Source organism: Streptomyces sp. NBC_00212 (assembly GCF_045206365.1).
Classification (GTDB): domain Bacteria; phylum Actinomycetota; class Actinomycetes; order Streptomycetales; family Streptomycetaceae; genus Streptomyces.
On record NZ_CP108115.1, the window covers coordinates 4,649,256 to 4,706,387 of the forward strand.

Sequence of the window (57,132 nt, forward strand, 5' to 3'; positions counted from 1 at the left end):
TTACATTGCCTACGCATTACCCAAACATCGCACTCGTAGCTTTGTTGATGTCGCCGCCACAAAGGGCCACAGACACGACATAACAAACAAGCTTCACGCTTCTACGCCACGAGGAAGAGCACCCATGCGCGCCACTCGCCGTACCCTCCGCACCGCCGCCATCGCCACCGGAGCCATCGCCGCTCTCGCCCTCCCGGCCGGTGCCGCCTTCGCCGACTCGCCCACCGCCCCGTCCGACCCGCAGACCCAGCCGCAGGTGCTGCCGGGCACCGAGGACCCGAAGCAGGACCAGAAGCAGGACCAGAAGGACCCCAAGGACCAGAAGGACCAGGTTCTGCCGGACAAGGACGACAGCAAGAAGGACGACAGCAAGAAGGACGAGTCCAAGAAGAACGAGTCCGGCAAGGGCGAGAAGAAGGACGAGTCGAAGAAGGACGACACCGAGAAGAAGGACGGCGCTCGCTCCTTCGTGAAGTCCGTCAAGCTCGCGGACGGCTCGGTCGCCAAGGTCTACAAGCTCGGCCAGAACCACTACGAGGCCGAGATCTGGGCCAACGGCAGCAAGCTCGACACCCTCGTCGCCAAGGGCGCCTCCGCCACCGGCCAGAACAATGGCCTGTACGTCGTGCTGAACCCGGACGGCACCGTCACCTCCTGGGTCGACGGCGGCAAGAGGGACGACAAGAGGGACGACAAGAGGGACGGCAAGAAGGACGAGCGGAAGGACCGGGCCAAGAAGGACGAGCGGAAGAAGGACGACAAGAAGTCCGACGTGATCTCTTCCGCGAAGATCACGATGCCCGACGGCCGCATCGCCAAGCTGATCAAGACCACCAACGGCCCGCGCGTCGAGATCTCCATGCCGAACGGGAACTTCCTCGGCGCGATCGACCTCAAGGACCCGTCGGCCCTCAACGACGGCTGGACCTACAAGATCGTCAACGCCGGCAAGGGTGTCTACAAGTTCGTCGTCATCGACGGCAAGAACGGTGGCGACAGCTGGGTCTACGACTTCAACGGCAAGCTGATCGAGAAGTACACCGTCCAGAAGGACGGCAAGAAGAAGCAGGACAAGACCGTCAAGACCGCCACCGGCGTCATCCCCAAGGGCGGCGTCAAGGCCGGTGCCGAGGGCGTCACGGGCGCCTCCTCCGACCAAGCCCCGATGATCGCCGCCGGTGGTGGCCTGGCCGCCGCGGGTGCCGCGGGCCTCGGCTTCGCGATGCTGCGCCGCCGCGGCGGCCAGCGCTGACCCCTGGCGCGACCCTGATACGACGGAAGCGGCCGGCTCTGCCTTCGGGCAGAACCGGCCGCTTCCGTGTGCGCAGGACAGGCGCGTATGACAGGCGCGTACGACGTGTGCGTACGGCAGGTGCGTCCGAACCGGTGTTACTTCACCGGCTCGGGCTCCGGCTCGCTCTCCGCCTCCGCGGTGCCGGCCGGGTCCACGGGGGTCTTCACCGAGTCGAGGAGCAGCTGCGCCACGTCCACGACCTGGAGGTTCTCCTTGGCCTTCCCGTCGTTCTTCTTGCCGTTGACGGAGTCCGTCAGCATGACGAGGCAGAACGGGCAGGCCGTCGAGACGATGTCCGGGTTGAGGGACAGGGCCTCGTCCACGCGCTCGTTGTTGATGCGCTTGCCGATCCGCTCCTCCATCCACATGCGCGCGCCGCCGGCGCCGCAGCAGAAGCCGCGCTCCTTGTGGCGGTGCATCTCCTGCTGACGCAGGCCCGGGACGGCCGACATGATCTCGCGCGGGGGCGTGTAGACCTTGTTGTGACGGCCCAGGTAGCACGGGTCGTGGTACGTGATCAGACCGTCGACCGGGGTGACCGGGACCAGCTTGCCCTCGTCGATGAGGTGCTGGAGCAGCTGCGTGTGGTGGATGACCTCGAACTCGCCGCCCAGCTGCGGGTACTCGTTCGCGATCGTGTTGAAGCAGTGCGGGCAGGTCGCGACGATCTTCTTCGACGACTTGGGCTTGCGCGTCGACGGGTCCTCGTCGTCTTCCCCGTACGCCATGTTCAGCATGGCCACGTTCTCCTGGCCGAGCTGCTGGAACAGCGGCTCGTTGCCGAGGCGGCGGGCCGAGTCACCGGTGCACTTCTCGTCGCCGCCCATGATCGCGAACTTGACGCCCGCCATGTGCAGCAGCTCGGCGAAGGCCTTGGTGGTCTTCTTCGCCCGGTCTTCGAGGGCGCCCGCGCAGCCGACCCAGTACAGGTAGTCGACCTCGGTGAGGTCCTCGATGTCCTTGCCGACGATCGGGACCTCGAAGTCGACCTCCTTGGTCCACTCGACGCGCTGCTTCTTGGCGAGCCCCCAGGGGTTGCCCTTCTTCTCCAGGTTCTTGAGCATCGTGCCCGCCTCGGACGGGAACGCGGACTCGATCATCACCTGGTAGCGGCGCATGTCGACGATGTGGTCGATGTGCTCGATGTCGACCGGACACTGCTCGACACAGGCGCCGCAGGTGGTGCAGGACCACAGGACGTCCGGGTCGATGACGCCGTTCTCTTCGACGGTGCCGATCAGCGGGCGCTCGGCCTCCGCGAGGGCGGCCGCCGGGACGTCCTTGAGCTGCTCCTCCGTTGCCTTCTCGTTCCCCTCCATGTCCTTGCCGCCGCCCGCGAGCAGGTACGGGGCCTTGGCGTGCGCGTGGTCGCGCAGGGACATGATCAGGAGCTTGGGGGAGAGCGGCTTGCCCGTGTTCCAGGCGGGGCACTGCGACTGGCAACGCCCGCACTCGGTGCAGGTGGAGAAGTCGAGGATGCCCTTCCAGGAGAAGTGCTCGATCTGCGAGACGCCGTAGACGTCGTCCTCGCCCGGGTCCTCGAAGTCGACGAGCTTGCCGCCGGAGGCCATCGGCTGGAGCGCGCCGAGCGCGACGCCGCCGTCCGACTCGCGCTTGAAGAAGATGTTCGGGAAGGCCAGGAAGCGGTGCCAGGCGACGCCCATGTCGGTCTTGAGCGCGACCGTGATCATCCAGATGAACGACGTCGCGATCTTCAGGCCCGCGAAGAAGTACGTGAGGTTCTGCAGCGTGGACAGGTCCATGCCGCGGAACCAGGCGACCACCGGGTACGAGACGAAGAACGAGGCCTCGTAGCCGTCGACGTGGTGCTGGGCGCCCTCAAGCGCGTGCAGCGTGAAGATGCAGACGCCGACGATGAGGATGACGGCCTCGACGAAGTACGCCTGGCCGGTGTTCGAGCCCGCGAACCGGGACTTGCGGCCCGGCCGGCCCGGCCGGTTCAGCTGCCGGATGACGATCAGGGTGAGGATGCCGAGCGTCGTCATCGTCCCGAGGAACTCGACGAACACGTTGTACGGCGCCCAGTCGCCGATGATCGGCAGGATCCAGTCGGCCTTGAAGAGCTGGCCGATCGCGTTGACGATCGTCAGGAGCAGCGAGAAGAAGCCCACGGCCACGAACCAGTGCGCGACGCCGACGATGCCCCACTTGTTCATGCGGGTGTGGCCGAGGAACTCCTTCACCACGGTGACCGCACGCCGGTAGGGATCGGCCGTGCGGGTACCGGCCGGCACGTTCTGGCCGAGCCGCACGAAGCGGTAGATCTGCACGAGGGCACGGCCGAACAGCGCTACGCCGACCGCGATTAGGACCAGCGACACGATGATCGCGGCGAGTTGCATGAGGGGGCTCCTCGGGCCTGCGAGGTGGGTTACGGGGACGGGCCCGGACGCATTACTAAGCAGTAACTTATCCAGTCCACCTGAGCGTACCCACTTCTACCGCCGCACTGTAGCCGCGCAAGCGGTGATCTGTGTCGCTCAGCGTGCCCTTGGTCGGTGCCGGATATCCATCGTGTTATTCACCACATATGGGGACATAACAAACTAACTTGTTGTCCGCAACATCGGTCGAACCGAATGGGCGTCCCCATGCCAGCTCCCGCCACGTACCTCGTCACCGGTGGTGCCGGATTCATCGGCTCGCACCTCGCCGATGCGCTGCTCGGCCAGGGCCACACCGTGCTCGTGCTCGACGACCTGTCCACCGGCGCCCGCGCCAACCTCGGCGCCGTCTGGTCCGATCCGCGGCTGCGCTTCGTGCGCGGCTCGGTCCTGGACGAGCGCCTGACCGACGAACTCACCGCCCGCTGCGACACCGTGGTCCACCTCGCGCCCGCGGCCGGCGCCATCGGAGCGGCCGCCCTGCGGCACGGCCGACGGCTCCTGATCGCGGCGGCGGACGGCCGCGGCGAGGCGGCCTGCGGCGCCACCGTCGTACGCCATGGCGACACCGTCGGGCCGCGCCAGTCGCCCGGGCACGCGACCCTGCTGACCCGGCTCGTGCGCCGGGCGGTCGCGGGCGATCCCCTGGTGGTGCACGGCGACGGCAACCGCGCGTGCCGCTTCCTCGACGTCGCCGACGCCGTCGACGCGCTGCTCGCCCTGCTCGATCGCCCCGGCGCGGCGGGCGCCGACTTCGACATCGCAGGCAGCGAGGAGATCACCGTGATGGCCCTGGCCGAACGCACCCTGGCCCGCAGCGGCGGGGCGTCCGTCGTCCGCCACTACCCCCACGTCGGCGACCGCGTCCCGCACGAGGCGTACCGGAAGGCCGTCCGGCCCCTCGATACGGCGCCGCTGTGCGAGCTGACCGGGTGGCGGCCCGCCCGCTCCCTCGACGACATCCTGGACGCGGCGATCGCCCGCGCCCGCGCCGAAGCCCCCGTCGTCCTGCCGGGCCTGCGAGCGCGCGCCGCGTCGCCGGCCGGGCACCACCTCGGCTGAGGGGGCGGCCGACATGCTGCACGGGCTCGCGGCCGCGACGGCGGCCGTCGTACTGACCGCCCTGCTCGCCGCCCTGATCCGCGCCCTGATGCTGAGGTTCGGCCGCAGGGGCCGCGACACCACCCCGCACCTGGGCGGCATCGCCGTCGCGCTGGTCACGCTCGGGGTGGCCTGCGCGGGGCCGCTGCTCGACGTCGCCGAACTCGGCGAAGGGGTCGCGCCGCTGCTCGCCGCGGCCGGGGCGGTCGCGCTGCTCGGCCTGGTCGGAGACCTGCGGCCGCTGGGTGTACGGGTGCGGCTCGCGGTGGAGGTGGCGGCCGCGACCGGCGTCGTCACGCTGGCCGGGCTCTCGCCGGGCGCGGGCGCGCTCGCGGTGCTGTGGATCGTCTTCGTCACCCACGCCTTCCAGCTCCTGGACAGCTCCGACGGCGCGATGGGCGCGGTCGCCGCCGTCACCGCGCTCGGCCTCGCGGTGTGCGCGATCGCCGATGGACACCCCGGCCACGGGCTGCTCCTGAGCGTGCTCGCCGCGGCGCTGACCGGGTTCCTGCTGCACAACTGGTATCCGGCCCGCATCCATCTAGGTGACTGCGGCTCCCTGTTCACCGGGTTCCTGCTCGCCTCCTCGGCGGTCGCCGTGCACACCGGGGCGCCCGGCGCGCAGACCGCCGCCGAGCTCTTCGCGCTCACCCTCGTCGTCCTCACCGACACCCTGCTCGTGCTGGTCTCGCGCCGCCGCGCGGGCCGCCCGATGCTGCGCGGCGGCGGCGACCACATCGCCCACCGGCTGCGGAAGCTGGGGCTCACCACGCCGGGCTCGGCCGTCGTCCTCGGCGTCGCGTCGCTGACCGCCACGGTCGTCGGGCTCCAGATCCACGACGGGCGCGTCGACCCCGTCGCGGTGCTGCCGCTCGGTCTCGTCGTGCCCGTCGCGGTCGTGCTGCTGCTCCGGGTCCCGGTGTACGGAGATGCCGCGCACCGCCGCGCCCCGCACGCCCGCACCCCCAAGGAGAGCGCCGCCGCCGCCGACCTGGCCGGTGGCCGGGGATGAACCCGTTTCCAGCGATTTCGGCAGGAGCAGTACGCACATGACGACGACCTTCCTGCGCCTGACGCACCGCGCGATGCGCTGGTTCGGCATCGACTCGGTCCGCCACCGCCCCGGCGGCCCCGAACTGGTCCGCCTGCTCGCCCGGTACGAGATCGACCTGGTCCTCGACGTGGGCGCGCACCGCGGCGACTTCGGCGCCATGCTGCGCGCGGCCGGTTACCGCGGCCGCATCGTCTCCTTCGAGCCGCTGCGCGAACCCCGCGCCGACCTGCGCCGCCGCGCCGCCCTCGACGACACCTGGACCGTGCTGCCGTACGCGCTCGGCGACCGCACCGGCCAGGCCATCCTCAACGTCTCCGGCGACGCGGGCCCCGCCAGTTCCCTCCTCCCGATGCTGCCCCGCCACCCCCGCACCGTGCACACGGGCAAGGCCATCGTGGAGACCCGGCGCCTGGACGGGCTCTGGGAGCAGCTCGTCGCCCCCGGCGAGCGGGTCTTCCTCCAGCTGGACGTGCAGGGGTACGAGGCCCAAGTCCTGGGCGGCGTCGGGGAGTTCGCGGACGAGATCTGCGGGGTGCGGATCGGGGCGCCGCTGGTGCCGCTCTTCGAGGGCGGCAAGCTCTTCGACGAGCTGCTCGCGCTGACCCGGGAGCAGCTGGGGCTGACCCTGATGTCCCTTGCGCCGGGCCCCGTCGACCCGCGCGACGGCCGCATGCTCCGGTGCGACTTGGTTCTGCTGAGGGAGGGCGCCCTCGACCCGTCGGAACGGGTGCCTGTGCAGGCGGCGCACGCCGTTTAGCCTGCGGCCAGCCACGGACGGCCTGCGGTCGAAGGCCCGCACGCGCATAAGCCGCACATAAAAGTTGAGCCTGCTCGACTCAGCTCTGTTGACCGGCCGGGACGGATGATGCATCCTTGAGCCAGTTCCACTCAAGTAGTCAGCAGGAGGAATCGAAATGGCACGTGCGGTCGGCATCGACCTGGGCACGACTAACTCCGTCGTCAGCGTTCTTGAAGGCGGCGAGCCCACCGTCATCACCAACGCAGAGGGCGCCAGGACCACGCCGTCCGTCGTCGCCTTCGCGAAGAACGGCGAGGTGCTGGTCGGCGAGGTCGCCAAGCGCCAGGCGGTCACCAACGTCGACAGGACCATCCGGTCGGTCAAGCGCCACATGGGCACCGACTGGAAGATCGAGCTCGACGGCAAGAGCTTCAACCCGCAGCAGATGAGCGCCTTCATCCTGCAGAAGCTGAAGCGCGACGCGGAGGCCTACCTCGGCGAGAAGGTCACCGACGCGGTCATCACCGTGCCGGCGTACTTCAACGACTCCGAGCGCCAGGCGACCAAGGAAGCCGGCGAGATCGCGGGCCTCAACGTCCTGCGCATCGTCAACGAGCCGACGGCCGCCGCCCTGGCCTACGGCCTCGACAAGGACGACCAGACCATCCTCGTCTTCGACCTCGGTGGCGGCACCTTCGACGTGTCCCTCCTGGAGATCGGCGACGGCGTCGTCGAGGTGAAGGCCACCAACGGCGACAACCACCTCGGTGGTGACGACTGGGACCAGCGCGTCGTCGACTACCTGGTGAAGCAGTTCCACTCCGGCCACGGCGTGGACCTGTCCAAGGACAAGATGGCCCTCCAGCGCCTGCGCGAGGCCGCCGAGAAGGCCAAGATCGAGCTGTCCTCGTCCACCGAGACCTCGATCAACCTGCCTTACATCACGGCGTCCGCCGAGGGCCCGCTGCACCTGGACGAGAAGCTCACGCGCGCCCAGTTCCAGCAGCTCACCAGCGACCTCCTGGAGCGCTGCAAGACGCCGTTCCACAACGTCATCAAGGACGCGGGCATCAACCTGTCCGAGATCGACCACGTCGTTCTCGTCGGCGGTTCCACCCGCATGCCGGCCGTCGCCGAGCTCGTCAAGGAGCTGACCGGCGGCAACGAGGCCAACAAGGGCGTCAACCCGGACGAGGTCGTCGCCATCGGCGCGGCCCTCCAGGCCGGTGTCCTCAAGGGCGAGGTCAAGGACGTCCTGCTCCTCGACGTCACCCCGCTGTCCCTCGGCATCGAGACCAAGGGAGGGATCATGACCAAGCTCATCGAGCGCAACACCACGATCCCGACCAAGCGGTCCGAGATCTTCACGACGGCCGAGGACAACCAGCCGTCCGTGCAGATCCAGGTCTACCAGGGCGAGCGCGAGATCGCGGCGTACAACAAGAAGCTCGGGATGTTCGAGCTGACCGGTCTGCCGCCGGCCCCGCGCGGTGTCCCGCAGATCGAGGTCGCCTTCGACATCGACGCCAACGGCATCATGCACGTCACGGCCAAGGACCTCGGCACGGGCAAGGAGCAGAAGATGACCGTCACCGGCGGCTCCTCGCTGCCGAAGGACGAGGTCAACCGCATGCGTGAGGAGGCCGAGCAGTACGCGGAGGAGGATCACCGCCGCCGCGAGGCCGCCGAGAGCCGCAACCAGGGCGAGCAGCTCGTCTACCAGACCGAGAAGTTCCTCAAGGACAACGAGGACAAGGTCCCGGGCGAGGTCAAGACCGAGGTCGAGGCCGCCGTCGCCGAGCTGAAGGAGAAGCTCAAGGGCGAGGACTCCGCCGAGATCCGCACCGCCACGGAGAAGGTCGCCGCCGTCTCGCAGAAGCTGGGCCAGGCCATGTACGCCGACGCCCAGGCCGCGCAGGGCGCTGCCGGCGCCGCCGGTGCCGAGGGCGCTCAGCAGCCCAAGGCCGAGGACGACGTGGTCGACGCCGAGATCGTCGACGACGAGAAGCCGCACGACGCGAAGGGCGGCGCCGCCTGATGTCTGAGGAGACCCCGGGCTTCGAGGAGAAGCCCGACGTCCCCTCCGGCGCTCAGGAAGACGCCGAGCCGAAGGCCGCCGACTCCTCCAAGGAGGGGAAGGCGGCCCCGGCCGGGGACGCGGCCAAGGAGATTGCTCTGCAGGCTCAGCTGGACCAGGCCCAGACGGCGCTCGCCGAGCGCACCACGGACCTCCAGCGCCTTCAGGCCGAGTACCAGAACTACCGCCGTCGCGTGGAGCGGGACCGCGTCACGGTCAAGGAGATCGCCGTCGCCGGCCTCCTGACCGAGCTGCTGCCCACGCTCGACGACATCGGCCGGGCCCGTGAACACGGCGAGCTGCAGGGCGGCTTCAAGTCGGTGGCCGAGTCTCTTGAGACGGTCGCCGCGAAGATGGGCCTGCAGCAGTTCGGCAAGGAGGGCGAGCCCTTCGACCCGACGGTCCACGAGGCCCTGATGCACAGCTACGCGCCGGACGTCACCGAGACGACCTGCGTGGCGATCCTGCAGCCGGGCTACCGGATCGGCGAGCGTACGATCCGCCCCGCGCGGGTCGCGGTGGCCGAGCCCCAGCCGGGCGCGGCCGCCAAGGAAGAAAAGTCGAGCGACGAGGAGAGCGGTGGCCCCGACAAGGGCTGACGCAGCGGTCATTGAAGAAGTGATCGTCCGAGAGGAGGGACGTCGATGAACACGAAGGACTTCGTCGAGAAGGACTACTACAAGGTTCTCGGCGTCCCCAAGGACGCCACCGATGCCGAGATCAAGAAGGCGTACCGCAAGCTCGCGCGCGAGAACCACCCCGACGCCAACAAGGGCGACACCAAGGCGGAGGAGCGCTTCAAGGAGATCTCCGAGGCCAACGACATCCTCGGCGACCCCAAGAAGCGCAAGGAGTACGACGAGGCGCGCGCCCTGTTCGGCAACGGCGGCTTCCGGGCCGGTCCCGGAGCCGGCGGCGGCAGCTTCAACTTCGACCTGGGCGACCTGTTCGGCGGGCAGCAGCCCGGCGGCGGCGCCGGGGCGGGCGGCTTCGGCGGCGGCCTCGGCGACGTGTTCGGCGGCCTGTTCAACCGGGGCGGCGCCGGCACCGGCACGCGCACCCAGCCGCGCCGGGGGCAGGACCTGGAGTCCGAGGTGACGCTCAGCTTCACCGAGGCGGTCGACGGGGCCACCGTCCCGATCCGGCTGTCCAGCCAGTCCCCCTGCAAGGCCTGTTCGGGCACCGGCGACAAGAACGGCACGCCCCGGGTGTGCCCGACCTGTGTCGGCACCGGCCAGGTCTCGCGCGGCTCGGGCGGCGGCTTCTCGCTGACCGACCCGTGTGTGGACTGCAAGGGCCGCGGCCTGATCGCCGAGAACCCGTGCGACGTCTGCAAGGGCAGCGGCCGGGCGCGTTCCTCGCGCACCATGCAGGTCCGCATCCCGGCGGGCGTCAGCAACAACCAGCGCATCCGCCTTCGCGGCAAGGGCGCGCCGGGCGAGCGGGGCGGCCCCGCGGGCGACCTGTACGTCGTCGTCCACGTGGACGCGCACCCGGTGTTCGGCCGCAAGGACGACAACCTCACCGTCACGGTGCCGGTCACCTTCACGGAGGCCGCCCTCGGCGCCGAGGTCAAGGTGCCCACCCTCAGCGGCCCGCCGGTCACCCTGAAACTCCCCGCCGGCACCCCCAACGGCCGTACGATGCGGGCCCGCGGCAAGGGCGCGGTCCGCAAGGACGGCACCCGGGGCGACCTCCTGGTCACGGTCGAGGTGACCGTGCCGAAGGAACTGGACGACAAGGCCCGCGAGGCCTTGGAGACCTACCGCGAGGCGACTGCGGGCCAGGACCCGCGGGCAGAACTGTTCCAGGCCGCGAAGGGAGCATGAGATGGACCCCCGCCAGCGTCGACAGCCTCAATTTGGCTCTAGGGCTTACGAGTTGAACGAAGAGACGCCGGTGTACGTCATCTCGGTGGCGGCCCAGCTCTCGGGCCTCCACCCGCAGACCCTGCGGCAGTACGACCGCCTCGGCCTGGTCTCGCCCGACCGCACGGCCGGGCGCGGCCGGCGCTACTCGGCCCGTGACATCGAACTGCTGCGTACGGTGCAGCAGTTGTCGCAGGACGAGGGCATCAACCTGGCGGGCATCAAGCGCATCATCGAGCTGGAGCACCAGGTCGCCGCCCTCCAGGCCCGGGTCGCCGAGCTGTCCTCCGCGGTCGAGGGCGCGGCCGTCGCCATGCAGCAGCGCGAGGCCCAGGTGCACGCGTCCTACCGCCGGGACCTGGTCCCGTACCAGGACGTCCAGCAGGCCAGCGCGCTGGTCGTCTGGCGCCCGAAGAGGTCGTCGGAGTAGCCCGGTAGGCTCCGGCCCCCGTACGCGTCTGAAAAGGCCCGCTGTCCCCTTCGGGGGCGGCGGGTCTTTCGCGCCCGGAGCTCACTCCGCGATCACCTGGCGCTCACTCGGCGATCACCGTGAACGCGGGGTCCGATGGGGATAAGGTCATCGGGCTCGGTCGCAGGGAGGCGGGGGAGGGCATGTCTGAGCAGGTGGCGCATCCGCATGGCGCGGACCGGCTGTGCGCGGCCGGGGAACGGGCGTACGCGCAGGCGCTGCGCGCCGGACGCCTCGCGCGCGAGGCCGCGGGCGACGCCACCTGCCTGATCGATCTCGGGCTCCTGCACCCCGACCCGGGCGCCCTCGAATGGCTCCTGCCGACCTCCCCGCAGGCGGTGATGGCACGGCTGTTGCGCGGCATCCACGAGGACATCGCGGCGAGCCAGGCCCGAACGGGCGCGGTGGCGGCGGCGTTCGAGCGGTTCGCCGCCCTCGACGCGCCCGCGCCGGCCGGCACCGAGGCCATCCGCGTCCTGGACGGCATCCCCCGCATCAACGCGGCCATCGACGACGCGATCGCCGGCTGCACCACCGAGGCCCTCACCATCCAGCCCCGCGGCATCCGCCCCGAGCACGTCCTGTCGCAGGCGCTGCCGCGGGCCCTGGACATGGTGGAGCGCGGGGTGCGGATGCGCACCCTGTACACCCACGTCGCCCGCTACGGCACCGGTCTCGCCGACTACCTGCACCAGCTGGAGGGCCGCGCGGTCGAGGTGCGCACCCTCGACGAAGTCACCGACCGGCTCCTCCTGTTCGACCGTACGGTGGCGATCATCCCGGCCGCCGCGGACGACAGCAGCGCCCTGGAGCTGCGCCACCCGGCGCTCGTCGAGTACCTGGCGACCGTCTTCGAGCGGCTGTGGCGGCTCGCGGTGCCGCTGACCGAGGCCGTGCCCGCGGCCACCGACATCGAGGGCGTCACGCACCGCGAGCGGGTCATCGCGGCGCTGCTCGCCGAGGGCCACCAGGACGCGGTGATCGCGCAGCGGCTCGGCATCAGCGTGCGCACCTGCCGCCACCACATCAGCCGCCTCGCCGACGTCCTCGGCAGCTCCAGCCGCACCCAACTCGGCGTCCGCATCGCACAGTTGGGCCTGGACGCGCACCCTCGGTGAGCCGCGGCACATGCAAGATCTGGACATGTCAAGCTTTATTCCACCTCCAGTTGATGCAGTGCAGCAACATGATGGTGGTGGCCCGGCGACTCCGGATGCATCGTGGTGGTCAGTATGAGCAGCTCGACTCACGGGGACGCGGGGCCGGGGGGCGGCGAGGTGGACGCCGCTGCCGTGGCTCTGCTGGTGCGCGGCATCCACGACGGCCTCGCCGACACGCGGCGCAGGGCGGGCCGGATCGCCGAGGCCTTCGAGCGGTACGCGTCGATCGGCACACACACCCCCGAACCCTGCGCGGCCGTCCGCGTGCTCGACGGCTTCGACGAGATCGACGCGGCCATCGCCGCGGCCTCGGCCGCCTGCACCACCGAGATGCTGACCGTGCAGCCCGACGGGATCCGCTCGCCGAGCATCCTGGCGCACGCCTCGACGCGGGACCCGGCGCTCGTGGCCCGCGGCGCGCGGATGCGCACCCTGTACACGCACGTGGCCCGCTACGGGCCCGCCCTGAACGCCTACTTGGAGCGGCTCGGCGACGGCGCCGAGGTGCGCACCCTGGACGAGGTCACCGACCGGATGATGGTCTTCGACCGCACGGTGGCGTTCCTGCCCGCCAACCCGGAGCGCACCAGCGCCCTGGAGCTGCGCCAGCCCGCCCTCGTCGGCCACCTGGTGACGGTCTTCGAGTGCCTGTGGAACCGGGCCGTCCCGCTCGCCGAACCCGTACCGGCGGCGACCGGCATCGCCGGCGTCACGCACCGCGAGCGGGTCATCGCGGCGCTGCTCGCCGAGGGCCACCAGGACGCGGTCGTCGCGCAGCGGCTCGGCATCAGCGTGCGCACCTGCCGCCACCACATCGGCCGCCTCGCCGAGGCGCTCGGCTCCTCCAGCCGCGCACAGCTCGGCGTCCGCATCGCCCGGGCCGGCCTCGGCGGCCCCGCGCACCCGGTCGCCCCGCGGTGACGGTTTCAGGCGTCCTGGTCCAGGATGCCGGACTGGGCGATGAGGAAGCCGAGTTGGGCCCGGCTCCCGCTGCCGAGCGCGGCCGCCAGCTTGGCGATGTGCGCGCGGCAGGTGCGTACGTTCATGCCCAGGCGGCGGGCGATCGCCTCGTCCACGTGGCCCTCCACCAGGAGCTTGGCGATGGAGCGCTGGACGCCGGTGATGCCGGCCGTCTCCAGGTGGTAGGGCACCTCGTCGTCCCACGGGGTGGCGTACTGCCAGAACTGGTCGAAGACGCCCACCAGGTACTGCACGAGCCCCTCGTGCCGCAGTTCCAGGGCGACTTGGCGGTCGCTGCGGGCGGGTATGAAGGCGATCTTGCGGTCCATGATGATGAGCCGGTCGATGATCTCCTCAAGGGTGCGCACCTCCAGACCGTACGGAGCGATCCGTTCCACGTAGCCGATGGTGGCGGAGTGGTGGCGGGCGGTGTGCTGGTAGAGGGTGCGCATCTCCACGCCGCGGGCGAGCAGCGGCTCTATGCGGCGCAGGCCCGCCTCGAAGCTCTCGGGCCGGCGGCCGCTGCCGGGCTGGATGACGAGCAGTTCCTCGGTGCATTCGTTGATGACGCGGTCGAGGGTCGCGTTGATCAGTTCGAGGCCTTCGAGGACCGTGATCGCGTGCGTGCCGGTGGTCGCGGGCGTCGCGATCGACATGAATGGCTCGAAGGTGTCGGCGAGGGCGACCGAGAGTTTTCTGCGCTCCTGGATCTCGCGTTCCAGCGGCTGGGTCAGCAGGTTGAGCACCACCGTGGGCGGAACCGGGCGCAGCAGCTGGGCGTCGTCGGGATCGGGGCGGAGCAGGGTGAGGTCGACCAGGCACGGGGCGGAGTCGGCCTCTGAGCGGGATATCCCGCCTGTACGCAGGGCAAGGGCGTACAGAGCCGTTCCTGTCTCGCACAGATCAACCGGGCCGTGATCGTGTCCTATGTGCCCTTGTTTCAACCTAGTTGCACCCCCCTCATCCTTTTGAATTACAGGAACATGATGCCTGGCTGCGCTGGTGCAAGTGGCCGGAGTGGGCCATCGTCGTATCCGCGGGGGGAGGTAATGATCAAAAGAGGTGGAGATCGGCCATGAGCAGGATGGTTCGAGCACTAAGCACGACAGCCGTTGTGGCGGCTGCTCTCTGCGCTCTCTCGGCGCCTGGGGACGTCACTTGGGAGACCCACCCCGCGAAGTCCGGAGCAACGACCGCACTGGACGTCACCTGGGAGATCGCACCGAAGGTCGTGGCGATAGGCGGCGACGTCACCTGGGAGACCGCTCCTAAGGGTGCCGTCGCATGAGCTTCCCGCCCGACGACCGCACCTTCCGTCGCGAAATGGCCACGGCCTACCGCTCGGGGTGGCACTTCATCGACCTCGCCACAGCAGTTCCTTTTCGTGGCGATTCGTTGATGGTCACCCTGCTCGGTGAGCCGATCCTGATCGCCCGTGAGGACGACGAAGACGTCCGTGCCTACCGGTGCCTGCGCCGGCCGCGCGGGGCACCGCAGCCCATTCGCTGTGTTGTCCGGTACGGCATGGTCTTCGTGAATCTTGACCAACGTGACCACCAGCTTTTCGAGTCGGAGGCTCAACCCGATTCATCCACCGCCACCCCCCGCAGTGCCTGACGCGATCCCCCGTCGTTGTACATCGCGCAGGTGCTTCCCCCACACAGCGGCGCCATCGTGGACCTGAACACGATGGCGCCGTTGTGCTGTCCGGGTGCCGGCGGCAGGCGTCTCAGGCGTTGCCCATCGCCCTGGTCAGCCTGATCTCGATCAGCACCCGGTCCGGGTTCGGGGCCGGGGTCCGCTGGTAGCGCTCCGTATAGCGCTCCACCGCGTCCGCGATGAGCTCGGGCTCCGTGCGCACGACCGCGCGCCCCTCCAGCGTCGCCCAGCGCCGGCCCGCCAGCTGGCAGACCGCGACCCGCGCGCCCGCCGGGTCCGCCGCGAGCGCCGCGAGGACGTTGGCGACCTTCCGGCTGTTCTTGTTGCAGATGATCCGCGCGAGCCCTGCCTCCGGGTCGTACGTCACTCCCACCGGCGTCACGTGCGGCGAGCCGTCCGGCCGCGGCGTCGTCAAGGTGCAGATGTGGCGCTCGCGCCAGAAGCTGAGATAGGCGTCGTCGGGCTTGCGTACGTCTGTGGCCATGGCCAAGAAACCTAGCCCGCGCCTTCCCTTCACAACACCTTGAGCGGAATGCGCTCAACTTTGTGTACGTTGGAAGGGTCATAGGTGGTGAAGTCATTGCCAAGGCGTACGACGAGGAGGAGCGAACGCACGTGGATGCCGAGCTGACCAACAAGAGCCGGGACGCGATCAACGCGGCAAGCGACCGGGCCGTCGCCGGGGGCCACCCGGATCTGACCCCCGCGCATCTGCTGCTCGCGCTCCTGGAGGGCCAGGACAACGAGAACATCACTGACCTGCTGGCCGCCGTGGACGCGGATCAGGCCGCCGTGCGCTCCGGCGCCGAGCGGCTCCTCGGCGCGCTCCCGAGCGTGACCGGCTCCACCGTGGCCCCGCCCCAGCCCAACCGCGAACTGCTCGCCGTCATCGCGGACGCGGCCCAGCGCGCCAAGGAGCTGGGCGACGACTACCTGTCCACCGAGCACCTCCTGATCGGCCTGGCGGCCAAGGGCGGGCCGGCCGGTGAGATCCTCTCCCAGCAGGGAGCGAGCGCGAAGAAGCTCCTTGACGCGTTCGAGACGAGCAGGGGAGGGCGCCGGGTGACCACACCCGACCCGGAGGGTCAGTACAAGGCGCTGGAGAAGTTCGGTACGGACTTCACGGCGGCCGCCCGCGAGGGCAAGCTCGACCCGGTCATCGGCCGGGATCAGGAGATCCGCCGGGTCGTCCAGGTACTTTCGCGGCGTACCAAGAACAACCCGGTGCTGATCGGTGAGCCCGGCGTCGGCAAGACCGCCGTCGTCGAAGGGCTCGCCCAGCGCATCGTGAAGGGCGACGTGCCGGAGTCGCTGAAGAACAAGAAGCTGGTCTCGCTCGACCTCGGCGCGATGGTCGCGGGCGCGAAGTACCGGGGCGAGTTCGAGGAACGCCTCAAGACCGTCCTCTCCGAGATCAAGGAGAGTGATGGCCAGATCATCACGTTCATCGACGAGCTGCACACCGTGGTCGGCGCCGGCGCGGGCGGCGACTCGGCGATGGACGCGGGCAACATGCTCAAGCCCATGCTGGCCCGCGGCGAGCTCCGCATGGTCGGCGCGACCACGCTCGACGAGTACCGCGAGCGCATCGAGAAGGACCCGGCCCTTGAGCGCCGCTTCCAGCAGGTCCTGGTCGCCGAGCCGTCCGTCGAGGACACCATCGCGATCCTGCGCGGCCTGAAGGGCCGTTACGAGGCGCACCACAAGGTGCAGATCGCGGACAGCGCCCTGGTCGCGGCCGCCACCCTCTCCGACCGGTACATCACCTCCCGCTTCCTGCCCGACAAGGCCATCGACCTCGTCGACGAGGCGGCGTCCCGGCTCCGTATGGAGATCGACTCGTCCCCGGTCGAGATCGACGAACTCCAGCGCGCCGTCGACCGGTTGAAGATGGAGGAGCTGGCGCTCAAGAACGAGACCGACGCCGGTTCCATCCAGCGCCTCGACAAGCTCCGCAAGGACCTCGCCGACAAGGAGGAGGAGCTGCGCGGCCTCACCGCCCGCTGGGAGAAGGAGAAGCAGGGCCTCAACCGGGTCGGTGAGCTGAAGGAGCGGCTCGACGACCTGCGCGGCCAGGCCGAACGCGCCCAGCGCGACGGCGACTTCGACTCCGCCTCCAAGCTCCTGTACGGCGAAATCCCGGGCCTGGAACGGGAGTTGGAGGAGGCTGCCGAGGCCGAGGCCGAGCAGGAGAAGTCCAAGGACACCATGGTGAAGGAAGAGGTGGGCCCCGACGACATCGCGGACGTGGTCGGCGCCTGGACCGGCATCCCCGCCGGGCGCCTCCTGGAGGGCGAGACGCAGAAGCTGCTCCGCATGGAGGACGAGCTGGGCAAGCGTCTCATCGGCCAGTCCGAAGCGGTGCAGGCCGTCTCGGACGCGGTGCGCCGCACCCGGGCCGGCATCGCCGACCCCGACCGGCCGACCGGCTCGTTCCTCTTCCTCGGCCCGACGGGTGTCGGCAAGACCGAGCTCGCCAAGGCCCTCGCCGACTTCCTCTTCGACGACGAGCGGGCCATGGTCCGCATCGACATGTCGGAGTACAGCGAGAAGCACAGCGTGGCCCGCCTGGTCGGCGCGCCTCCCGGCTACGTCGGCTACGAGGAGGGCGGCCAGCTCACGGAGGCCGTCCGCCGCCGCCCGTACAGCGTCGTGCTCCTCGACGAGGTGGAGAAGGCGCACCCCGAGGTCTTCGACATCCTGCTCCAGGTCCTCGACGACGGGCGCCTCACCGACGGCCAGGGCCGCACGGTCGACTTCCGCAACACCATCCTGATCCTCACCTCCAACCTGGGCAGCCAGTACCTCGTCGAGCCCCTGACCAGCGCCGACGAGAAGAAGCAGCAGGTGCTGGAAGTGGTGCGGGCCTCCTTCAAGCCCGAGTTCCTCAACCGGCTCGACGACCTGGTGGTCTTCTCGGCCCTCACCAAGGACGAGCTGTCCCACATCGCCGGGCTCCAGATCGACCGCCTGGCCAAGCGCCTGGCGGACCGCCGCCTCACCCTGGACGTCACCCCCGAGGCCCTTCAGTGGCTCGCCGACGAGGGCAACGACCCGGCGTACGGAGCGCGCCCGCTGCGCCGCCTGATCCAGACCGCCATCGGTGACCGGCTCGCGAAGGAGATCCTGGCGGGCGAAGTGACCGACGGTGACACGGTTCGGGTGGACCGATTCGGGGAGGGGCTGATCGTGGGGGCCGCGAAGTAAGAGCCTGTGTCCAACCCCCGCCCGGGTCCGCGGCGCCTGGCACGCACGCTCGCCGCGTTGGCCGAAAGCCCGAGTAGCTCCGCTACTAGGACTTCCAGCCGCCTTGCGATCGCACGCACCAGACACCGCGGCCTGATCCGGACGGGGGTTGGACACAGGCTCTAGGCCGATCCACGCCACTCGGGCCCGATTCGGTCAGCCCGCAGCGGATACCCGGGGGCAGGGGTTGCCAGCCCTGCCCCGGCATGGGGGAGGATGACCGGAACCGTACGAAGGAAGATTCACGATGAGCATCGACCCGTCCTCGATTCCGAATTTCGGGGCTCAGCAGGGCCCGCAGTCCGGCGGTGCGCCGTCCGGGCCCGTCGTCCCCGACCAGGACCTGGTGAAGCAGCTCCTGGACCAGATGGAGCTCAAGTACGTCGTGGACGACGAGGGCGACCTCGCCGCGCCGTGGGAGGATTTCCGTACGTACTTCATGTTCCGCGGCGAGGACGACCAGCAGGTCTTCTCGGTGCGGACGTTCTACGACCGGCCGCACAGCATCGACGACAAGGTCCAGATCCTGGAGTCGATCGACGACTGGAACCGCCGCACCCTGTGGCCCAAGGTCTACACGCACACGCACGACGACGGCACCGTCCGCCTCATCGGCGAGGCGCAGATGCTGATCGGCACCGGCGTCGCCCTGGAGCACTTCGTGTCCTCCACGGTGAGCTGGGTCCGTGCCTCCATCGAGTTCGACAAGTGGCTGCTCGAACAGCTCGGCCTGGAGAAGGATGTCGAGTCCGGCGAGGGCGACGAGTCCGGCGAGTCCGACTCCGAGTGACCCTTCGGGTGATTCAGAGCGCCATGGTGGCCAGCGTCAGCAGATAGGCCCCGTAGCAGAACGAGAGCCCGGCCAGGGCGACGGTCACCGCGACCGCCGCCCGGGGCCGGGCTTTCGTCAGTGCGAGCGCGAGCGGGACGAGCAGCGGGAACGCGGGCAGCAGGAAGCGCGGCTTCGACTCGAAGAACCCCGACCCGCCGACCGTGATCACCACCAGGACGGCCGTGTAGATCAGCAGGGGCACCGGCGGCCGGTCAAGCACGAAAAGGACGAAAAGGACCACCATCGCCGCGGTCAGCAGCGCGGCCATCGTGAATCCCAGGTCGTACGGGGCCGTCGCGAGCCTCTTCACGAACTCCAGCGAGCCCTCGCCGAAGTCGAACCGGGACGTCCACCCGGCCTGCACCGCGAAGTAGCCGCCGAGCAGATCGCCCTTGCGCACCCCGACCCACAGGACGTAGCCGCACCAGCCGAGCGGCGCGAGCAGCGCGCCCGCCCAGGGCCGCCAGGAACGCCGCCCACCGCGCCAGATCTCGTATCCCGCCGCCGCCAGCACCGCCGCGGTCACCGCGACGGCGTTCGGCCGGGAGAGCCCGGCGAGCAGCGCGAGCGAGCCCGCCCACAGCCAGCGCCGCTCCAGGACCGCCCACAGCGACCAGGCCGCGAGCGCCGTCATGACGGGCTCGGTGTACGCCATCGTCAGGACGACGGAGTGCGGAAGCAGCCCCCACAGCAGCACCAGCAGGGTGCCCACCGGGCGGCCGTGGAGGCGCTCCCCGATCAGGTAGATCCCGGGGGCCGCGGCCGCCGCCGCCGTCCACGAGACGATCAGGCCCGCGGTGCCGCCGGTGACCGGCAGGACGGTGGTCACCGCGCGGATCAGGCCCGGGTAGAGCGGGAAGAACGCCAGGTCGCTCTGGACCGAGCCGTCCGGCCAGGACAGCGTGCGGCCGTAGCCGTGGGCCGCGATCCGGGCGTACCAGTCGGCGTCCCAGGAGGTCGCGAGCCGCACGCGCGGCGAGAACCCCCGGTGCCAGGCCGCGACCGCGACCATCAGGAGCCCGGTCAGCCGCGCGGCCGCGAACAGGCCGAGCGCGGGGGCCGCCCGGCGCAGCGCGCCGGTCCAGGGCAGGGCGCTCGTGATGCTCCCCGCCCGGCGGCCGCGGGCGGGAACGGTGATCTCGGCGGACAGGGGACACCTCCGGTCGCGCGTTGGTCGTTCAGAGCCGGTGTCCAAACCCCGCCCGGACCCGGGCGGGGTTTGGACACCGGCTCTCAGACCGACCATCAGCGCGGATCCGGCTTCCCGCGACCGGTGCGCCCCCGACCGGGTAGAACTCCGCCCACCCGGCGGTGCGCACGCGGGTCGCAGCGACCCCCTAGCCCGCCAGGGCCTTGAGCCGGGTGACCGCCTCTTCGAGTACGGCCGTCCGCTTGCAGAAGGCGAACCGGACGAAGGGGGCGCCCTCTTCGCGGTGGTCGTAGAAGACCGCGTTGGGGATCGCCACGACGCCGACGCGCTCGGGCAGCGCGCGGCAGAACGCGAAGCCGTCGCTCTCGCCCAGCGGGCGGATGTCGGTGGTCACGAAGTACGTGCCGGCCGGGCGGAACACCTCGAACCCGGCCGCCGCGAGCCCCTCGCTCAGCAGGTCCCGCTTGGCCTGGTGCTCCGCGCGGAACCCGTCGAAGTAGGAGTCCGGCAGCCGCAGCGCCTCGGCCACCGCGTACTGGAAGGGCCCCGAGGCCACGTACGTCAGGAACTGCTTGGCGGAGCGGACGGCTGCCACCAGCTCGGGGGCCGCCGTCACCCAGCCGACCTTCCAGCCCGTGAACGAGAACGTCTTGCCCGCCGAGCCGATGGTGACCGTGCGCTCGCGCATGCCCGGCAGGGAGGCGAGCGGGACGTGCTCGGCGCCGTCGAAGACGAGGTGCTCGTACACCTCGTCGGTGATCACCAGGAGGTCGCGCTCGCAGGCGAGTTCGGCGACCGCGGTGAGCTCGGCGCGGGTCAGGACCGTGCCGGTCGGGTTGTGCGGGGTGTTGAGGAGGATCAGCCGGGTGCGCGGGGTGACGGCCGCGCGCAGCTCGTCGAGGTCGAGGACGAAGTGTCCGTGTGCGGCTCCGCCGCGCGGGCCCCCGGACGGGCGCAGGGTGACCGGCACGCGGGTGGCGCCCGCCATCGCGATGCACGCGGCGTACGAGTCGTAGTACGGCTCCAGGGCGATGGCCTCGTCGCCGGGTTCGAGCAGCGCGAGCAGGGAGGCGGCGATGGCCTCCGTGGCGCCCGCGGTGACCAGGACCTCGCGGTCCGGGTCGAAGGTGAGGCCGTACCGGTGCTCCTGGTGGTCGGCGATCGCGGTGCGCAGCTCGGGGACGCCGGGGCCCGGCGGGTACTGGTTGCCCCGGCCGTCGCGCAGGGCACGGACCGCCGCTTCCCGTACGGCCTCGGGGCCGTCGGTGTCGGGGAAGCCCTGGCCGAGGTTGATGGACCCGGTCCGCAGGGCGAGGGCGGACATCTCGGCGAAGATCGTCGTCCCGAACTCGGCGAGGCGACGGTTGAGGAGAGGGCGTGCGCTGGAGGTCATGACCGCCATCCTGCGGGCAACCTCTGGAGTTGCTCAAGTGTGCTTTGGCGTCCGGCAGCCGCGGGCATCCCCCCTCCACGCGGGACAACGGGGGACCGCGGGAGACAAGGACGGTGGGGGGAATGGACATCGCCATAGAGATGGGGATCGTCGCAGTGGTGCTGCTGATCATCGTGGCCGGCCCGGGGGCACGGCGCCGACGCAAGGCCATGGCGGCGCGCAAGCGGTCGAGGTGGTCGTCCTCCTCCGGCAGCTCCGGCAGCTCCGGCAGCTCCGGCAGTTGGTGGGCCGGGGACGGGGGCGGGGACGGCGGTTCATCCGGCGGGAGCGGGCACCACGGGGGACACCACGGGGGCAGCCACCACTCCTGCGGCGGTGGGCACTCCTCGTGCGGCGGCGGCCACTCGTCCTGCGGGGGCGGCGGAGGCTGCGGTTCCAGCTGAGAGGTGACGCCTGAACTCGGCGTGATGCGGCCGGAGTTCGGGCTCATGGGCCGACGGGGCGACCGGCTCGGACGTGGTCGCGGCTGTCACGGGGCAGCCGATTCCACCGCCGGTCGTGCCCGTTGTGCGCCCGGTCGGTTCCGGCCGGCCGGGCGCCCTCTCGCACGCCTGTAGTTGAACGTTTGAACCGAGTGGCCCCCGAGGGGATGGAAACCCCATCAAGTTGGGTAAAAAAGCTGTGAGCGCCGCGCACTTCATGATTCCCTCGCAGATGAGAAACGACGCAGCCCTCGGACCCCGGGCGATCAGAGATCGGTCCCCGTCCTTCGTTGCGGTCCGAGGCGACCTCGGTCACCCACCCGCCACATGTGTGTTTTGCGGAGCCCACCCATGCTCACGACCCTCAAGACCGCCTACACCGACACGCGTGCCGCCGACCTCGCCTGGGCGCTGGGCCGCGAGCCGCTGCCCGCCCTCGCCGTACTCGACCTCGAACTGACCGGCGCGAAGCTCCAGTTGAGACTTCTGGGCGCCTCGCACCAGGTGCTCCTCGACGAGGAGCGCGGAACCTGCTCGGAGACCGTCGCCTGCATGCCCGGCAGCAGTACGCCGCTGCCGCTCGGCGTGGCGAAACGTCTCGGGGAGTGGGACTACGAGTTCGCCGCGCGCGTCGAAACGCTCTCGCGCGGCTCGTTCGCGGGGCGCGCGCAGGAACTCCTCGCGCTCGTCGCCGACCATCCCAACGGACTGGCGGGAACGTTTCCCGGCTCGCCGCACGCGTTCACGGCGATGCTCGCGCAGCGCGGCGACGGCCAGGTGTGGTGGCGCACCTGGCACGCCTACCCGCAGGAAGGGCAGTTGGTGGTGACCCGGACCCGGGTCGGCGTGCGGGCGCCCGTGCCCGCCTGGCTCTGAGGCGCTCGATCCCCCGATGGTTGGCTCCAGTTGAACCCGTGTGGGTGACAGGATGCGAACGGAGTGTGACGTAGCGTTCGCATCATGATCGAACCGCTCCCCGCTCCCGTGAGGAGGCCGCGGTCGGGTCGGTTCCTCGTCCTGGCCGTCGTGTTCATCTGCGCCGCCTGCGGCCTGGTGTACGAGCTCGAACTGGTCGCCCTCGCCTCGTACTTGATCGGAGACTCGGTCACCCAGGCCTCGGTGGTCCTCTCGGTGATGGTCTTCGCGATGGGTGTCGGCTCGCTGCTCGCCAAACGGCTGCGCTGCCGGGCCGCCGTCGGCTTCGGGCTCATCGAGGCCGCGCTCGCCCTGGTCGGCGGCTGCTCCGCGATCGCGCTGTACGCGACGTTCGCCTGGTTCGGCGGCTCGCGGTACGCCCTGGTCGCGTTCTCGCTCGCGATCGGCATGCTGATCGGCGCCGAGATCCCGCTCCTGATGACGCTCATCCAGCGCGTCTCGCGGCGAGCCGAGGGCGACGCGAGCGGCACGGTGGCCGACCTGTTCGCCGCGGACTACGTGGGCGCGCTCGTGGGCGGCCTGGCGTTCCCCTTCCTGCTCCTGCCCCAACTCGGCCAGCTGACCAGCGCGTTGCTCACCGGTGCGGTCAACGCGGTCGCGGGCGGCTCTCTCGTCCTGCTGCTCTTCGGCCGCGACCTGTCGCCGCGTGCCCGCTGGGTGCTGCTCGGCGCCAACGCGGTCGTCCTGGCCGTGCTCGCGCTGACCACCGCCATGGTCGGCGACTTCGAACAGGCCGCGCGCCGCGCCGTGTACGGGGGCCAGGTGCGGGTCGCCGTGCAGACCCGCGTCCAGGAGATCGTCCTGACCGGCAGGCGCGGCGCCCCCCTCGACCTGTTCCTCGACGGGCGCCTTCGCATCAACGGCCGCGACGAGTCCCGCTATCACGCGGCCCTGGTGGGGCCCGCGCTCGACGGAGGCCCGCACGGCCGTGTCCTGATCCTGGGCGGCGGCGACGGCCTGGCCGCCCGCGAAGTCCTGCGCCGCCCCGGCGTGCGCTCGGTGACCCTCGTCGAACTCGACCCGGGCCTCGTCCAACTGGCCCGCGATGACCCGGAGTTGGCGGCTCTGAACGCGCACGCCTACCAGGACCCCCGGCTGCGTCCGGTGATCGCCGACCCCTTCCGCTGGCTGCGCGGCGACGGCTACGGCTCGGGAACGTACGACGTGATCGTCTCCGATCTGCCCGACCCCGGCATCACCGCGAGCACCAAGCTGTACTCGCAGGAGTTCTACGGGCTCGCCTCGCGCGTGCTCGCACCCGGCGGGCGGCTCGTGGTGCACGCGGGGCCGGTGAAGGGCCGGCCGCGCACGTTCTGGACGGTCGCCTCGACGGTCCGCGCGGCGGGCCTGTCGACGTTCGCGTACCGGGCGACGGGGAGGAACGCCGGGTTCACCGCGGGCCCCGACCGCGCCCTGGACTCGGCGAAGTCCCCGCACGACTGGGGCTTCGTCCTGGCCGCGAGGCCCGCCCCGTATGCGTTCTCGGCGGGGGGAGCGCCATCGGGCGTGCGGCTGCCCGCGGGTACGGAGTCGCTGACACCACCCTCGGACGCGGCCGGCTTCCCGCCGTCGACGCTGGTGCATCCGCGATACGCGGATTGAGGAGGCCCTTCGGCGGCCCCGCCCCGGTGGGCGGCCGCACTCCGCGAGCGGGCCGGGTCCGGCATCGGTGCCGCGTTGGCGCAGACGTGACGGCCGGTGCTGAGTAGGCTCGGTGGCTATGGAGCATGAGGTGTTCGTTCCGGTTGAGGCCCAGTCACTCCGGCAGACGCTGCGCGATCCCGCCCGGGTCGCGCGCTGTGTGCCGGGGCTCCAGCAGGATGCGGGCGAGCCGCCCATCGCGGGCCGGCTGAAGGTCCGCCTCGGCGGGAGCACCATCACCTACCGAGGCGCCCTGCGCATCACCGAGCAGAACGGCGACGTGTTCGCCTTCGAGGGCGAGGGGGTCGAGGTCCGCGGCGCGGGCGCGGCCAAGCTCACCCTGACCGTACGGCTGGAACCGGCCCCGGGCGGCACCACCCTCGCCTTCGCGGGCACGGCACTCGCGGAGGGCCGGGCGACGGACGTACCGGCCGACGCGGCCCAGGCCTCGGCCCTGCGCCTGCTCGACCGGTTCGCGGCGGAGCTGGCGCGGCCGGTACGGGAGGAGCCGGGCCGCGCGGCCGGCGGGGCGGCGGAGGTCGCCGACACGGACCTGAACACGGATCTGGCCGACGGGCCCAAGGACCGGGCGGCCCGCCTCGACCCCGAACTCGACACGGACCTCAACACCGACCTGGACGCTTCCGACCCGGACCCTTCCGGTCTCGACTCGGAGAGCCTCGCCTCCGTCTTCGACGCCGAGGTGCCGCCGCCGGCCCTGGACCCGCTCGCCGACGAGGAGTTCGCCATCGAGGTCGGCGAGCCGGTGCCCGCCGAGGCCGCGCACGCCCGCCGCACCATGATCGGCCGCAGCGCCGAGGAGGTCGACCACGCACCGCCGCGCGGCCGGTACGCCCCGGTGCCCGCGCCCTCGGGCGGCAACGCCGGGGCCACGCTGCGCTGGGTCGCCCCGGCCGCCGCCCTCGCGCTGGCGTCCGCGGTGGTCGTCGGCCGCGCGCTGAGGCGCCGGCGCTGAGAGGAGCGGGCGGCCGGGCCCGCCCGGGGGCGGAAGCCGACGCCGGTGGGCCGCCCCGCCCGGGTCGGAAAGAGGCGCTCACCCCACATCCCCGGCCCACCGGCTAGGGTCGACGGCGTGAGCAGTGACCAGATCAAATTGGGCGTCGGCGCCGTGGAATTGACCGTCGACGCGGGCCACGGCTGCCGGATCAGCAGCCTGCGGATCGACGGCACCGAGGTGCTGCGCCAGGGCGACAAGTACGGCTGCTTCCCGATGGTGCCGTGGTGCGGCCGCGTCGAGAACGGCCAGTTCCGCGACGGCGGCGTGAAGTACCAGCTGCCGCTCAACTCGCCCCCGCACGCCATCCACGGCACCGCCCGCGACCACGCCTGGAAGACCGCGCGGGTCTCCGACACCGAGGCCGTGTTCACCTACGAGCTGGCCGAGCCCTGGCCGTTCACCGGCAGGGTCACCCAGATCTTCGAGCTGACGCCGGACGCGCTGACGGTGACGATGGGCGTCGAGACGTACGACAACTCCTTCCCCGCGCAGGCCGGCTGGCACCCCTGGTTCGTGCGGGAGCTCGACGGCAGCCGCGTCGAGCTCGCCTTCGACGCCGAGTGGCAGGAGGAGCGCGGCGACGACCACCTGCCCACCGGTCGGCGCATCGAGCCGCTGCCGGGGCCCTGGGACGACTGCTTCGGGATGCCCGACGGCGTCGACGTCACCCTGACCTGGCCCGAGCGGCTCGAACTGAAGGTGACCAGCCCCACCGAGTGGGTCGTCGTCTACGACGAGCAGGACGAGGCCGTGTGCGTGGAGCCGCAGTCGGGCCCGCCCAACGGCCTCAACACCCTGCCCCGCCAGGTCACCCCGATCGACCCGCTGGAACTGTCGACGACGTGGACCTGGCGACGGCTGTGAGCAGGGCCCTTAAGCTCATGGGTATGACTGATGTACGCGCAGACCTGCTCCAGCAGATCAAGGACAAGGCCGTGGTGCACGGCAAGGTGACCCTCTCCTCGGGGATCGAGGCCGACTACTACGTCGACCTGCGCCGGGTCACCCTTGACGGCGTCGCCGCGCCGCTGGTCGGCCAGGTGATGCTCGACGTGACGGCCGAGTTCGACTTCGACGCGGTCGGCGGCCTGACCATGGGTGCGGACCCGGTGGCCGGCGCGATGCTGCACGCGGCCGCCGCCCGGGGCCGCACCCTTGACGCGTTCGTCGTCCGCAAGGCCGCCAAGGCGCACGGCATGCAGCGCCAGGTCGAGGGCCCGGACATCAAGGGCCGCCGGGTCCTGGTCGTCGAGGACACGTCCACCACCGGCGGCTCCCCGCTGACCGCCGTCGAGGCGGTCCGCGCGGCCGGCGCCGAGGTCGTCGCCGTCGCGACGATCGTGGACCGGGCGACCGGCGCCGCCGAGAAGATCACCGAGGGCGCGGGTGTGCCGTACGTCTTCGCGTTCTCCTCGACGGAACTGGGCCTCGCGTAAACCTGGTAGCGAGTTCCCAGACTCGTACGGGGTGCGAAACTCGTGACCTAGGTCCCGGGACGGGCGCGCTCAGCCCGCTGACCTGCACGTTCTTGAAGGGGCGGGCCGTTTCACGTGAAACGGCCCGCCCCTGGTGCGTCCGCCGGGTGGAGCCACGGCCAGAGTCTGGAAAGATGGGCCGCGACGATGACGTCGCCCCCAGGTCAGGGCCAGCACCTATCGCACACCCGCACATCACAAGGAGCGGACAGATGCCCATCGCAACCCCCGAGGTCTACAACGAGATGCTCGACCGGGCGAAGGCAGGCAAGTTCGCCTACCCGGCCATCAACGTGACCTCGACCCAGACCCTGCACGCTGCGCTGCGCGGCTTCGCGGAGGCCGAGAGCGACGGCATCATCCAGATCTCCACCGGTGGTGCGGAGTTCCTGGGTGGCCAGTACAACAAGGACATGGTCACCGGCGCGGTCGCCCTGGCCGAGTTCGCGCACGTCGTCGCCGCCAAGTACGACATCACGGTCGCGCTGCACACGGACCACTGCCCGAAGGACAAGCTGGACGGCTACGTCCGCCCGCTGATCGAGGTCTCCGCCGAGCGCGTGGCCAAGGGTCTGAACCCGCTGTTCCAGTCCCACATGTGGGACGGCTCCGCCGAGACCCTCGCGGACAACCTGGCCATCGGCCAGGAGCTGCTCGCCAAGGCGGCCGCCGCGAAGATCATCCTTGAGGTCGAGATCACCCCGACCGGCGGCGAGGAGGACGGCGTCAGCCACGAGATCAACGACGAGCTGTACACGACCGTCGACGACGCGCTGCGCACCGCCGAGGCCCTGGGCCTGGGCGAGAAGGGCCGCTACCTGCTCGCCGCGTCCTTCGGCAACGTCCACGGCGTCTACAAGCCGGGCAACGTCGTGCTCCGCCCCGAGCTGCTCAAGGACCTCCAGGCGGGCGTCGGCGAGAAGTACGGCAAGCCCTCGCCGTTCGACTTCGTCTTCCACGGCGGCTCGGGCTCCACGGCCGAGGAGATCGCGACCGCCCTGGAGAACGGCGTCGTGAAGATGAACCTCGACACCGACACCCAGTACGCCTTCACCCGCCCGGTCGCGGACCACATGTTCCGCAACTACGACGGTGTCCTGAAGGTGGACGGCGAGGTCGGCAAGAAGTCGACGTACGACCCGCGCACGTGGGGCAAGCTGGCCGAGGCCGGCATGGCCAAGCGCGTGACCGAGGCGTGCGCGAACCTGCGCTCGACCGGTACGAAGCTGAAGTAGGCACTGCTCGTAGGTTCGCTTACGTTCGGCTCGGGCCCGGTGTCCCCTCGCGGGGGTGCCGGGCCCGAGCCATGTCCTGGGGAGGCCCGCATGACTTCGTACGACTTCGACATACCCGTTGACCGGCGCGGTACCTGGAGCATCCAGTGGGACGGGGTGGCCGCCCGGTTCGGGGCCGAGGGGCTGCTCCCCTTCACCATCTCCGACATGGACTTCCCCTCCCCGCCGGAGGTGCTCGCGGCGCTCCAGGAGCGGGTGGCGCACGGAGTGTTCGGTTACACGGACTGGCAGAACGAGGAGTTCCGGGGTGCGGTGCGCGACTGGTACCGCACCCGGCACGACACGGAGATAGACACCGACCGCCTCGTGTACGCCCCCTCCGTCCTGAACCAGCTCTCCCAGCTCCTGCGCATGTGGACGGAGCCGGGGGACGCGGTCGTCGTCCACACCCCTGTGTACGACGGCTTCCGCAAGGCGGTCGACGGGCTCGGCCGCGAACTGCGCGGCGTCCCGCTCGGCGACGGGGCAGCGCTTGAGGCGGCGCTGGAGGGGCCGCGGAGCCGGGTGCTCCTCCTGTGCTCGCCGCACAACCCGACGGGCCGGGTGTGGACGGAGGCCGAACTGGCGTCGTTCGCGTCGCTGGCCCAGCGGCACGGGGTCGCGGTGATCAGCGACGAGATCCACGCGGACTTCGTCCACGACGGCCACCGCCACCTGCCGTGGACCCGGTTCGGCCAGGGCCGCTGGGCCCTGATCACCTCCGGCACGAAGTCGTTCAACTTCCCCGCGCTGACGGGTTCGTACGGAATCGTCGGCGACGCCGCGGACCATGCGGAGTTCGTCCGCCGCATGGAGACGGGCGAGGGCCTGGGCTCGCCCGCCGTCCTCTCCCTGACCGCCCATGTCGCGGCGTACCGGAAGGGGGCGGGGTGGTTGGACGCGCTGCGGACGTATGTGGCAGGAAACCTGGAGCTGGTGGCCGCGTCTCTCAACTCGGCTTTCCTCGGCCTGAGTTGGGCCACTCCGCAGGCGGGTTACCTGGCGTGGATCGATCTGCGGCCGCTGGGGGTGGACGAGGCCGCGCTTCAGCGGGAGCTGGTCGAGGTGGAGGGGGTGGCGATCATGCCGGGCGGGGTTTACGGGGCGCCGGGGTTTGTTCGGCTGAACGTGGGGTGCGGGAGAGAGAAGGCGCGGGTGGGGGTGGAGGCGCTGACACGGGCGCTGCGCCGACTGACCTGAGAGGGTTTCGGGGAGGGGAGGGGCGGGGGACAGTTCCGCTGTGGCGGACAACGTACGCATGGGCACCACCCCCGGCCGCTGGGTTCTGCTCACCACCGTCCTCGGCTCGGGCATGGCCCTCCTCGACTCCACCGTCGTCAACGTCGCCCTGCCCCACATCGGCGCCGACCTCGACACGGACATGGCCGTACTCCAGTGGACCGTCAACGCCTACATGCTCACCCTGGCCGGCCTGATCCTGCTCGGCGGCGCCCTGGGCGACCGGTACGGGCGGCGGAAGGTGTTCGTGATCGGGGTGGTGTGGTTCGCCGCCGGATCACTGCTGTGCGGGCTCGCCCCGAACGCCGGGGTGCTCATCGCCGCCCGCGCCCTCCAGGGCATCGGCGGCGCGCTGCTCACCCCCGGCTCCCTCGCGATCATCCAGTCGGGCTTCCACCCGGACGACCGGGCCCGCGCGGTCGGCGTGTGGTCGGGGCTCGGCGGGGTCGGGGCGGCCGTGGGCCCGTTCCTCGGGGGCTGGCTGGTGGACGGCCCCGGCTGGCGCTGGGTGTTCCTGATCAACGTGCCGCTGGCCGCGCTGTGCGTGTCCGTCGCCCTGCGCCACGTACCGGAGTCCCGCGACCCGCGCACCCACACCGGCCGTTTCGACGTGCTGGGCGCGGCGCTCGGCGCGCTGACCCTGGCCCTGGTGACGTACGCGCTGATCGAGGCGCCCGGGCAGGGTTCGTCGCGGCTGGTCATCGGGGCGGCGGTGGCCGGGCTCGGCCTGGGCGCGGCCTTCGTACGACGCGAGCGGCACCTGCCGGACCCCATGCTGCCGCCGGACATCTTCCGCTCGCGGATCTTCACCGCGGTGAACCTGGTGACGGTGTGCGTGTACGCCGCCTTCGGCGGATTCTTCTTCCTCGCCGCCCTCCAGCTCCAGGTCGTCGTCGGGTACTCGGCACTCGGCGCGGGCGCCGCGCTGCTGCCGACGACGGTGCTGATGCTGCTGCTTTCGGCGCGTTCGGGCGAGCTGGGGCAGCGGATCGGGCCGCGCATCCCGCTGACCGTCGGGCCGCTGCTGTGCGCGGCCGGGATGCTGCTGATGCTGCGGGCCGGCGAGCACGCGTCGTACGTACGTGACGTCCTGCCCGCGCTGCTCGTGCTCGGCCTCGGCATGGTCACCCTGGTGGCGCCGCTCACCGCGACGGTGCTCGGGTCGGTCGACGAGGGGCGGGCGGGGCTTGCCAGCGGCATCAACAACGCGGCCGCGCGGGCCGCGGGCCTGATCGCGGTGGCGGCGTTGCCGCTGGCCGCGGGGATGGGGCCGGAGGCGTACCGCTCGGCGGCGGAGTTCGGGGCGACGTTCCGGCGAGCCATGCCGATGTGTGCGGGGGCGCTGGCGCTGGCCTCCCTGGTTGCGTACCTGACCGTACGGCGGCCTGCGGAGGAGGTTGTGCCGGCCTGCCGGATGCAGTGCGGGGTGTCCGGCCCGGCCATCGAACCCGACCGGGGCGAGCGATCCCCGTGAACCCGGGGGGTTTGCCCACCCTCCCCCAAGCTCTTAAGGAGCAGGGGGACCCCCATCCCGTGACGGGGGTTGGATGCGCTGAGCCCTGGGGCTGCGCCCCAGCCCCCCTGCGGGGACTCCGTCCCCTGCACCCCTTGCGGGGGCTCTGCCCCCGGGCCTCCGTTCGTGCCTGTCGGTCGGCTGCGGACCGTGCGTGGCTGGTCGCGCAGTTCCCCGCGCCCCTGTAGGGCACCCAGTACTGCTGGTCGTGCCCACGCGGCGGAGCCGCACGTGTCACAGTCCCGCGCCCCTGGCAGGGTTGGTGCTGGCCCGCACCGGAGCATTTCAGCCCGTCCGGCGTTTGAGGACGAGCGCCCTTCAGGTGCGATACGGGGTCTGGGGCGGAGCCCCAGGAAAACCGGCTTCACCTCTTTCCAACCCCCGGCGGGTTTCGGGAAGGGGCGGGGTGGGGGCTCAACGGGGTCTGGGGCGGAGCCCCAGCGCACCTCAGAGGGCCGGGGGCCCGCGGTGGCAGACTTGGCCGCATGTCCATTCACGAGAACCTCCTCGGGGGCCCCGCCCCGACGCTCCTGCCCGACGACCCGGAGCCGCGCGAGCTGCTCGCCGGCGGCACCGCGCCCGCCGACGTCGCCGCGAAGTACCCCACCTCCTCCCTCGCCTGGGCGCAGCTCGCCGACGACGCGTTCGACGGTGGCCGCACCGTCGAGTCGTACGCCTACGCCCGCACCGGATACCACCGCGGCCTGGACTCGCTGCGTCGCGCCGGGTGGAAGGGGCACGGCCCCGTGCCGTGGGAGCACGAGCCCAACCGCGGGTTCCTGCGGGCCCTGCACGCCCTCGCCCGCGCCGCGCAGGCGATCGGCGAGGACGCCGAGTACGAGCGCTGCAGCACCTTCCTGCGGGACTCCTCGCCGCTCGCCGCCGACACCCTGGGCTGACCCGCCCGGAGTGATCCGCTCCCGCCCGATCGGGAACGTTCCGGCCGTCCGTGCCATCTGTATGGCTGACACGGACGGTTCGGGCACGCGGGCGGCACCATCGCGCGCGTCCGGCCGCATGGACAGGCTGGCGCAGAGGCCCCACTCCTCTCCCCCCAACCCCAGCCGGGAGCAGGGGAGAACTCCGTCTTGGGCAAGCGAGGCGCCCGCAGCACAGTCAGTCACGGCCGGAAACGGGTGGACCAGGCGTCCCGGAGCAGACGGCGGCGCTCCCGCTCCCGCGTCCTGCTCGTCACCGGGTGTCTGCTCGGCGGCACACTCGTCGGCGGGATCGCTCTCGCCCAGTGGCCCGGCGACGCGCACAAGCCCGCGGTCGAACCCGGCAACGTCTCGGCCAGCCCCATGGAGGAGCGCTCCCCGCTGCCCCTCGCATCGCCGCCCGCGAAGCCGTCACCGTCCGGCGGCGCGAAGGTGGACGTACCCGCCGCCGGGCCCGGCACCTTCACCACCGCGCAGGCCTCCGGCAAGGTCGTCGGCACCGCCGGGCCGCTGCGCCGCTACGAGGTGCAGGTCGAGGACGGCGTGGACGTCTCCGCCAAGCAGGCAGCCCTCGACGTCCAGACGATCCTGGCCGACCCGCGCAGCTGGGCCGCGCACGGCAAGGGCCGCTTCCAGCTGGTGTCCGGCGGCGGCGACGTCGTCATCAAGATCGCCACTCCGAAGACCACCGACAAGCTGTGCGCCGCCAACGGCGACACCGGCGGCGAGCTGAACTGCGAGGTCACCGGTGGTGTCATCGTCAACCTCAAGCGGTGGGTGACCGGTTCGCCGCAGTACGACGGGCCGGCCGCCGAGTACCGGCATCTGATCATCAACCACGAGATAGGCCACATGATCGGCTACCACCAGCACATGGCCTGCCCGGGCCCAGGAAAGCCCGCCCCGGTGATGATGCAGCAGATCAAGGGCCTGAACGGCTGCAAGTCCAACGCCTGGCCGTACACCGCGGACGGGACGTTCGTCACGGGCCCCTCGGTGCCCTGACGAACCGCGCGGAACCGTGCTTATGATGCCGGTGGGGACCGGGGCTCCGATGCCGACCAAGGAAGGGGCGGACCGCTACCCGGACACATCGAGGAGACAGCGATGTCATCAAAGATGTCCGAACCGGTCACGCCGCCCGAACAGGGCGACGAGCCGGAGACCCCGAATCTGGACTTCGAGGGCACGACACCGTACGAGGACTACGTCCAGGCGGACGTCCTCACCCACCTGCAGCAGCTGCGCTCGGACGACCCGGGCGAGATGGTCTTCCTGGTCACCACCCAGGTCATGGAGCTGTGGTTCACGGTCATCGTGCACGAGTGGGAGACCGCCTCGCGGGCGCTGCGCGCGGACCGGGTGCCGGTCGCGATAGACGCCCTGAAGCGTTCGGTACGGGAGCTGGAGGCGCTCAACGCCTCGTGGACGCCGCTGGCGCAGCTGACCCCGGCCCAGTTCAACTCCTACCGGGCCGCGCTCGGCGAGGGCTCCGGGTTCCAGTCGGCGATGTACCGGCGGATGGAGTTCCTGCTCGGCGACAAGTCGGCGTCGATGCTGGTGCCGCACCGGGGCGCGCCCCGCGTGCACGCCGAGCTGGAGAAGGCTCTCGGTGAGCCGAGCCTGTACGACGAGGTCCTCGCGCTGCTCGCGCGGCGCGGGTACGCCGTGCCGTTCTCGGTCCTCCAGCGCGACCTGACCCGCAAGTACGAGCCGAACCCGGGGGTCGAAGCGGTCTGGGCCGAGCTGTACGCGGGCGACCAGAACGGTGAACTGGTGCGCCTGGGCGAGGCGTTGACCGATGTCGGCGAGCTCGTGTGGCGATGGCGCAACGACCATCTCGTGGCGACCCGGCGGGCCATGGGCGCCAAGGCCGGCACCGGCGGCTCGGCCGGGGTGGCGTGGCTGGAGAAGCGGGCCACCAAGAACGTGTTCCCCGAGCTGTGGACGGCACGCAGCCATGTCTGAGGCACTGGCCAAGAAGGCCGCGGCGCTGGACGCCGCAGACGAACTCGCCCGGCACCGCGAGCTGTTCGCCCTCGACGACGGCGTGGTCTACCTCGACGGGAACTCGCTGGGCGCGCTGCCCCGGCACGTTCCGGCCCGTATGCAGGACGTCATCGCCCGCGAGTGGGGCCAACTGCGCATCCGGTCCTGGGAGGAGAGCGGCTGGTGGACGGCGCCGGAACGCATCGGCGACCGGATCGCCCCGCTCGTCGGCGCGGCGCCGGGCACGGTCGTGGTCGGCGACTCGACGAGCGTGAACGTCTTCAAGGCGCTGGTGGCGGCGGTGCGCCTCGCGGGCGAGGACCGGGACGAGATCCTGGTCGACGCCTCGACGTTCCCCACGGACGGGTACGTCGCCGAGTCGGCGGCCCGGATGACGGGCCGTCAGATCCGGGCCCTGGCACCGGACGAGATCGTGTCCGCGCTCGGCCCGCGCACGGCGGCGGTCCTGGTCAACCACGTGGACTACCGCACCGGTCGCCTCAACGACCTGCCCGGCATGACGGCGGCGATCCGGTCCGCCGGGGCCCTGGCCGTCTGGGACCTGTGCCACAGCGCGGGCGCGCTGCCGGTCGGCCTGGCCGCGCACGGCGTCGACTTCGCGGTGGGCTGCACCTACAAGTACCTGAATGGCGGCCCGGGTTCACCGGCGTACCTGTACGTGCGCGGCGACCACCAGCCCCGCTTCGACACCCCGCTGCCCGGCTGGAACTCGCACGAGGACCCCTTCGGGATGCGGCCGGCGTACGTGCCGGGCGACGGCGCGGTGCGGGGCCGGGTCGGCACCCCGGACATCCTGTCGATGCTGGCCCTTGAGTCGGCGCTCGACGTGTGGGACGGGGTCTCGATCGAGGCGGTGCGGGCCAAGTCCCTCGCCCTGACGGACTTCTTCCTGGAGTGCGTCGAGGCGTACGTTCCGGCCGGGCGGGTGTCGTCGGTGACCCCGGCCGCGCACGAGGAACGCGGCAGCCAGGTGTCCCTCGCCTGCGCGGAGGCGGGCGAGGTGATGCGCGCCCTCACCGCGCGGGGCGTGGTGGGCGACTTCCGCCGCCCCGACGTCCTGCGCTTCGGCTTCACACCGCTGTACGTGGGCTTCGCCGATGCGGAGCGGGCGGCGACGGAACTCGCGGCGCTGGTGGGCTGAGGGGGTTGAGCCCCGGGCCCCGGGGGGTTTGCCCACCCTCCCCCGAGCTCTTAAGGAGCAGGGGGGACCCCCATCCCGTGACGGGGGTTGGGATGGCCGAGCCCTGGGGCTGCGCCCCAGACCCCCTGCGGGGACTCCGTCCCCTGCACCCCTGCTCGCGCCTGTCGGTCGGCTGCGGACCGTGCGTGGCTGGTCGCGCAGTTCCCCGCGCCCCTGGCAGGGTTGGTGCTGGCCCGGATCGGCATCTTCAGCCCGTCCGGCCTCTTGCGCGCCGCCCATGCAGGCACTCCCAGCCTGTCCGGCGTTTGAGGACGAGCGCCCTTAAGGCGCGAACGGGGTCTGGGGCGGAGCCCCAGGAAACCGGCTTCACCTCTTTCCAACCCCCGGCGGGTTTCGGGAAGGGGTGGGGTGGGGGCTCAATGGGGTCTGGGGCGGAGCCCCAGGGCGCTCCGGGGGCCGCCCCGGGTTGCGAGGGTGGGCGTCCTGGTAGCGTCCCTCGCGCCCGGGTGATCAACCGGCTTGGCCTGGCGAAAGGTTGGGAATGACGGATCCCGCAGAGCGTGACGCGGCCGAAGAGGCATCCGCCTTCTCCCATCCCGCCATCGCCCCCGACGCCAGCGCCGCGTACGGCAACCACCCCGACCAGGTGATCGACTTCTACGCCCCCCGGGGCGACCGCGCCGGCGCCCCCCTGGTCGTACTGCTGCACGGCGGCGCCTGGCGGGCCCCGTACGACCGCATGCACCTCACCCCGCTCGCGGACTTCCTGGCCCGGCGCGGGTTCGCCGTGGCCAACGTCGAGTACCGGCGCGGGAGTCTGCTGCCGCAGCAGGGTGGCGACGGGCCCGTGGCCGGGCGCTGGCCCGACACCTTCGACGACGTGGCGGCGGCCCTGGACGCGCTGCCCGTCCTCGTACGCGATGCCGTGCCGCAGGCCGACCCGCGCCGCACCGTACTGGCCGGGCATTCGGCCGGCGGCCACCTCGCCCTGTGGGCGGCCGCCCGGCACGTACTGCCGCTCGGCTCCCCGTGGCGCACCCCCGGCCCCGCGGCGCTGCGCGGCGTCGTGGCCCTGGCCCCCATCGCCGACTTCGCCACGGCCGTGGAGCTGGGGGTTTGCTCGGGGGCCGTCCTTCAACTCCTGGGTGGAGAAGGGGAGTTGGGGTCTCGTGGCCCGCACGCCGACCCCGCTGCCCTGCTGCCCACCGGGATCGCCACGGCCGTCGTGCAGGGCCGGGAGGACATCGTCGTGCCGCAGGCCGTGGCGGAGGCGTATGTCGATGCGGCGGCCAAGGCGGGGGAGATGGTGGGACTCACCCTGCTGGAGGGCGTGGGCCACTTCCCGCTGATCGACCCCGCGGCTGACGCGTGTGCCGTGGTGGCGGAGGAGATCGCTCAGCTGGCGTACTGAGTTCCTCCGCCTCCGTAGGGGTGCGGTTCATTACGTGCGGGCCGTCGGCGGCTGGTCGCTCCCCCAAGTTCTCGGCTCCTCCCCCAAGGCCTTAAGGGCCAGGGGGGACCCCCATGAACAGGGGGACCCCCATCGCGGCGGAGCCGCACAATGTCACAGCCCCGCGCCCCTCCAGGGCTCACCCGGCCGTCCCGCTGAACACCCCACCCTTGAAGGCCAGTTCAGCGAATCGCTCCCCCATCCGGCGATGCGTCTCCGCATCCGGATGCAGCGCGTCGGGCAGCGGCAGCTCGGTCGCGTCCTCCTCCCCGTACAGCGAACGGCCGTCCAGGTAGTGCACGTTGGGGTCGTCGGCCGAGCGTTGCGCCACGATCCCGGCCAGTTCGTCGCGGATGGCGGCCAGCGTGAGGCGCGTCGGGTCCGTCGCGTCGCCCGTCGCGCGGAACCGCAGTCGGCCGGAGGCCAGTTCCGTGAGGTCGGGGGCGCAGGGGCCCGGGGTGTTCTCGTGGATGGGGCACAGGATCGGGGAGATCACCAGCAGCGGGGTGGTGGGGTGGCCGTCCCGAATGGTGTCCAGGAAGCCGTGCACCGCCGGCACGAACGCCCGCAGCCGCATCAGATCGTGGTTGACCAGGTTGATGCCGATCTTGACGCTGATCAGGTCCGCGGCGGTGTCCCGCATGGTGCGTGCGGTGAACGGGTCGAGCAGGGCGCTGCCGCCGAAGCCCAGGTTGACGAGTTCGGCGCCGCCGAGCGAGGCGGCAAGCGCCGGCCAGGTGGTCGTGGGGCTCGCGGCGTCCGAGCCGTGGCTGATCGAACTGCCGTGGTGCAGCCACACCTTGCGGCCCGAGTCCGGCACCGGCTCGACGGGGGCGTCGGTGCGCAGGGCGACCAGTTCGGTCCTCTCGTTGTACGGCAGCCAGATTTCGACGTCCTTCACGTCGGCGGGCAGGTCGGTGAAGCGGAGGGTGCCGACCGGGCCGGGGTCGTGCGTGACGGACCCCGTCGTCATGTCGATGGTTACGGTGTGGCCGCCCGCCACGCTGTCCTGGCCTGTCAGACGGCCGTTGACCAGCAGGTCGTACACGCCGTCCGGCCGGGGCGGGGCCCCGACGTACACGCGCTTGGTCGCCAGCGTGTCCAGCTCGACGGTCGTGGCCCGGGTGCGGAAGGCGAGGCGTACGCCGGAGGGCTGGGCCTCGGCCATGGCGAGCTGTGCGTCGGCGCCCCGGGTGCGGGCACGGGCGGGCAGCCGGTGCGGCAGCACGCCGTGCTCGGTGTGCTCCAACTCGATTGCCCCGCGCAGGAGTTGGGCGGTGATGGGGGTTGTTGTCAGTGGGGTCATGACGTCGGCCAGTTCTGTAGCAGGGCGTCGAGGGCGTCCAGGGTGCGCTCCCAGGTCTCCTGGGTGTCGGGCGCGCTGTGGCTGAACCCGCCGCCCATCTCCAGGCTGATGTAGCCGTGGAAGACGCTGCCGAGCAGCCGTACGGCGTGTGTCTGGTCCGGCTCCGGCAGGTCGTAGCCGCGCAGGATCGCCCGCGTCATCTGCGAGTGCCTGCGGCCCGCGCTCGCCGCCGCCGCCTCCGCGTCGAGCCGCAGCTGGGTCGCGGCATAGCGGCCGGGGTGCTTGTGGGCGTAGTCGCGGTAGACGTTGCCGAGCGCGGCCAGGGCGTCCTTGCCGGACCGGCCGGCCACGGCGTCGGCGGCCAGGTCCGCGAGTTCCTCCAGGCCGAGCAGGGCGATCCGCGTCTTGAGGTCCTGGGAGTTCTTCACGTGCGAGTACAGGCTCGCGACCTTGACGTCGAACCGCCTGGCCAGCGCCGAGACGGTCGCCTGCTCGAAGCCGACCTCGTCGGCCAGCTCCGCGCCCGCCAGGACCAGGCGCTCGGTGGTCAGTCCTACCCGTGCCATGCCCTGCCCTTCCTCTCTCTCGCCTCGATCGCTGCTGTCCTCGATCGCTCTGTTGGCCCGAAGCCTACCTTAACCAGATACCCATTTGCCTAAAACCTTTAGGCAATCTACCGTGATGTTTATGAAGCCGCTGACCGAACAAGAGATCCGTGCCGCCTTCGTGAACTGCACCAAGGGCGAGGCCAAGCGCCTGGCCGTCCCGCGTGACCTGGCCGAGCGGCCCTGGGACGACCTGGACTACCTCGGCTGGCGCGACCCGCAGGCGCCCGACCGGGGCTACCTCGTCGTCGAGCTGGACGGCCGTCCCCACGGCGTCGCCCTGCGCTGTTCCAGCGCCGCCGTCGGACAGCAGCGGCGCAGCATGTGCTCGCTGTGCCTGACCACCCACTCCGGCGGCGTCGCGCTGATGGTCGCGCCGAAGGCGGGCAAGCCGGGCAAGCAGGGGAACTCGGTCGGCGCGTACATCTGCGGCGACCTCGACTGCTCGCTCTACGTACGCGGCAAGAAGGACGCGGGCGTCGGAGCGCGGCTGCACGAGACGCTCACCGTGGAGGAGAAGATCCGGCGGACGGTGGGGAACATCGCCTCGTTCGTCGCCAAAGTGACGGCTGAGTGAGCGGGAACCCCTCGGGGCCCACCGCGTAGTCCCTGAGGCGGACCCCGCAGGATCCCCATCTGGCCGGACGCCCGCGCGTGGCCCGCCGCCTACCTTGGGGGTGTGAACGAGACGACCAGGCCCCGGCAGGGGAGCGGCACCACAGCAGCGGGCGGCGGCGCCGAGCGCAGCCCTGAATTCCGGCTGGCGATGGACGCGTACGGAGGGCTGCGCAGGGACCTGTTCCACGACGCGTTCGCCTACCGGCCGCTCCCGCCCATGCGGACCGACGGCCCGATCACCCGCCGGCTCCCGGGCCGCATACGCGAGGCCGCGGCCTGGACCCCGCACGCGGTGGTCTGCTTCCTCGCGTTCTGCTCGCTGCTGTTCGGGTACACGCGGGGTGGCAGCGGCGGGCCGGCCTGGCTGCTCAGCGGGGTGATGCTGGCCGTGCCGGTGATCACGACGCTGGTGCGCCCCATCGGAGCGTTCTGGCTGTCGTGCGCGGCGACAGTCTTCACGGGGGTGGTGGGGAGCCACGGCGGCCTCGGCCCCTGGACACCCGGCGCCGTCTTCATGCACCTGAGCGTCCTCATCGTGGTGGCCCTGCGCACCCGCCCCCGCGTGGCGGCCTGGATGTGGGTGGTCACCGTCGTTCTGAGCGCGGTCCTCGGCTCGGTCCGCAGCTCGTACGGCGACAACACCATGCAGCTGGCGACCGTCTACGGCATCGTCCTGCTGGTCATCTCCGTCGTGCACATCCGCAAGGACGCCGAGCGGCAGGTCAGCGCGGAGAAGTCGGTCACCGCGGTGGAGCGCGACAAGCGGACGGTCCTGGAGGAGCGCACCAACATCGCGCGCGAGCTGCACGATGTGGTGGCGCACCACATGTCGGTGGTCGCCATCCAGGCCGAGGCCGCGCCGTACCGGGTGGAGAACCCGCCGCCCGAGCTCGCCCAGGCCTTCGCGACGATCCGCGAGAACGCGGTGGCGGCGCTCACCGAACTGCGCCGGGTGCTCGGCGTCGTACGCGCGGAGGACTACGAGGCGCCGGACGCCCCCCAGCCCACCCTCGCCGACCTGGAGGGCCTGCTCGCGAACGTCCGCGAGGCCGGCCTCCCGGTGGAGAAGGTGATCACCGGTGCGGTACGGGAGCTCCCGCAGGGTGTCGAACTCTCGGCGTACCGGATCATCCAGGAGGCCCTCAGCAACACCCTGCGGCACGCGCCAGGGGCGGGGGCGCGGGTGGAGATCGGATACGTTCTGGGCGGGCTCGGACTGCGCATCGTGAACGGCCCCGCGACCTCCGAGGCGGGCCCTTCGCAGGGTTCCGGGCACGGGCTCACGGGCATGGCGGAGCGGGTGGCGATGCTCGGCGGCGTGATGACAGCGGAGCGGACGGGGGAGGGCGGGTACGAGGTGACCGTCTTCATCCCGGTCGAGCCGGTCGAGCCGGAGCCGAATGGGCCGGCCGAGGCGACGGAAACGGAAGACAAGGCATGACGATCAAGGTCCTGATCGTCGACGACCAGATGATGGTGCGCGAGGGCTTCTCCGTACTGCTCGGCGCGCAGCCGGACATCGAGGTCGTCGGCGAGGCGGTCGACGGCCGCGAGGCGGTCGCCCAGGTGCGGACGCTGCGTCCCGACGTGGTCCTGATGGACATCCGGATGCCCGGCATGAACGGCATCGAGGCGACGCGGGAGATCGTGGCGTCGGACGACTCCTCGAAGGTGCTCGTCCTGACCACGTTCGACCTCGACGAGTACGTGTACCAGGCGCTGCGGGCGGGGGCGTCGGGCTTCCTCCTGAAGGACGCGTCGGCGCGTCAACTAGCCGAGGGCGTACGGGTGGTGGCGTCCGGGGAGGCGCTGCTCGCCCCCTCGGTGACCCGGCGGCTGATCAACGAGTTCGCGCGGGTCGTGCCGGTGCAGCGGGCGGGTTCCTCCGCGCCGCCCGGCCAGGTGGAGGAGCTGACCGACCGCGAGACGGAGGTGCTCGTCCTGATCGCCCAGGGTCTGTCGAACCAGGAGATCGCGGACCGCCTTGTCGTGGCGGAGTCGACGATCAAGACCCATGTGAGCCGGGTCCTGGTGAAGCTGGGGCTGCGGGACCGGACGCAGGCGGCGGTATACGCGTACGAAACCCGCCTGGTAACCCCGGGTTAGCCCCCACCCCGCCCCTCCGGGGGTGGGTGCGGCTCGGCGGGATGCGCCGGGGCTCCGCCCCAGACCCCGGGAGGCCCCACCCCGCCCCTTCCCGAAACCCTCCGGGGGAGTTCGTTCGGCTGCGGCTCGTCGGCTGGTCCTGGGGCTCCGCCCCAGACCCCGTTCGCGCCTGAAGGGCGCTCGTCCTCAAACGCCGGACAGGCTGAAGATGCCTACGCGGGCCAGCATCGGTACGGCTAGGGGTGCGGGGAACTGCGCGACCAGCCACGCACGGTCCGCAGGCTGACTGGCGTCGGGGGTTCGGGGCGCAGCCACGGGAAGCCCGCACCCCACCCCGCCAGGGGCGCGGGGAACTGCGCGAGCAACCACGCACGGTTCGCAGCCGACACCGCACCCGATAAGGGGCGCGGGGAACTGCGCGACCAGCCACAGACGGCCCGCACCCAAACCCCGCCCCCTTGCCCCGCAGTCAGCGGCACCGCATTGTCGAGGCCATGAACCCCACCCCCCTCTTCCGCCCCCACGACGCGGACTTCGTCGCCGACCCCTACCCCGCGTACGCGGAGCTCCGAGCGGCGGGCCGGGTGCATCACTACGCCCCCACGGGACAGTGGCTCATCCCGCATCACGTCGACGTATCCACCCTGCTGAGGGACCGCCGGCTCGGGCGGAGTTACCAACACCGGTTCAGCCACGAGGAGTTCGGCCGGACACCCCCTCCCGCCGCGCACGAGCCGTTCCACACCCTCAACGACCACGGCATGCTCGACCTGGACCCCCCGGACCACACCCGCATCCGCAGGCTCGTCTCGCAGGCCTTCACCCCCCGTACGGTCGAGCGCCTCGCCCCCACCGTGCACCGCCTCGCGGAACGCCTCGTCGACGACTTCTGCGCGGCCGGCGGCGGCGACCTGCTCGCCCGGGTCGCCGAGCCCCTCCCCGTCGCCGTCATCGCCGAAATGCTCGGCATCCCCGAGGCGGACCGCCCCCTCCTGCGCCCCTGGTCCGCCGCGATCTGCGGCATGTACGAGCTCAACCCGGACGAGGAGACCGCCGCCAAAGCCGTCCGAGCCTCCCTCGAATTCACCGCGTACCTGAGGGAGTTGATCGCGGAACGGCGCAAGAACCCCGGCGAGGATCTCGTCTCCGCACTGATCGCGGCGTACGACGACGAGAGCGGTGACGCGGCGGCCCGGCTGTCCGAGCAAGAGATGATCTCCACCTGCGTACTCCTCCTCAACGCCGGCCACGAGGCCACCGTCAACACCACCGCCAACGGATGGCGGACGCTCCTGCACAACCCCGCCCAGCTCGCCGCCCTCCGCGCCGCGCCCGACGCTCTGCTCCCCACCGCCATCGAGGAGTTGATGCGCTACGACACCCCGCTCCAGCTCTTCGAGCGCTGGGTGCTCGAAGACATCGAGTTCGCCGGGCAGAAGCTCCCGCGCGGCAGCGAGGTCGCCCTTCTCTTCGGGTCCGCCAACCGCGACCCCGCCCGGTTCGCCGACCCCGACACCCTCGACCTGGCCCGCGCCGACAACCCGCACGTCTCCTTCGGCGCCGGCATCCACTACTGCCTCGGCGCACCGCTGGCCAGGCTCGAACTCCGGGCGTCCTTCGGGCAGTTGCTCACCAAGGCGCCCCGGATGCGGCTGGCCGCCGAGCCGGAGTGGGGCCCCGGATTCGTCATCCGGGGGCTCAAGGAACTCCACGTCACATGCTGACGATCACGGTTCAGCCGACGACATCCCGCCGCCGCAGCGCCCCCAGCCCCGCCCCCACCAGTACCCCCGCCACCACCGTCAACAGCACCACCGGCGTCCACGCCATCTCCGTGCCCGGCAGCTTCGGCAGATGGCCGAAGGGGGAGACGTCCAGGACGGCCTGCGGCAGGTTCAGCGCGGGGCCGATCCAGCCCAGGGCCAGGCACAGGCCCACCACGCCCAGCGCCGCCTGCGCGAGCCTCGGGAACGCGCCGAACAGCAGCACCGCCAGGCCCGCCAGCGTCCAGATCGCGGGGAGTTGGACCAGGGTCGCGCCCAGGATCGGGCCGGGTTCCCTGCCGTAGCCGGCCGCCAGGCCGAGCCCGCCGACCACCATGATCAGGGCCGCCCCGCCGAACGCGATCACCAGATGCCCGGCCGCCCACCGCACCCGGCCCACGGAGGCCGCCAGGACCGGTTCCGCGCGCCGGCCCGTCTCCTCAGCGTGCAGGCGCAGGACGGACGAGGCGGCGTACAGCGCCGCGACCATCCCCAGCATGCCGACCATCGTCGCGAGGAACGCGTCGGTCAGGCCCGACTGGCCGCCCATCCGCTGGATGATCTCCTTGGTCTGCGCGTTGCCGCCGACCAGATCGGCCGCCCCGTCCGTCATCCCGCCGAACAGCAGCCCGGCCAGGGCGAACCCGAGGGTCCAGCCGATCACGCCGCCCCGCTGCAACCGCCAGGCAAGCCCATACGCCGTCGAGATGCGCCCCTCGGCGGGCCCGGGCCGGGGTGGCACGAAGCTCATCCCGATGTCGTGCCGCCCGGCGAGCACGTACGCTGCCGCCCCCTGCGCGCCCGCCGCCGCCACGATCAGCAGCAGCACCCACCACCGTTCGCCCGCGTACGGCCGCACGTTCTCGGCCCAGCCCAGCGGCGAGAGCAGGTCGAGCACTGAGGAGGCGTCACGCGTCGCGGTGTCGCCCGCCGACTTCAGCAGGAAGGCCGCGCCGAGGACCGCCCCTGTGAGGCCCTTCGCGAGCCGCGCGCTCTCCGTCAGCTGCGCCATGATCGCCGCCATGCCCGCGAACAGCATCCCGATCGCCCCGGTCGTCAAGCCGAGAGCCAATGAACCCGCCGTGCCGCCCGTCGACTTGGCCAGCCCGGCCGTGATGATCAGAGCGATCAGCGCATTGGCCGCAAAGGCGGCCAGGAGCGCCGATGTCAGCGGCGCCCGCCGCCCCACCATCGCCGAGGAAAGCAGTTCCTGACGGCCCGTCTCCTCTTCCTCCCGGGTGTGCCGCACCACGATCAGCAGGCTCATCACCGCCGCGAGTACGTATCCGAACCCGCCGAACCGCCACGCGGTAAGCCCGCCGATCGAGTCGTCGAAGACCGGCCCGTACAGCGCCCGAAGCGAGCCGTTGCCGTTCATCGAGTGGGCCACGTCCGCGCGCTCGGCGGCGGTCCTGTACACCTTCTCCAGGGTGCTCGCGCCGCTCGCCACCAGTGCGCCCAGCGCGATCGACCACACCGGGATCATCACCCGGTCCCGGCGCAGCGCGAGCCTCAACAGGGCGCTGGTTCCCGCCAGTTGATCCGAACCGCGCATGGGTACGGCTACGGCGGCGGTCATCGCGCCACCACCTCTTCCTCCGCGCCCGTGTAGTGGCGCAGGAACAGCTCCTCAAGGGTCGGCGGGGTGGAGATCAGGGACCGTACGCCCGATGCGGTGAGCGAGCGCAGCACCGCGTCCAGCTTGTCGGTGTCGACCTGGAGTTTTACGCGACGGCCCACTACGTCCAGGTCGTACACCCCGGGCAGTCGCGCCAACCCGTTGGGCTCGCCCGCGAGTTCGGCGGTGACGGACGTACGGGTGAGGTGGCGGAGCTCGGCGAGCGAGCCGGTCTCCACGGTCCGGCCCCGGCGGATGATGCTGACCCGGTCGCAGAGGCTCTCCACCTCGCTGAGGATGTGCGAGGACAGCAGCACGGTGCGGCCCCGGTCGCGCTCCTCCTCCACGCACTCCTGGAAGACCTCTTCCATCAGCGGGTCGAGCCCGGAGGTCGGCTCGTCCAGGATCAGTACGTCCACGTCGGACGCGAACGCGGCGACCAGGGCGACCTTCTGGCGGTTGCCCTTGGAGTAGGTCCGGCCCTTCTTCGTGGGGTCGAGCTCGAACCGTTCGACGAGGTCGTGGCGCCGGGACCGGTCGACGCGGCCGCCCCTCAGCCTGCCGTACAGGTCGATGACCTCGCCTCCCGAGAGGTTGCGCCACAGCGTCACGTCGCCCGGTACGTACGCCACGTGCCGGTGCAGTTCGACGGCGTCGGCCCACGGGTCGCGGCCGAGCAGCTGGGCCGCGCCCGAGTCGGCGCGCAGCAGGCCCAGCAGGACCCGGATGGTGGTGGACTTCCCGGCGCCGTTGGGGCCGAGGAAGCCGTGGACCTCACCGCTCTCGACGGCGAGGTCGAGCCCGTCGAGAGCGTGCGTGCGCCCGAACGACTTGTGCAGTCCGGCGACCGTGATTGCCTTCGTCATGTTTTTGAACGTACAGTACTTTCACGAAGTTGTGAAGTTAAGGAAGCGTATAAAGTCGGCGACGGAACCGGGGCGGGGCGGCGAGGGGAGACGATGAACCCATGAGCAGCGTGGACAGCGAGCGAGAGGTGCCGGGCGGCATGGCGGACGGACGGGACGAGGACGCCGTGGGCCGGTTCGTCGAGCGGTTCGCCTCCGAGCTGGCCGAGGCGGGCATGCAGCGGATGGCGGCCCGCGTCTTCGCGGCGCTGCTCGTCTCCGAGACCGGCTCGATGACCTCGGCCGAACTCGCCTCGGCGCTCCGGATCAGCCCGGCCGCCGTCTCCGGCGCGGTCCGCTACCTCGCCCAGGTCAACATGGTCGGCCGCGAGCGCGAGCCCGGCTCACGGCGCGACCGGTACGTCCTGCACAACGAGCTCTGGTACGAGACCTTCACCAACCGGGACCGGATCCTGACCCGCTGGGAGCAGGTCATGAAGGACGGCGTCGCGAGCGCGGGCGGCCCGGACACGGCGGCCGGAGCGCGGATGGCGGAGACGGCGGCGTTCTTCGCGTTCCTGCACGGCGAGCTGTCCCAGCTGATGGACCGCTGGCGCGAGCACCGCACGACCCTGGACCTCCCGCCGATCCCGCCCCGTTGACCGCGCTGACCACCGGGTTTGCGTTGCCGATCCCGCCCCGCTGACCGCTCGGGTCGGCTCACCCCGGCAGGACCAGCTCCCACGCCCCCGCGAGCGCGGTCCACGTACGGGTGCGGACCGGGCCCGCGACGACCTGGTCCGCGCGGTAGCGGAAGCCGCCCACCGGGCCCGAGATCGTGACGGCGCGCGCGGCCGCCCGCGCCCGCTCGCCGGTCCGGCCGTGCACCACGACCTGCGCGAGGCCGTCGGCGGAGCCGATCGACACGCCCGCCACCGGCCGGTCGAGGTCGCTCAGGAGCACCCCGTCGGCCTCCACCCGCAGCCGGTGCGCCACGGCCGCCGCGACCGGTGCGGGCGCCCGCACCAGGGTCCGTACCAGCGAGCGGGCGGCGCCCCACACCGAAGGCGGCGCGGGCGGCGAGGGCGGCGGACTGACCGCGGGGATCCTCAGGGCCCCAAGGACGACCTGATCGCTGTCGTCGGCCAGGAGGTCGAGCCGGTGCCCGGTCCCGTCGAGCGCGGCCCGCGCGGCCGCGACCGCGCCCATGGGCACGCCGAGCGAGCGGGCCAGCACCAGGGAGTCGGCCGCGCCCACCGGCACCAGGGCGAGGGCGCCCCGGTCGAGCTCACGCTCGCGATGCAGCAGGGTCACGGTGCGTAGCAGCGCCTGGTCGTCACCGACCACCACGGTACGCCGGCCACCCCGCCGGGCCAGCGCCCGCGCAAACTCTTCCGGCCCCTGTGGCCAGCAGATTTTCGCCTGTGCTCCCGCACACAGCACATCCTTCGCGATCCGTACGGACTCGCCGTCAATACGGCGGGCGACCGGGTCGATGAGCACGACGAGCTGGTGCGCAGCCGACACCTCGGTCCTTCCTCGGGTAGCATCTTTGTGCAAGAGCCCCTTGCGCTATTGCGCCAGGGGCTTCGTCTATTCCGGGGCAGCTTTCTACGGTTCAGGCCCATGGTGTACGCATCCACATATGGAACGCGTATGCCCCTGACCTTGGACATGCCCCGCCCGGAAGGGGTGTACGCCTGTGCCCGCACTTGTGCTGCTCGGTGCTCAGTGGGGTGACGAGGGCAAGGGAAAGGCCACCGACCTCCTCGGTGGATCCGTTGACTATGTGGTGCGTTACCAGGGCGGCAACAATGCCGGCCACACGGTTGTCGTAGGCGACCAGAAGTACGCGCTGCATCTTCTCCCTTCCGGGATCCTCTCGCCGGGGTGCACCCCGGTGATCGGTAACGGTGTCGTCGTCGACCCGGCGGTCCTGCTCTCCGAGCTGAGCGGTCTTAACGAGCGCGGCGTGGACACCTCCAAGCTCCTGATCAGCGGCAACGCTCACCTGATCACGCCGTACAACGTGACCCTCGACAAGGTCTCCGAGCGCTTCCTCGGCAAGCGCAAGATCGGCACCACCGGTCGCGGCATCGGCCCGACCTACGCCGACAAGATCAACCGCGTCGGCATCCGCGTCCAGGACCTCTACGACGAGTCGATCCTGGAGCAGAAGGTCGAGGCGGCGCTCGAAGGCAAGAACCAGCTGCTCGCCAAGATCTACAACCGCCGCGCGATCGAGGCCGGCAAGATCGTCGAGGAGATGCTCCAGTACGCGGAGCAGATCAAGCCGTACGTCACGGACACCACCCTCGTCCTGAACAAGGCGCTCGACGACGACAAGGTCGTGCTCTTCGAGGGCGGCCAGGGCACCCTGCTCGACGTCGACCACGGCACGTACCCCTTCGTCACCTCCTCGAACCCGACCGCGGGCGGCGCCTGCACGGGTGCGGGCGTGGGCCCGACGAAGATCAGCCGCGTCATCGGCATCCTGAAGGCGTACACGACCCGCGTCGGCGCGGGCCCGTTCCCGACGGAGCTCTTCGACGAGGACGGCGAGGCGCTGCGCCGCATCGGTGGCGAGCGCGGTGTCACCACCGGCCGTGACCGCCGCTGCGGCTGGTTCGACGCGCCGATCGCCCGCTACGCGACCCGCGTGAACGGCCTGACGGACTTCTTCCTGACGAAGCTGGACGTCCTGACGGGCTGGGAGCGGATCCCGGTCTGCGTCGCCTACGAGATCGACGGCAAGCGCGTCGAGGAACTCCCGTACTCCCAGACCGACTTCCACCACGCGAAGCCGATCTACGAGACCCTGCCCGGCTGGTCGGAGGACATCACGAAGGCCAAGACCTTCGGCGACCTCCCCAAGAACGCGCAGGCGTACGTGAAGGCGCTGGAGGAGATGTCGGGCGCGCCGATCTCCGCGATCGGGGTGGGCCCCGGCCGCACCGAGACGATCGAGATCAACTCCTTCCTGTAGGCGGGCTTGGACTGAGCGGGGTCCCGAGCGACCGGGACCCCGCTCAGCCGTTTGCGCAGTTCCCCGCGCCCCTTGAACCCTGCTTTCGGCCGCGGGCCGTCGGTGGCTGGTCGCGCAGTTCCCCGCGCCCCTAGCTGGGTTGGTCCTGGCCCGCATGGGCATTTCAGCCCGTCCGGCCTCTTGGGCGCCGCCCACGCAGGCATACCCAGCCCGTCATGGGGGTCCCCCCTGGCCCTTAAGGCCTTGGGGGAGTTTGAGGACGAGCGCCCTTCAGGCGCGAACGGGGTCTGGGGCGGAGCCCCAGGAGACGACCCTGAGCCGCACCCGAACGACATCCCCCGGCGGGTTTCGGGAAGGGGCGGGGTGGGGCACACCGGGGTCTGGGGCAGAGCCCCAGGGCCACGCACCGGGTCGCACTCGCCCCCCAACCCCCCGTAGGGGCCCGGGGGTTAGCCCCACCCGCGTACGGGTAGCTGGCAGGATCGCCCCGAACCACCCCCTCCGGAAATGCTAGGCCCGGCAAACATCCCAGCTCCCCCCGGAGGAGTCCGCACGTGCGTGAGCAGGCATCACAGAGGTCACAGAGCCCACAGAGGCCCGCCCCGAACAGAGCGCGGCACAGGGCCACCAGACGCGCAGCGACCGCCGCCGCAGTGGCCGCCGGCATCCTGACGATGACCGCGCTCACCCCACCCCCCGCATCGGCGGCCCCCCACCCCGCCCCCATCCAGCAGAGCCTCAACGCCCTGGTGAAAAGCGACGGCTTCCCCGCCGCCCTGGCCGCCGTCCAGGACCGCGAGGGCCACACCCGTAACTACACCGCCGGCGTGGCCGACCTGACCACCAAGGCGAAGGTCCCCACAGACGGCCAAGTCAGAATCGGCAGCAACACCAAAACCTTCACCGCCGTGGTCGTCCTCCAACTCGTGAGCGAGGGCAAGGTCAGCCTCGACGCCATGATCGACACGTATCTCCCCGGCCTCGTACGCGGCGAGGGCATCGACGGAAGCCACATCACCGTCCGCGAACTCCTCCAGCAGACCAGCGGACTCCCCAGCTACACCAACGACGAAGACCTGGAGCCCCGCTACTACGAACCCCGCGACCTCCTGGACCGGGCCCTCAAGCACAAGGCGGACTTCGCCCCCGGCGAGAAGTGGGGCTACAGCAACACGAATTACGTGGTGGCCGGCCTGATCGTCCAGAAGGTCACCGGCCGCCCCCTCGCCGCGGAAATAGACCAGCGCATCATCAAGAAGATCGGCCTGCGACACACCTATTTCCCCGCCCCCGGCGACCCGACGATCCGCGAGCCGCACCCCAAGGGCTACTCCCAGGATGCGCCGGGCGGCCCCCTCGGCGACATCACGGAGATGGACCCGTCCTGGGCCTGGGCGGCAGGCCAGCTGATCTCCACGAACTCGGACCTGAACCGCTTCTTCAGCGCGCTTCTGGGCGGCCGCCTCCTCGCGGCGCCCCAGCTCAAGGAGATGCAGAAGACGGTCCCCGCCGCAGCCCCGTTCGGCCCCAACACCCGTTACGGACTGGGTCTGTTGAGCACCCCGCTGTCATGCGGCGGCGTGTACTGGGGCCACGGCGGCAGCTTCCCGGGCTACGAAACCCGAGGCGGCGCCACGGACGAGGGCCGCGCCGTGAACGTGGCGGTAACCCTCCAGCCGACCGACCCGGCGGCGATGAAACGAGTGGACGCCCTGGTGGACAAGGCCCTGTGCAGCGCCGGGTAGCCACGAGCTCCCCAGGAGTTACGTCGGGAACTCGCCGAGCCAGCTCCGGTCGAGGAGGTTCTCGGGGAGGTACTCCGACTCCACCTCGATCGGTTGCCCGGCATCGTAGGCGAGGCAGGCCAGGGCGAGCGGGGCCAGGGCCACCGCGCCGTCGAGGTCCTCGCGGCGCTCCTCGTCGGCCGTCCAGTACTCGTGGTGCAGCTGGATCGCCTGGGTGAGCGCCTCGCTGAACTTCTCGGTGTCCTGGGTGATGAAGCGGTAGAAGAGATTCAGCGGCGGATAGAGGATCTTGAGCATGAGCTCACGGTCGACGAACCGCAGGTTCTCCGGGTTCGTCCCGTCGAACGCGGCGACCAGCTTCTCGCCGAGGTCCGGCCGCTGCAGCCAGTACGCCTGGAGGGCTTCCACCCAGGGGTAGACGTACTCCTCGAACTCGGCGCCGGACGCCCGTAGTTGATCGACCGACACCTGGCACAGCTGGGTCATGCGATTCTGGTCGCGGCAGATGACGGCGAGCCAGAACGCCTGCAGCCAGGTTCCCGCGTCGGTGAAGTGCGTGGGCTTCCCGAGGGCAGGAACGGTCCGCTTCTCGTGGGCGATCACGCACTCGACCGTGGACCCCTCCGGTGCCAGCGCCGAGGCGAACAGCGCGGACCCGGTCTGCATGGCCGCGACCCACGCCTCCCACGTCTCGCTCGCGTTCGCGGTCGGGTCGTGCAGGCAGTGGATGAACGCGGTGTTGATCGTCTTGCTGAAGGTCAGACTGAACATCTGCGGCGATCGCGCGGCGCGCTCGATCTCCCTGAGGGTCCTTGCGTCGAGCCCCTCCAGCAACTCCGCCGAATTGTCAGGGGGGGTGTATGCGGGTCGAGAAATCTTCACTGCCATGTTGTTTCCTCAGGAGGCGATATTGAACTGCTTCATCTTGTAGCCAGCGTACTGAGCGCCGTTGGACTTCGCTTTGACGAGGACGTAGTCGACTTTGCCATTGTCCAGGGCGGTGCGCAGGGCTTCGGCCAGCTCACCCTCTGCCTTGCCTGCGGGGGTTCCCAATCCCTTTTCTGCCCGCTTATCCATTTCGGCGAGAATCGTTTCGAAGTATTCGCGCGTGCCCTGTGTGACTCGGCGTCCGCTGAGTCCCTTACGTGTGCCCAGTTGAGCCCTCTCGGAACCCTTCGCCTCGACAACCACGTACCGTCCGTCCGTGGTCTTGTAGACCTGGTCGAAGCGGTTGTTGCCGAGCGCTCCGTCGTCGACCCGCTTGGCGTTGGGGTAGTGCTCGGGTATCGCGCTGTGTTCGGCGACGTGCTCACCGTACATTTCGCTCGCGCGGCTCATTTGCCCGTGCAGAGGGGAATGCGTGAGGTCCGCGTGGTCCACCGCTGCGGCCAACTCCGGTGTGGGATTGGCCTCGTATGCCTTCTCCGCTGCCGCCAGGCGCTTCTCCGCCGCCGTGTCGGCCTGTATGGCGTTGTGCCGGGCGGTCGCCTCGCCGTTGAGGTGCTTGAGGGTCTCCGGGGTCATGGGCTGCACCGGGTGCCGCGGCACGGGGTCCTTCAGGTAGTCCTCCGCGACCGCCGGCGGCAGATCGTCGGCCGCGATCCACTTGCCGGGGTGGTCCGGGTCCGGTGCGAGCTTGGGCAGCCGCTGACCGTACCCGCCGTCGAGCTTGGTGAAGCGCCGGTAGCCGTTGACCCGGTAGTGCTTCTTGAACCACGCAGGGTCGTTATTGGCGCGCTCGACCTGCTGGCGCTTGATCTCAAGTTCCTGCGCGTCCGTACGGCGCCCGGTCGGCGGCTCACCGTCGTGGCCGTTGCCGCCGGACCCGCCGTGCTCGCCGGGAACGTGCCCCGCGTCGTCACCCGCGCCGCCACCGTGGCCGGGCTCATGCCCGCCGGTCCCGGGCTCGTGGCCACCGGTCCCGTGCCCGCCCGTGCCGTGGCCACCAGGCCCGTGCCCGCCGGTCTCCGCCGCATGCCCCGCCGTGTCCCCGGCGGCCGGGGTCCCACCACGGGACCCGCCCGTAGCCCCCCGGTCGAGGTCATTCGCCGCGCCCCGGCCGAGGTCGTGGGCCGTACCGCCCGCACCCGGTACGTGAGTTGAGCCGCCCGGGATGTGACCCGGCTCGCCACCGTGTGCTCCGACCAGCACCGGTTCCTTCACGTCCGCGCCGACCTTCACCGGCTCGTCGACGTGGGGGAGGGAGCTCTTGAGGCGGGCGATGTCGTCGGCGCTGAGTTCGACCTTGGCTGCCGATACGGTGCCGTCGGGTTTGTAGACCTTGCCGTCGTCGAGGTTGAGGCGGCTGCCGCCGGGCCATTCGATGTAGTTGCCCTTGACGACGGGGACGTCCGGGTTCTTCACGTACGTGCCGTCGACGTTGAACCTGCCGCCGCCCGCGAGGACATCCGTGTAGGCGCCGGAGGTGATGTTCTTGAGGCTGCCGAAGAGGTCGCCGACTTTGATGATGCCGAATTTGCCGGCTTTGGCGACGTAGGTCATGGGGTCGACGATTTTGGCGACCTTGCCGGTGACGGAGAGGACCTTGGCGACGGCGCCGCCCTTGGCGGCGCTGCCGGCGCCGCCGGTGAAGACGGTGGTCAGGACGTTGAAGGTGACTCCGCCGGCCGCGCGTGCGGGGTTTTTGCCCCATTCGTCCCAGGCGACGAGTGCTTTGCCGGTTTCCTTCATGGCGGTGCGGGAGTCGCGGAGCCAGCTGGGCATGTCCTTGTCGGGGACGGTCCAGAACGCGGCGGCGAACGGGGTGGAGGAGATCGCCAGGCCGGTGGCGAGTTTGGCGAGGCCGGTCCAGGCCTGGCCGGCCTTGTCCCAGCCGTCGGTGCCGACGAGGGTGCCCAGGCCCTTGATGGTGCCCCAGATCCCGTCGACGATGAAGCCGTCCCAGACGAAGCTTTTGACCTGGTGCCAGGCCCAGGCCAGGCCGGTGTATTCGCGTTCGGCGTGGCCGCCCCAGGGGGTTTCCTCGGCGTGCTGGAGCGCGTCCGCGCTGTAGCCGTACATGCCGGGTTTGTGGCTGCCGTCGTCGACGGTGAGTTTGCTGCCGCCGACCAGCGCGGTGATCTTGTCGTGGCAGGCCCGCTCGGCATCGGTGAACGCGGAGATGGTCGCGCCGACGTCACTCATCAGGCGGTTGTTGTGGTCGATCTTCTTCTGGTCGCGCCGCCAGTGGTCGTCCCCGGCGATGCTGTCGGTGAACGCGAACGCCTCCGTCCGCAGCGACTGCAGCTTCGCGACCAGCGGCCGCACGACACCCTCGTACTCGGTGAGTGCCGTAGCCGCCTTCTCCAGCCCGTCCGCGAAATCATCCGCCTTCGTCTTCACCGGCAGGGTGGTCGCGAACAGCTGATCGGCCTCGGGGGCCTGGTAGCAGGCGGACAGGCCCTGGAACTCCTTGTGGACGTTGGATCCGCCGTCACGGAAATCACCGGCCTGCTTGGTGAGCGCGGCCGCGTCCTTGGTGAGCTGCTCCAGGTTGCCGGTGAACATCGGGATGCCGCCGGGTTCGATGACGTCCTTGTCGCTCACTTCGCGGCCCCCGCCGTGTCTGCCGGTTTTTCGATCGGTTTGCCGTCGGGGCCGAGTTCCTGGCCCTTGTCGTTGATCACGGGTTCCTTGACGGCCTGTTTCTGCTTGTTCGCGGCCATGTCGAGGTCACCCTTGGCGTACTCGGTCGTCGCGTCGTAGGCACCGTTCAGGGAGTGTTCGGTGCGCACCGCGATGTAGCCGAGTTCCTGGGCTTTGTGCTGCATGAACTCGCCGAGGGCGCCGCCGACCGGACCCATCGGGGCTTCCGTGCCGCAGTACGGGCCCGAGATCGTGCCCGCGGACGAGGCCGCCGATTTGAGGCTCTCCTGCATCGCTGTTCCGGCCTTCGACATGGCCTCGGCCGCGGTCGCCGTCTTCTTCAACACGCCCGAAACCCCGGACGGTTTGATGTCCCAACTCGTCACCGCACCACACCCCCGTCAATCAACTTCGCAACGCAGAAAGCCCGCCCCTGCTCCGTCAGCCGATGGCGTCGACGGCCGCCTTCGCCTTGGACAGCGTGGACTGCGCGGTCCCGTCGTTCAGCTCCAGCGTGCCGCGCACCAGACGGATGATCTCCCGCACCTCGGCCGCCGCCTTGTTCCAGCGCAGCTCCTTGCCGTGGTACTCGTCCGAGACACCATCGGCGGTGAACTCCGCCATCGCCGCCTTCACGGCACGGTCGCGGTCCGTCAGCACACGCTCCAGGTGCCCGACGATCCCGGCGAGACCACCCTGCACCTCGGTCGATGCGCCGGTGTCGTAGCTGAGCCGGTCCAGATTCTGACCCATGATCCTGATCCCCCGGTGTTAGTGACGTCCGCCGAAGCGGGCCGCGTCGAAGTTGGCCGCCGACATGTTCTGGTGGGCGTTGGACTCCTGCTCGTGATCACCCGTACCGAACGCCGTGTCCATCCCGGACTGACCACCCAGAATGTCCTGCAACGACCCGTTCAGATCGCCTGTGATCTCGTCCGCGTGGTTCTTGAACGAGTCGAACGCGGCCTTCCCCGCCCCGTTGAACTTGCCCTCCAACGGCTCGGCGGCAGCGATCAACTGCCGGATCAGCGAACCCAGATCACCACTCGAACCCTCGGTGCTCTTCCCCAGATCGGACAGAGTCGTGGACCCCATGTCGAACTTCACGCACACACCCCCGTAATCGTCCATTGCCGTAACCGCTCGCAGTTCCAGTTCCAGTACCCGCGAACCGCCACACGCGCCTCGTGCGACGACTTACATGTCTATCGAACGCGTGTCGCAGGTGCAACGCGCTTCCGTCGCAGGTTTGTCACCACAGTTTGTCCACGGGGCCCGGGTGCAGGGCGATGCGTGCGACCCGGAACGAGGGCTCGGCAGCACGGGACTTCGCGGTGAAGAACCTGGCCAGGGTGACCTTGTCGAACCCCGGACGGTCGCTCGGGAAGGGGTCGTCGGGTGTGCCGCCGACCAGAACCGCCCCCGGCAACACCTGCCAGCCCGCACCTTCGTAGAACCCGGCGAGCTGGCGGTCGCAGGTGAACAGGCCGAGGTCGAGCCCGTACGAGGGCATCGCCTCGCGGGCCGCGCTCACCAGGCGGTGCCCGTGCCCCTGCCCGCGCGCGGCCCGTCGCGTGACCACCGTGCTGAGCCCGCCCGCGCGCAACCTGACGCCCGCGTGCTCGATGTCCTTGCGCAGGATGTCCAGCGCGGCGAGCACGACGCCGTCCTCGACGAGCAGCATCGACAGCGGGTCGAGCGCCGGGTCGTGGCTCAGCCCGCTGCTCGGCACGTCCGGCGGCCAGGCCTCGTCCTGAAGGGCGAGCACCTGGTCGTGCAGCGGGGGCGGGGTGTCCGCCTCGGGGTAGGTCAGGATCGGCATCCCGCGATTATGAACTCGGTCACCCGGCCCGTCGCCTCGCCGGCCGAAACCACCTCACCGTCCCCCCCGGCACTGGTGGAGGGCGACCCGCGCCGGTCGAAGACGACCCTCACCGGTCGAAGACGCCCCTCACCGGTCGAAGACGAAGAACAGCCCCGCCGCCACCAGGGCCACACCTCCCGCCAGCGCGGCGATCAGCGTCGAGGACGTCAGGAGGTAGACGCCCCCGATGCTTGCCGTCACGCCGTTGACGAGGGCCACGACCTCCGTCGGGCTGGGGTGCTTGGGGTGTGCGGTACCGCTCCTGCGCCTCATCGCTGTCCGACCTCTCTGCGGGGATATTCAGAAAGGGGCGGCGAGGCCGTTCGGCGTGCAACCCGGGCAAGAGAGGTCCGTCCAACCGCCGCTTGGCGTAAGGGAGTTGGGAAAGGCGAACGCGCTGCGCGACTCGTTGCACGGATCCGGTCCCTCACCCCCCTTACTGGGTGACCGACCATCGAGGAGGTGGCTGCGTGAGCCCCCTTGCACCCCATGGGGCCATTCCCGCCGGGCTGGTGGACTACGTGGACTACGACGACTTCTTCCGCGTGGAGTTCCCGAGGACCGTCCGCTACCTGAGGCGGGCCGGAGCTGCCTTCGAGGAGGCCGAGGACGCGGCGCAGGAGGCCATGAGGGAACTCTGGTCCGCCTGGCCGACGCGCAACCACCCCGTCGGCTGGGTCCGCGTGGTCGCCTTGCACGCGTACCTCAAGAAGGCCGAGCGCGACCGCAAGCGCGTCGCGCTGGAGGCGAAGAACGCGTGCCTGGCTACCCCCGCGCACCAGCCCCGCGCCGAACCGGACGAGTGGGCGGACATGGTCCGGACTCTGCGCCAACTCCCGCTCAGGCAGCGCGAAGTCCTCGCCCTGGCCCTGGACGGCTACGGGACGGATGAAATCGCCGCACTCCTCGGCATGAGGCCGGGCACCGTCCGCAGCAACCTGCGCCACGCCCGCGACGCCCTGAAGGCGTTTCTGGTGAGCAGCGCCGAGGGGCCCGCACCAGGAGGCCCCGTACCCCCGCCCCGCCAACGAGAAGGAGGTCCGCATGTCCAGCAGGGATGAGCAGGGACTCACGACGAGCCGGACCCACCCCAAGACCCAGCCGCCGACAGACGGCCTGCTCCAGCTGCATCCGACCTTCGAGCGGTTCCTGCGGGCCGTCGACGACGAGGTGGAGACCAGGATCACCGAGGACGAGATCGAGCGGCGGCTGAGCCGGATCAAGGAGGCGCGACCGTCGCGCGAGGCGCCCTCCGAGCGGATCGGGTCCCAGGAGTCCCAGGAGTCCCAGGAGTCCCAGGAGCTGGCCGCCCGCGAGCAGTGGGCCGCGTACGGCTACCACGTCGTACGGCTCTGGCTGGTCGGCCTTACGGCCTCAACAGGCGGACGGGTAGCGGCACTTGGGCTCACACGGGACGACGTCGGCCCGCTTGCCGTCGAGACCGTGGCGCGCGCGGTGAACAGCTTCCGCGACCAGGCCGTACGAGCGGACCGCGTGCCGCGCCCGGCGGACGCCGGACCCGAGCAGCGGGTGGCGTTCCTCGTCGAATGCGTCCGCCATCTGCCCG

53 protein-coding genes (1 of these 53 cut by a window edge) are annotated in these 57,132 nt (G+C 70.9%); 36 read left to right on the forward strand and 17 right to left on the reverse strand.

Annotated elements, in window-relative coordinates; all coding sequences use genetic code 11:
- Nucleotides 1-124 precede the first annotated feature (124 nt).
- Nucleotides 125-1,252: a hypothetical protein gene (locus OHA17_RS21385; RefSeq protein WP_406507931.1), complete on the forward strand. Its 1,128-nt coding sequence runs from the start codon at nt 125-127 to the stop codon at nt 1,250-1,252.
- Between the two features lie 137 nt (nt 1,253-1,389).
- Here OHA17_RS21385 and OHA17_RS21390 read toward each other — a convergent pair whose 3' ends face one another.
- Nucleotides 1,390-3,657, reverse strand: coding sequence for a (Fe-S)-binding protein (locus OHA17_RS21390; protein WP_406507932.1), 2,268 nt, complete (start codon nt 3,655-3,657; stop codon nt 1,390-1,392).
- A 249-nt stretch (nt 3,658-3,906) separates the two neighbouring features.
- Between OHA17_RS21390 and OHA17_RS21395 the strand changes: the two genes are divergently transcribed.
- The 9 genes from OHA17_RS21395 to OHA17_RS21435 all read left to right on the forward strand — a co-directional run bounded on the left by OHA17_RS21395 (nt 3,907) and on the right by OHA17_RS21435 (nt 13,088).
- Nucleotides 3,907-4,761: an NAD-dependent epimerase/dehydratase family protein gene (locus OHA17_RS21395; protein ID WP_406507933.1), complete on the forward strand. Its 855-nt coding sequence runs from the start codon at nt 3,907-3,909 to the stop codon at nt 4,759-4,761.
- Between the two features lie 13 nt (nt 4,762-4,774).
- Entirely contained in the window at nt 4,775-5,812 is a 1,038-nt protein-coding gene (locus OHA17_RS21400; protein ID WP_406507934.1) for an MraY family glycosyltransferase, read from the forward strand.
- A 37-nt stretch (nt 5,813-5,849) separates the two neighbouring features.
- Entirely contained in the window at nt 5,850-6,611 is a 762-nt protein-coding gene (locus OHA17_RS21405) for an FkbM family methyltransferase (protein ID WP_406507935.1), read from the forward strand.
- A 157-nt stretch (nt 6,612-6,768) separates the two neighbouring features.
- A complete protein-coding gene (gene dnaK / locus OHA17_RS21410) occupies nt 6,769-8,631 on the forward strand; it encodes a molecular chaperone DnaK (RefSeq protein WP_053726453.1) in 1,863 nt (620 codons plus the stop codon).
- Nucleotides 8,631-9,269: a nucleotide exchange factor GrpE gene (gene grpE / locus OHA17_RS21415; protein ID WP_398874744.1), complete on the forward strand. Its 639-nt coding sequence runs from the start codon at nt 8,631-8,633 to the stop codon at nt 9,267-9,269. The genes dnaK and grpE overlap by 1 nt, the downstream gene beginning before the upstream one ends.
- Nucleotides 9,270-9,314: 45 nt before the next feature.
- Complete coding sequence (gene dnaJ, locus OHA17_RS21420) at nt 9,315-10,499, forward strand: molecular chaperone DnaJ (RefSeq protein WP_398874746.1); 1,185 nt, start codon at nt 9,315-9,317, stop codon at nt 10,497-10,499.
- Between the two features lies 1 nt (nt 10,500).
- Nucleotides 10,501-10,968: a heat shock protein transcriptional repressor HspR gene (locus OHA17_RS21425; RefSeq protein ID WP_053726450.1), complete on the forward strand. Its 468-nt coding sequence runs from the start codon at nt 10,501-10,503 to the stop codon at nt 10,966-10,968.
- 182 nt (nt 10,969-11,150) lie between these two features.
- Complete coding sequence (locus OHA17_RS21430) at nt 11,151-12,125, forward strand: LuxR C-terminal-related transcriptional regulator (protein ID WP_406507936.1); 975 nt, start codon at nt 11,151-11,153, stop codon at nt 12,123-12,125.
- 114 nt (nt 12,126-12,239) lie between these two features.
- Nucleotides 12,240-13,088 (forward strand): helix-turn-helix transcriptional regulator, encoded by an 849-nt coding sequence (locus OHA17_RS21435; RefSeq protein ID WP_406507937.1) that lies wholly within the window; start codon nt 12,240-12,242, stop codon nt 13,086-13,088.
- A gap of 5 nt (nt 13,089-13,093) precedes the next feature.
- Here OHA17_RS21435 and OHA17_RS21440 read toward each other — a convergent pair whose 3' ends face one another.
- Nucleotides 13,094-14,071: a helix-turn-helix transcriptional regulator gene (locus tag OHA17_RS21440; RefSeq protein ID WP_398874752.1), complete on the reverse strand. Its 978-nt coding sequence runs from the start codon at nt 14,069-14,071 to the stop codon at nt 13,094-13,096.
- A gap of 340 nt (nt 14,072-14,411) precedes the next feature.
- On the opposite strand from OHA17_RS21440, the gene OHA17_RS21445 reads away from it, so the two are divergent.
- Nucleotides 14,412-14,744 (forward strand): (2Fe-2S)-binding protein, encoded by a 333-nt coding sequence (locus OHA17_RS21445; protein ID WP_053726447.1) that lies wholly within the window; start codon nt 14,412-14,414, stop codon nt 14,742-14,744.
- A gap of 112 nt (nt 14,745-14,856) precedes the next feature.
- Here the strand turns inward: OHA17_RS21445 and OHA17_RS21450 are convergent, their stop codons facing one another.
- On the reverse strand, nt 14,857-15,270 hold the full coding sequence (locus tag OHA17_RS21450; RefSeq protein WP_406507938.1) for a pyridoxamine 5'-phosphate oxidase family protein: 414 nt from the start codon (nt 15,268-15,270) through the stop codon (nt 14,857-14,859).
- Between the two features lie 131 nt (nt 15,271-15,401).
- Between OHA17_RS21450 and clpB the strand changes: the two genes are divergently transcribed.
- Complete coding sequence (clpB, locus tag OHA17_RS21455) at nt 15,402-17,993, forward strand: ATP-dependent chaperone ClpB (protein ID WP_406510777.1); 2,592 nt, start codon at nt 15,402-15,404, stop codon at nt 17,991-17,993.
- A 286-nt stretch (nt 17,994-18,279) separates the two neighbouring features.
- A complete protein-coding gene (locus OHA17_RS21460) occupies nt 18,280-18,822 on the forward strand; it encodes a YbjN domain-containing protein (RefSeq protein WP_053726444.1) in 543 nt (180 codons plus the stop codon).
- Nucleotides 18,823-18,835: 13 nt separating this feature from the next.
- On the opposite strand, the gene OHA17_RS21465 is transcribed toward OHA17_RS21460, so the two are convergent.
- Nucleotides 18,836-20,059 (reverse strand): hypothetical protein, encoded by a 1,224-nt coding sequence (locus OHA17_RS21465; protein WP_406507939.1) that lies wholly within the window; start codon nt 20,057-20,059, stop codon nt 18,836-18,838.
- Between the two features lie 142 nt (nt 20,060-20,201).
- Complete coding sequence (locus OHA17_RS21470; protein ID WP_406507940.1) at nt 20,202-21,416, reverse strand: pyridoxal phosphate-dependent aminotransferase; 1,215 nt, start codon at nt 21,414-21,416, stop codon at nt 20,202-20,204.
- A 113-nt stretch (nt 21,417-21,529) separates the two neighbouring features.
- On the opposite strand from OHA17_RS21470, the gene OHA17_RS21475 reads away from it, so the two are divergent.
- From OHA17_RS21475 to OHA17_RS21540, 14 genes are all read left to right on the forward strand, one after another.
- On the forward strand, nt 21,530-21,850 hold the full coding sequence (locus OHA17_RS21475) for a hypothetical protein (RefSeq protein WP_406507941.1): 321 nt from the start codon (nt 21,530-21,532) through the stop codon (nt 21,848-21,850).
- A gap of 390 nt (nt 21,851-22,240) precedes the next feature.
- The gene (locus tag OHA17_RS21480; RefSeq protein ID WP_053726442.1) at nt 22,241-22,765 is read left to right on the forward strand and encodes a DUF2617 family protein; all 525 of its coding nucleotides are present in this window, start codon (nt 22,241-22,243) and stop codon (nt 22,763-22,765) included.
- A gap of 84 nt (nt 22,766-22,849) precedes the next feature.
- Nucleotides 22,850-24,427, forward strand: a complete 1,578-nt coding sequence (locus tag OHA17_RS21485) for a polyamine aminopropyltransferase (RefSeq protein ID WP_406507942.1) — start codon at nt 22,850-22,852, stop codon at nt 24,425-24,427.
- Nucleotides 24,428-24,545: 118 nt separating this feature from the next.
- On the forward strand, nt 24,546-25,442 hold the full coding sequence (locus tag OHA17_RS21490; protein ID WP_406507943.1) for an SRPBCC domain-containing protein: 897 nt from the start codon (nt 24,546-24,548) through the stop codon (nt 25,440-25,442).
- A 117-nt stretch (nt 25,443-25,559) separates the two neighbouring features.
- Nucleotides 25,560-26,348 carry an aldose 1-epimerase gene (locus OHA17_RS21495; RefSeq protein WP_406507944.1) on the forward strand — a complete coding sequence of 263 codons (789 nt, stop codon included), beginning with the start codon at nt 25,560-25,562 and terminating at the stop codon, nt 26,346-26,348.
- A gap of 23 nt (nt 26,349-26,371) precedes the next feature.
- On the forward strand, nt 26,372-26,920 hold the full coding sequence (pyrE, locus tag OHA17_RS21500; RefSeq protein WP_053726438.1) for an orotate phosphoribosyltransferase: 549 nt from the start codon (nt 26,372-26,374) through the stop codon (nt 26,918-26,920).
- A 251-nt stretch (nt 26,921-27,171) separates the two neighbouring features.
- Nucleotides 27,172-28,194, forward strand: a complete 1,023-nt coding sequence (fbaA, locus tag OHA17_RS21505; protein WP_398874768.1) for a class II fructose-bisphosphate aldolase — start codon at nt 27,172-27,174, stop codon at nt 28,192-28,194.
- 90 nt (nt 28,195-28,284) lie between these two features.
- Nucleotides 28,285-29,433, forward strand: coding sequence for a MalY/PatB family protein (locus tag OHA17_RS21510; protein ID WP_406507945.1), 1,149 nt, complete (start codon nt 28,285-28,287; stop codon nt 29,431-29,433).
- Between the two features lie 58 nt (nt 29,434-29,491).
- Entirely contained in the window at nt 29,492-30,946 is a 1,455-nt protein-coding gene (locus OHA17_RS21515) for a DHA2 family efflux MFS transporter permease subunit (RefSeq protein ID WP_406510778.1), read from the forward strand.
- 524 nt (nt 30,947-31,470) lie between these two features.
- Nucleotides 31,471-31,884, forward strand: coding sequence for a DUF3151 domain-containing protein (locus OHA17_RS21520; RefSeq protein WP_398874773.1), 414 nt, complete (start codon nt 31,471-31,473; stop codon nt 31,882-31,884).
- A gap of 237 nt (nt 31,885-32,121) precedes the next feature.
- The gene (locus OHA17_RS21525) at nt 32,122-32,928 is read left to right on the forward strand and encodes a DUF3152 domain-containing protein (RefSeq protein ID WP_406507946.1); all 807 of its coding nucleotides are present in this window, start codon (nt 32,122-32,124) and stop codon (nt 32,926-32,928) included.
- 102 nt (nt 32,929-33,030) lie between these two features.
- Nucleotides 33,031-33,891 (forward strand): tryptophan 2,3-dioxygenase family protein, encoded by an 861-nt coding sequence (locus OHA17_RS21530; RefSeq protein WP_398874777.1) that lies wholly within the window; start codon nt 33,031-33,033, stop codon nt 33,889-33,891.
- Nucleotides 33,884-35,074, forward strand: coding sequence for a kynureninase (gene kynU / locus OHA17_RS21535; protein WP_406507947.1), 1,191 nt, complete (start codon nt 33,884-33,886; stop codon nt 35,072-35,074). The genes OHA17_RS21530 and kynU overlap by 8 nt, the downstream gene beginning before the upstream one ends.
- 541 nt (nt 35,075-35,615) lie before the next feature.
- On the forward strand, nt 35,616-36,485 hold the full coding sequence (locus OHA17_RS21540) for an alpha/beta hydrolase (protein ID WP_406507948.1): 870 nt from the start codon (nt 35,616-35,618) through the stop codon (nt 36,483-36,485).
- Nucleotides 36,486-36,663: 178 nt separating this feature from the next.
- Here the strand turns inward: OHA17_RS21540 and OHA17_RS21545 are convergent, their stop codons facing one another.
- Nucleotides 36,664-37,830, reverse strand: a complete 1,167-nt coding sequence (locus OHA17_RS21545) for a GDSL-type esterase/lipase family protein (RefSeq protein ID WP_406507949.1) — start codon at nt 37,828-37,830, stop codon at nt 36,664-36,666.
- Nucleotides 37,827-38,396 (reverse strand): TetR/AcrR family transcriptional regulator, encoded by a 570-nt coding sequence (locus OHA17_RS21550; RefSeq protein WP_398874787.1) that lies wholly within the window; start codon nt 38,394-38,396, stop codon nt 37,827-37,829. Before OHA17_RS21550 ends, OHA17_RS21545 begins: the two co-directional genes overlap by 4 nt.
- A gap of 121 nt (nt 38,397-38,517) precedes the next feature.
- On the opposite strand from OHA17_RS21550, the gene OHA17_RS21555 reads away from it, so the two are divergent.
- From OHA17_RS21555 to OHA17_RS21570, 4 genes are all read left to right on the forward strand, one after another.
- On the forward strand, nt 38,518-39,012 hold the full coding sequence (locus OHA17_RS21555) for an FBP domain-containing protein (RefSeq protein ID WP_406507950.1): 495 nt from the start codon (nt 38,518-38,520) through the stop codon (nt 39,010-39,012).
- Nucleotides 39,013-39,114: 102 nt separating this feature from the next.
- Entirely contained in the window at nt 39,115-40,494 is a 1,380-nt protein-coding gene (locus OHA17_RS21560; protein ID WP_406507951.1) for a sensor histidine kinase, read from the forward strand.
- Complete coding sequence (locus tag OHA17_RS21565) at nt 40,491-41,159, forward strand: response regulator transcription factor (protein WP_053726427.1); 669 nt, start codon at nt 40,491-40,493, stop codon at nt 41,157-41,159. The genes OHA17_RS21560 and OHA17_RS21565 overlap by 4 nt, the downstream gene beginning before the upstream one ends.
- Nucleotides 41,160-41,653: 494 nt before the next feature.
- A complete protein-coding gene (locus tag OHA17_RS21570; protein WP_406507952.1) occupies nt 41,654-42,883 on the forward strand; it encodes a cytochrome P450 in 1,230 nt (409 codons plus the stop codon).
- Between the two features lie 10 nt (nt 42,884-42,893).
- Here the strand turns inward: OHA17_RS21570 and OHA17_RS21575 are convergent, their stop codons facing one another.
- Together OHA17_RS21575 and OHA17_RS21580 are read right to left on the reverse strand one after the other, a co-directional pair.
- A complete protein-coding gene (locus OHA17_RS21575) occupies nt 42,894-44,501 on the reverse strand; it encodes an ABC transporter permease (protein WP_406507953.1) in 1,608 nt (535 codons plus the stop codon).
- Nucleotides 44,498-45,406: an ATP-binding cassette domain-containing protein gene (locus tag OHA17_RS21580; protein WP_406507954.1), complete on the reverse strand. Its 909-nt coding sequence runs from the start codon at nt 45,404-45,406 to the stop codon at nt 44,498-44,500. Before OHA17_RS21580 ends, OHA17_RS21575 begins: the two co-directional genes overlap by 4 nt.
- Nucleotides 45,407-45,507: 101 nt before the next feature.
- On the opposite strand from OHA17_RS21580, the gene OHA17_RS21585 reads away from it, so the two are divergent.
- On the forward strand, nt 45,508-46,047 hold the full coding sequence (locus OHA17_RS21585) for a GbsR/MarR family transcriptional regulator (RefSeq protein ID WP_053724763.1): 540 nt from the start codon (nt 45,508-45,510) through the stop codon (nt 46,045-46,047).
- Between the two features lie 58 nt (nt 46,048-46,105).
- Here the strand turns inward: OHA17_RS21585 and OHA17_RS21590 are convergent, their stop codons facing one another.
- A complete protein-coding gene (locus OHA17_RS21590) occupies nt 46,106-46,912 on the reverse strand; it encodes a diacylglycerol kinase (protein WP_406507955.1) in 807 nt (268 codons plus the stop codon).
- Between the two features lie 175 nt (nt 46,913-47,087).
- Here OHA17_RS21590 and OHA17_RS21595 point away from each other — a divergent pair, with 175 nt between their 5' ends.
- Nucleotides 47,088-48,371, forward strand: coding sequence for an adenylosuccinate synthase (locus tag OHA17_RS21595; RefSeq protein ID WP_406507956.1), 1,284 nt, complete (start codon nt 47,088-47,090; stop codon nt 48,369-48,371).
- A 674-nt stretch (nt 48,372-49,045) separates the two neighbouring features.
- Nucleotides 49,046-50,116 (forward strand): serine hydrolase domain-containing protein, encoded by a 1,071-nt coding sequence (locus tag OHA17_RS21600; protein WP_406510779.1) that lies wholly within the window; start codon nt 49,046-49,048, stop codon nt 50,114-50,116.
- A gap of 18 nt (nt 50,117-50,134) precedes the next feature.
- On the opposite strand, the gene OHA17_RS21605 is transcribed toward OHA17_RS21600, so the two are convergent.
- The 7 genes from OHA17_RS21605 to OHA17_RS21635 all read right to left on the reverse strand — a co-directional run bounded on the left by OHA17_RS21605 (nt 50,135) and on the right by OHA17_RS21635 (nt 55,838).
- On the reverse strand, nt 50,135-51,004 hold the full coding sequence (locus OHA17_RS21605) for an immunity 49 family protein (RefSeq protein ID WP_406507957.1): 870 nt from the start codon (nt 51,002-51,004) through the stop codon (nt 50,135-50,137).
- A 9-nt stretch (nt 51,005-51,013) separates the two neighbouring features.
- Entirely contained in the window at nt 51,014-53,662 is a 2,649-nt protein-coding gene (locus OHA17_RS21610; protein ID WP_406507958.1) for a hypothetical protein, read from the reverse strand.
- A complete protein-coding gene (locus OHA17_RS21615; RefSeq protein WP_406506762.1) occupies nt 53,659-54,087 on the reverse strand; it encodes a DUF6507 family protein in 429 nt (142 codons plus the stop codon). The genes OHA17_RS21610 and OHA17_RS21615 overlap by 4 nt, the downstream gene beginning before the upstream one ends.
- A gap of 55 nt (nt 54,088-54,142) precedes the next feature.
- On the reverse strand, nt 54,143-54,454 hold the full coding sequence (locus tag OHA17_RS21620; RefSeq protein WP_398878801.1) for a pore-forming ESAT-6 family protein: 312 nt from the start codon (nt 54,452-54,454) through the stop codon (nt 54,143-54,145).
- 18 nt (nt 54,455-54,472) lie between these two features.
- Nucleotides 54,473-54,808, reverse strand: a complete 336-nt coding sequence (locus tag OHA17_RS21625) for a hypothetical protein (protein WP_398878815.1) — start codon at nt 54,806-54,808, stop codon at nt 54,473-54,475.
- Nucleotides 54,809-54,953: 145 nt separating this feature from the next.
- Nucleotides 54,954-55,523, reverse strand: a complete 570-nt coding sequence (locus OHA17_RS21630) for a GNAT family N-acetyltransferase (protein WP_406507959.1) — start codon at nt 55,521-55,523, stop codon at nt 54,954-54,956.
- A gap of 129 nt (nt 55,524-55,652) precedes the next feature.
- Nucleotides 55,653-55,838, reverse strand: a complete 186-nt coding sequence (locus OHA17_RS21635) for a hypothetical protein (protein ID WP_159047658.1) — start codon at nt 55,836-55,838, stop codon at nt 55,653-55,655.
- A 197-nt stretch (nt 55,839-56,035) separates the two neighbouring features.
- Between OHA17_RS21635 and OHA17_RS21640 the strand changes: the two genes are divergently transcribed.
- A complete protein-coding gene (locus OHA17_RS21640; protein ID WP_406507960.1) occupies nt 56,036-56,626 on the forward strand; it encodes an RNA polymerase sigma factor in 591 nt (196 codons plus the stop codon).
- A protein-coding gene (locus tag OHA17_RS21645; RefSeq protein WP_406507961.1) for a hypothetical protein crosses the window boundary here: on the forward strand, nt 56,610-57,132 show its 5' portion. The gene runs 251 nt beyond the window's last position; 523 of the gene's 774 nt are visible here — the first part of the coding sequence; its start codon is at nt 56,610-56,612; its stop codon lies off the right edge, out of view. The genes OHA17_RS21640 and OHA17_RS21645 overlap by 17 nt, the downstream gene beginning before the upstream one ends.

Coding starts and splice junctions, on each gene's coding strand:
- OHA17_RS21400 (WP_406507934.1), top strand. CDS start 4,775: ATGCTGCACGGGCTCGCGGCCGCGACGGCGGCCGTCGTACTGACCGCC.
- OHA17_RS21445 (WP_053726447.1), top strand. CDS start 14,412: ATGAGCTTCCCGCCCGACGACCGCACCTTCCGTCGCGAAATGGCCACG.
- OHA17_RS21470 (WP_406507940.1), bottom strand. CDS start 21,416: ATGGCGGTCATGACCTCCAGCGCACGCCCTCTCCTCAACCGTCGCCTC.
- OHA17_RS21515 (WP_406510778.1), top strand. CDS start 29,492: ATGGGCACCACCCCCGGCCGCTGGGTTCTGCTCACCACCGTCCTCGGC.
- OHA17_RS21530 (WP_398874777.1), top strand. CDS start 33,031: ATGTCATCAAAGATGTCCGAACCGGTCACGCCGCCCGAACAGGGCGAC.
- OHA17_RS21570 (WP_406507952.1), top strand. CDS start 41,654: ATGAACCCCACCCCCCTCTTCCGCCCCCACGACGCGGACTTCGTCGCC.
- OHA17_RS21485 (WP_406507942.1), top strand. CDS start 22,850: ATGATCGAACCGCTCCCCGCTCCCGTGAGGAGGCCGCGGTCGGGTCGG.
- OHA17_RS21430 (WP_406507936.1), top strand. CDS start 11,151: ATGTCTGAGCAGGTGGCGCATCCGCATGGCGCGGACCGGCTGTGCGCG.
- OHA17_RS21520 (WP_398874773.1), top strand. CDS start 31,471: ATGTCCATTCACGAGAACCTCCTCGGGGGCCCCGCCCCGACGCTCCTG.
- OHA17_RS21585 (WP_053724763.1), top strand. CDS start 45,508: ATGAGCAGCGTGGACAGCGAGCGAGAGGTGCCGGGCGGCATGGCGGAC.
- dnaK (WP_053726453.1), top strand. CDS start 6,769: ATGGCACGTGCGGTCGGCATCGACCTGGGCACGACTAACTCCGTCGTC.
- OHA17_RS21550 (WP_398874787.1), bottom strand. CDS start 38,396: ATGGCACGGGTAGGACTGACCACCGAGCGCCTGGTCCTGGCGGGCGCG.
- OHA17_RS21565 (WP_053726427.1), top strand. CDS start 40,491: ATGACGATCAAGGTCCTGATCGTCGACGACCAGATGATGGTGCGCGAG.
- OHA17_RS21450 (WP_406507938.1), bottom strand. CDS start 15,270: ATGGCCACAGACGTACGCAAGCCCGACGACGCCTATCTCAGCTTCTGG.
- OHA17_RS21540 (WP_406507948.1), top strand. CDS start 35,616: ATGACGGATCCCGCAGAGCGTGACGCGGCCGAAGAGGCATCCGCCTTC.
- OHA17_RS21405 (WP_406507935.1), top strand. CDS start 5,850: ATGACGACGACCTTCCTGCGCCTGACGCACCGCGCGATGCGCTGGTTC.
- OHA17_RS21605 (WP_406507957.1), bottom strand. CDS start 51,004: ATGGCAGTGAAGATTTCTCGACCCGCATACACCCCCCCTGACAATTCG.
- OHA17_RS21460 (WP_053726444.1), top strand. CDS start 18,280: ATGAGCATCGACCCGTCCTCGATTCCGAATTTCGGGGCTCAGCAGGGC.
- OHA17_RS21600 (WP_406510779.1), top strand. CDS start 49,046: ATGACCGCGCTCACCCCACCCCCCGCATCGGCGGCCCCCCACCCCGCC.
- OHA17_RS21635 (WP_159047658.1), bottom strand. CDS start 55,838: ATGAGGCGCAGGAGCGGTACCGCACACCCCAAGCACCCCAGCCCGACG.
- OHA17_RS21575 (WP_406507953.1), bottom strand. CDS start 44,501: ATGACCGCCGCCGTAGCCGTACCCATGCGCGGTTCGGATCAACTGGCG.
- OHA17_RS21630 (WP_406507959.1), bottom strand. CDS start 55,523: ATGCCGATCCTGACCTACCCCGAGGCGGACACCCCGCCCCCGCTGCAC.
- OHA17_RS21490 (WP_406507943.1), top strand. CDS start 24,546: ATGGAGCATGAGGTGTTCGTTCCGGTTGAGGCCCAGTCACTCCGGCAG.
- OHA17_RS21510 (WP_406507945.1), top strand. CDS start 28,285: ATGACTTCGTACGACTTCGACATACCCGTTGACCGGCGCGGTACCTGG.
- pyrE (WP_053726438.1), top strand. CDS start 26,372: ATGACTGATGTACGCGCAGACCTGCTCCAGCAGATCAAGGACAAGGCC.
- OHA17_RS21390 (WP_406507932.1), bottom strand. CDS start 3,657: ATGCAACTCGCCGCGATCATCGTGTCGCTGGTCCTAATCGCGGTCGGC.
- OHA17_RS21555 (WP_406507950.1), top strand. CDS start 38,518: ATGAAGCCGCTGACCGAACAAGAGATCCGTGCCGCCTTCGTGAACTGC.
- OHA17_RS21545 (WP_406507949.1), bottom strand. CDS start 37,830: ATGACCCCACTGACAACAACCCCCATCACCGCCCAACTCCTGCGCGGG.
- OHA17_RS21480 (WP_053726442.1), top strand. CDS start 22,241: ATGCTCACGACCCTCAAGACCGCCTACACCGACACGCGTGCCGCCGAC.
- OHA17_RS21435 (WP_406507937.1), top strand. CDS start 12,240: ATGAGCAGCTCGACTCACGGGGACGCGGGGCCGGGGGGCGGCGAGGTG.
- OHA17_RS21475 (WP_406507941.1), top strand. CDS start 21,530: ATGGACATCGCCATAGAGATGGGGATCGTCGCAGTGGTGCTGCTGATC.
- fbaA (WP_398874768.1), top strand. CDS start 27,172: ATGCCCATCGCAACCCCCGAGGTCTACAACGAGATGCTCGACCGGGCG.
- dnaJ (WP_398874746.1), top strand. CDS start 9,315: ATGAACACGAAGGACTTCGTCGAGAAGGACTACTACAAGGTTCTCGGC.
- OHA17_RS21580 (WP_406507954.1), bottom strand. CDS start 45,406: ATGACGAAGGCAATCACGGTCGCCGGACTGCACAAGTCGTTCGGGCGC.
- OHA17_RS21620 (WP_398878801.1), bottom strand. CDS start 54,454: ATGGGTCAGAATCTGGACCGGCTCAGCTACGACACCGGCGCATCGACC.
- kynU (WP_406507947.1), top strand. CDS start 33,884: ATGTCTGAGGCACTGGCCAAGAAGGCCGCGGCGCTGGACGCCGCAGAC.
- OHA17_RS21395 (WP_406507933.1), top strand. CDS start 3,907: ATGCCAGCTCCCGCCACGTACCTCGTCACCGGTGGTGCCGGATTCATC.
- OHA17_RS21425 (WP_053726450.1), top strand. CDS start 10,501: ATGGACCCCCGCCAGCGTCGACAGCCTCAATTTGGCTCTAGGGCTTAC.
- grpE (WP_398874744.1), top strand. CDS start 8,631: ATGTCTGAGGAGACCCCGGGCTTCGAGGAGAAGCCCGACGTCCCCTCC.
- OHA17_RS21385 (WP_406507931.1), top strand. CDS start 125: ATGCGCGCCACTCGCCGTACCCTCCGCACCGCCGCCATCGCCACCGGA.